The 56409-nt window shown below is 61.1% G+C and carries 54 protein-coding genes and 1 pseudogene (1 of these 55 only partly in view); 32 read left to right on the top strand and 23 right to left on the bottom strand.

Translation table 11 applies throughout. The features are described 5' to 3' along the window. A protein-coding gene (locus tag EFB14_RS27585; protein WP_245438316.1) for a DUF1963 domain-containing protein crosses the window boundary here: on the bottom strand, positions 1-1137 show its 5' portion. The gene continues 324 nt to the left of window position 1, outside the view; only the first 1137 of its 1461 coding nucleotides appear in the window; its start codon is at positions 1135-1137; its stop codon lies beyond the left edge, outside the window. 234 nt (positions 1138-1371) lie between these two features. Next, entirely contained in the window at positions 1372-2211 is an 840-nt protein-coding gene (locus EFB14_RS27580; protein WP_126829651.1) for an SDR family oxidoreductase, read from the bottom strand. Between the two features lie 133 nt (positions 2212-2344). Here EFB14_RS27580 and EFB14_RS27575 point away from each other — a divergent pair, with 133 nt between their 5' ends. Together EFB14_RS27575 and EFB14_RS27570 are read left to right on the top strand one after the other, a co-directional pair. Beyond that, complete coding sequence (locus EFB14_RS27575) at positions 2345-2722, top strand: winged helix-turn-helix transcriptional regulator (RefSeq protein ID WP_183605082.1); 378 nt, start codon at positions 2345-2347, stop codon at positions 2720-2722. A 236-nt stretch (positions 2723-2958) separates the two neighbouring features. After that, positions 2959-3195 (top strand): hypothetical protein, encoded by a 237-nt coding sequence (locus EFB14_RS27570; RefSeq protein ID WP_126829650.1) that lies wholly within the window; start codon positions 2959-2961, stop codon positions 3193-3195. 23 nt (positions 3196-3218) lie between these two features. Here the strand turns inward: EFB14_RS27570 and EFB14_RS27565 are convergent, their stop codons facing one another. Next, positions 3219-4028, bottom strand: a complete 810-nt coding sequence (locus EFB14_RS27565) for a hypothetical protein (protein WP_126829649.1) — start codon at positions 4026-4028, stop codon at positions 3219-3221. Between the two features lie 682 nt (positions 4029-4710). Between EFB14_RS27565 and EFB14_RS27555 the strand changes: the two genes are divergently transcribed. Further along, positions 4711-5583 (top strand): helix-turn-helix domain-containing GNAT family N-acetyltransferase, encoded by an 873-nt coding sequence (locus EFB14_RS27555; RefSeq protein ID WP_126829648.1) that lies wholly within the window; start codon positions 4711-4713, stop codon positions 5581-5583. A gap of 170 nt (positions 5584-5753) precedes the next feature. On the opposite strand, the gene EFB14_RS27545 is transcribed toward EFB14_RS27555, so the two are convergent. Next, on the bottom strand, positions 5754-6407 hold the full coding sequence (locus EFB14_RS27545) for an O-methyltransferase (protein ID WP_125848806.1): 654 nt from the start codon (positions 6405-6407) through the stop codon (positions 5754-5756). 93 nt (positions 6408-6500) lie between these two features. Between EFB14_RS27545 and EFB14_RS27540 the strand changes: the two genes are divergently transcribed. Further along, entirely contained in the window at positions 6501-7145 is a 645-nt protein-coding gene (locus EFB14_RS27540) for a TetR/AcrR family transcriptional regulator (protein ID WP_126829647.1), read from the top strand. 203 nt (positions 7146-7348) lie between these two features. On the opposite strand, the gene EFB14_RS27535 is transcribed toward EFB14_RS27540, so the two are convergent. Then, positions 7349-7552, bottom strand: coding sequence for a hypothetical protein (locus EFB14_RS27535; RefSeq protein ID WP_125848801.1), 204 nt, complete (start codon positions 7550-7552; stop codon positions 7349-7351). 223 nt (positions 7553-7775) lie between these two features. Further along, positions 7776-8417, bottom strand: coding sequence for a dihydrofolate reductase family protein (locus EFB14_RS27530; protein WP_126829646.1), 642 nt, complete (start codon positions 8415-8417; stop codon positions 7776-7778). Between the two features lie 89 nt (positions 8418-8506). Between EFB14_RS27530 and EFB14_RS27525 the strand changes: the two genes are divergently transcribed. After that, positions 8507-9028: a winged helix-turn-helix transcriptional regulator gene (locus EFB14_RS27525; protein ID WP_125848797.1), complete on the top strand. Its 522-nt coding sequence runs from the start codon at positions 8507-8509 to the stop codon at positions 9026-9028. A gap of 137 nt (positions 9029-9165) precedes the next feature. Next, entirely contained in the window at positions 9166-9816 is a 651-nt protein-coding gene (locus tag EFB14_RS27520; RefSeq protein ID WP_126829645.1) for a pyridoxamine 5'-phosphate oxidase family protein, read from the top strand. A gap of 35 nt (positions 9817-9851) precedes the next feature. On the opposite strand, the gene EFB14_RS27515 is transcribed toward EFB14_RS27520, so the two are convergent. Further along, complete coding sequence (locus EFB14_RS27515; protein ID WP_126829644.1) at positions 9852-11558, bottom strand: adenylate/guanylate cyclase domain-containing protein; 1707 nt, start codon at positions 11556-11558, stop codon at positions 9852-9854. A 600-nt stretch (positions 11559-12158) separates the two neighbouring features. On the opposite strand from EFB14_RS27515, the gene EFB14_RS27510 reads away from it, so the two are divergent. The 4 genes from EFB14_RS27510 to EFB14_RS27495 all read left to right on the top strand — a co-directional run bounded on the left by EFB14_RS27510 (position 12159) and on the right by EFB14_RS27495 (position 16492). Continuing rightward, positions 12159-12830 carry a response regulator transcription factor gene (locus EFB14_RS27510; protein WP_126829643.1) on the top strand — a complete coding sequence of 224 codons (672 nt, stop codon included), beginning with the start codon at positions 12159-12161 and terminating at the stop codon, positions 12828-12830. Next, positions 12830-14176, top strand: coding sequence for a sensor histidine kinase (locus tag EFB14_RS27505; RefSeq protein WP_126829756.1), 1347 nt, complete (start codon positions 12830-12832; stop codon positions 14174-14176). The genes EFB14_RS27510 and EFB14_RS27505 overlap by 1 nt, the downstream gene beginning before the upstream one ends. A gap of 104 nt (positions 14177-14280) precedes the next feature. After that, complete coding sequence (locus tag EFB14_RS27500; protein ID WP_126829642.1) at positions 14281-15156, top strand: DUF3313 domain-containing protein; 876 nt, start codon at positions 14281-14283, stop codon at positions 15154-15156. A 397-nt stretch (positions 15157-15553) separates the two neighbouring features. After that, the gene (locus EFB14_RS27495; RefSeq protein WP_126829754.1) at positions 15554-16492 is read left to right on the top strand and encodes a sialate O-acetylesterase; all 939 of its coding nucleotides are present in this window, start codon (positions 15554-15556) and stop codon (positions 16490-16492) included. 52 nt (positions 16493-16544) lie between these two features. On the opposite strand, the gene EFB14_RS27490 is transcribed toward EFB14_RS27495, so the two are convergent. Together EFB14_RS27490 and EFB14_RS27485 are read right to left on the bottom strand one after the other, a co-directional pair. Next, positions 16545-17066 (bottom strand): BA14K family protein, encoded by a 522-nt coding sequence (locus EFB14_RS27490; RefSeq protein WP_126829641.1) that lies wholly within the window; start codon positions 17064-17066, stop codon positions 16545-16547. 143 nt (positions 17067-17209) lie between these two features. Beyond that, positions 17210-18187 (bottom strand): acyltransferase family protein, encoded by a 978-nt coding sequence (locus tag EFB14_RS27485; RefSeq protein WP_245438322.1) that lies wholly within the window; start codon positions 18185-18187, stop codon positions 17210-17212. Between the two features lie 241 nt (positions 18188-18428). Here EFB14_RS27485 and EFB14_RS27480 point away from each other — a divergent pair, with 241 nt between their 5' ends. Both EFB14_RS27480 and EFB14_RS33270 read left to right on the top strand, forming a co-directional pair. Further along, a complete protein-coding gene (locus EFB14_RS27480) occupies positions 18429-18959 on the top strand; it encodes a terminase small subunit (RefSeq protein ID WP_167494743.1) in 531 nt (176 codons plus the stop codon). Between the two features lies 1 nt (position 18960). Then, entirely contained in the window at positions 18961-20520 is a 1560-nt protein-coding gene (locus EFB14_RS33270; RefSeq protein ID WP_245438315.1) for a terminase, read from the top strand. A gap of 105 nt (positions 20521-20625) precedes the next feature. Here the strand turns inward: EFB14_RS33270 and EFB14_RS27470 are convergent, their stop codons facing one another. Further along, on the bottom strand, positions 20626-20898 hold the full coding sequence (locus EFB14_RS27470; protein ID WP_126829639.1) for a hypothetical protein: 273 nt from the start codon (positions 20896-20898) through the stop codon (positions 20626-20628). Positions 20899-21546: 648 nt separating this feature from the next. Between EFB14_RS27470 and EFB14_RS27465 the strand changes: the two genes are divergently transcribed. The 8 genes from EFB14_RS27465 to EFB14_RS27430 all read left to right on the top strand — a co-directional run bounded on the left by EFB14_RS27465 (position 21547) and on the right by EFB14_RS27430 (position 28785). Then, positions 21547-21759 carry a hypothetical protein gene (locus EFB14_RS27465; protein ID WP_126829638.1) on the top strand — a complete coding sequence of 71 codons (213 nt, stop codon included), beginning with the start codon at positions 21547-21549 and terminating at the stop codon, positions 21757-21759. Positions 21760-22029: 270 nt separating this feature from the next. Continuing rightward, entirely contained in the window at positions 22030-23718 is a 1689-nt protein-coding gene (locus EFB14_RS27460; protein WP_126829637.1) for a portal protein, read from the top strand. Next, the gene (locus EFB14_RS27455; RefSeq protein WP_126829636.1) at positions 23718-24059 is read left to right on the top strand and encodes a hypothetical protein; all 342 of its coding nucleotides are present in this window, start codon (positions 23718-23720) and stop codon (positions 24057-24059) included. Before EFB14_RS27460 ends, EFB14_RS27455 begins: the two co-directional genes overlap by 1 nt. Next, a complete protein-coding gene (locus EFB14_RS27450; RefSeq protein WP_245438314.1) occupies positions 24043-24756 on the top strand; it encodes a hypothetical protein in 714 nt (237 codons plus the stop codon). Before EFB14_RS27455 ends, EFB14_RS27450 begins: the two co-directional genes overlap by 17 nt. Before the next feature lie 6 nt (positions 24757-24762). Continuing rightward, entirely contained in the window at positions 24763-25782 is a 1020-nt protein-coding gene (locus EFB14_RS27445) for a major capsid protein (protein WP_126829635.1), read from the top strand. 73 nt (positions 25783-25855) lie between these two features. After that, positions 25856-26260, top strand: coding sequence for a Bbp16 family capsid cement protein (locus EFB14_RS27440; protein WP_126829634.1), 405 nt, complete (start codon positions 25856-25858; stop codon positions 26258-26260). A 5-nt stretch (positions 26261-26265) separates the two neighbouring features. Continuing rightward, the gene (locus EFB14_RS27435; RefSeq protein WP_126829633.1) at positions 26266-26697 is read left to right on the top strand and encodes a hypothetical protein; all 432 of its coding nucleotides are present in this window, start codon (positions 26266-26268) and stop codon (positions 26695-26697) included. Positions 26698-26763: 66 nt separating this feature from the next. After that, complete coding sequence (locus tag EFB14_RS27430) at positions 26764-28785, top strand: hypothetical protein (protein WP_312894129.1); 2022 nt, start codon at positions 26764-26766, stop codon at positions 28783-28785. Positions 28786-28838: 53 nt separating this feature from the next. On the opposite strand, the gene EFB14_RS27425 is transcribed toward EFB14_RS27430, so the two are convergent. Next, positions 28839-29054 carry a hypothetical protein gene (locus EFB14_RS27425; RefSeq protein ID WP_126829632.1) on the bottom strand — a complete coding sequence of 72 codons (216 nt, stop codon included), beginning with the start codon at positions 29052-29054 and terminating at the stop codon, positions 28839-28841. A 181-nt stretch (positions 29055-29235) separates the two neighbouring features. Further along, positions 29236-29412, bottom strand: coding sequence for a hypothetical protein (locus EFB14_RS33075; protein WP_164737595.1), 177 nt, complete (start codon positions 29410-29412; stop codon positions 29236-29238). A 309-nt stretch (positions 29413-29721) separates the two neighbouring features. Between EFB14_RS33075 and EFB14_RS27420 the strand changes: the two genes are divergently transcribed. Continuing rightward, positions 29722-31185 carry an oligosaccharide flippase family protein gene (locus tag EFB14_RS27420; protein ID WP_210302975.1) on the top strand — a complete coding sequence of 488 codons (1464 nt, stop codon included), beginning with the start codon at positions 29722-29724 and terminating at the stop codon, positions 31183-31185. 451 nt (positions 31186-31636) lie between these two features. Next, the gene (locus EFB14_RS27415; RefSeq protein WP_126829631.1) at positions 31637-32545 is read left to right on the top strand and encodes a polysaccharide pyruvyl transferase family protein; all 909 of its coding nucleotides are present in this window, start codon (positions 31637-31639) and stop codon (positions 32543-32545) included. A 171-nt stretch (positions 32546-32716) separates the two neighbouring features. Here the strand turns inward: EFB14_RS27415 and EFB14_RS27410 are convergent, their stop codons facing one another. After that, entirely contained in the window at positions 32717-33553 is an 837-nt protein-coding gene (locus tag EFB14_RS27410) for an alpha/beta fold hydrolase (protein ID WP_125848773.1), read from the bottom strand. 369 nt (positions 33554-33922) lie between these two features. Here EFB14_RS27410 and EFB14_RS27405 point away from each other — a divergent pair, with 369 nt between their 5' ends. From EFB14_RS27405 to EFB14_RS27380, 6 genes are all read left to right on the top strand, one after another. Then, a complete protein-coding gene (locus EFB14_RS27405; protein WP_183605083.1) occupies positions 33923-34531 on the top strand; it encodes a phage connector family protein in 609 nt (202 codons plus the stop codon). A gap of 117 nt (positions 34532-34648) precedes the next feature. Then, positions 34649-35605, top strand: coding sequence for a S1C family serine protease (locus EFB14_RS27400; protein ID WP_125848767.1), 957 nt, complete (start codon positions 34649-34651; stop codon positions 35603-35605). Positions 35606-35824: 219 nt separating this feature from the next. Further along, positions 35825-36130 (top strand): putative quinol monooxygenase, encoded by a 306-nt coding sequence (locus EFB14_RS27395; RefSeq protein ID WP_125848765.1) that lies wholly within the window; start codon positions 35825-35827, stop codon positions 36128-36130. A 48-nt stretch (positions 36131-36178) separates the two neighbouring features. Beyond that, positions 36179-36493: an EthD family reductase gene (locus EFB14_RS27390; protein ID WP_086433120.1), complete on the top strand. Its 315-nt coding sequence runs from the start codon at positions 36179-36181 to the stop codon at positions 36491-36493. Positions 36494-36540: 47 nt separating this feature from the next. Further along, positions 36541-37428, top strand: a complete 888-nt coding sequence (locus EFB14_RS27385) for an alpha/beta fold hydrolase (RefSeq protein ID WP_126829630.1) — start codon at positions 36541-36543, stop codon at positions 37426-37428. 11 nt (positions 37429-37439) lie between these two features. Then, a complete protein-coding gene (locus EFB14_RS27380) occupies positions 37440-38297 on the top strand; it encodes a sigma-70 family RNA polymerase sigma factor (RefSeq protein ID WP_126829629.1) in 858 nt (285 codons plus the stop codon). Positions 38298-38356: 59 nt separating this feature from the next. On the opposite strand, the gene EFB14_RS27375 is transcribed toward EFB14_RS27380, so the two are convergent. Next, positions 38357-38977: a helix-turn-helix domain-containing protein gene (locus EFB14_RS27375; RefSeq protein WP_125848758.1), complete on the bottom strand. Its 621-nt coding sequence runs from the start codon at positions 38975-38977 to the stop codon at positions 38357-38359. A 361-nt stretch (positions 38978-39338) separates the two neighbouring features. On the opposite strand from EFB14_RS27375, the gene EFB14_RS27370 reads away from it, so the two are divergent. The 4 genes from EFB14_RS27370 (at position 39339) to EFB14_RS27355 (ending at position 41914) form a co-directional block, all read left to right on the top strand. Beyond that, entirely contained in the window at positions 39339-39572 is a 234-nt protein-coding gene (locus EFB14_RS27370) for a hypothetical protein (protein WP_126829628.1), read from the top strand. After that, positions 39569-39781 carry a hypothetical protein gene (locus tag EFB14_RS27365; RefSeq protein WP_126829627.1) on the top strand — a complete coding sequence of 71 codons (213 nt, stop codon included), beginning with the start codon at positions 39569-39571 and terminating at the stop codon, positions 39779-39781. The genes EFB14_RS27370 and EFB14_RS27365 overlap by 4 nt, the downstream gene beginning before the upstream one ends. A gap of 91 nt (positions 39782-39872) precedes the next feature. Then, the gene (locus tag EFB14_RS27360; protein WP_245438313.1) at positions 39873-40343 is read left to right on the top strand and encodes a hypothetical protein; all 471 of its coding nucleotides are present in this window, start codon (positions 39873-39875) and stop codon (positions 40341-40343) included. A gap of 233 nt (positions 40344-40576) precedes the next feature. Then, positions 40577-41914, top strand: a complete 1338-nt coding sequence (locus tag EFB14_RS27355) for a virulence-associated E family protein (protein WP_126829626.1) — start codon at positions 40577-40579, stop codon at positions 41912-41914. A 478-nt stretch (positions 41915-42392) separates the two neighbouring features. On the opposite strand, the gene dusA is transcribed toward EFB14_RS27355, so the two are convergent. The 9 genes and pseudogenes from dusA to EFB14_RS27310 all read right to left on the bottom strand — a co-directional run bounded on the left by dusA (position 42393) and on the right by EFB14_RS27310 (position 56144). Beyond that, positions 42393-43394: a tRNA dihydrouridine(20/20a) synthase DusA gene (gene dusA / locus EFB14_RS27350; protein WP_126829625.1), complete on the bottom strand. Its 1002-nt coding sequence runs from the start codon at positions 43392-43394 to the stop codon at positions 42393-42395. Between the two features lie 184 nt (positions 43395-43578). After that, a complete protein-coding gene (locus EFB14_RS27345; RefSeq protein WP_003540801.1) occupies positions 43579-43791 on the bottom strand; it encodes a cold-shock protein in 213 nt (70 codons plus the stop codon). Between the two features lie 465 nt (positions 43792-44256). Further along, positions 44257-44550, bottom strand: a complete 294-nt coding sequence (locus EFB14_RS27340; RefSeq protein ID WP_125848746.1) for a hypothetical protein — start codon at positions 44548-44550, stop codon at positions 44257-44259. Positions 44551-44972: 422 nt separating this feature from the next. After that, entirely contained in the window at positions 44973-47708 is a 2736-nt protein-coding gene (locus tag EFB14_RS27335; protein ID WP_126829624.1) for a metal-binding protein, read from the bottom strand. A 65-nt stretch (positions 47709-47773) separates the two neighbouring features. After that, complete coding sequence (locus EFB14_RS27330; protein ID WP_126829623.1) at positions 47774-50632, bottom strand: metal-binding protein; 2859 nt, start codon at positions 50630-50632, stop codon at positions 47774-47776. Positions 50633-51014: 382 nt separating this feature from the next. Continuing rightward, positions 51015-51400, bottom strand: a pseudogene (locus EFB14_RS27325) (GNAT family N-acetyltransferase). Between the two features lie 115 nt (positions 51401-51515). Continuing rightward, positions 51516-51977: a DUF3828 domain-containing protein gene (locus EFB14_RS27320; protein ID WP_125848740.1), complete on the bottom strand. Its 462-nt coding sequence runs from the start codon at positions 51975-51977 to the stop codon at positions 51516-51518. A gap of 522 nt (positions 51978-52499) precedes the next feature. Further along, positions 52500-55481 (bottom strand): excinuclease ABC subunit UvrB, encoded by a 2982-nt coding sequence (gene uvrB / locus EFB14_RS27315; protein ID WP_125848738.1) that lies wholly within the window; start codon positions 55479-55481, stop codon positions 52500-52502. 156 nt (positions 55482-55637) lie between these two features. Beyond that, complete coding sequence (locus EFB14_RS27310) at positions 55638-56144, bottom strand: hypothetical protein (RefSeq protein WP_126829622.1); 507 nt, start codon at positions 56142-56144, stop codon at positions 55638-55640. Between the last annotated feature and the right edge of the window lie 265 nt (positions 56145-56409).

Raw genomic sequence — 56409 nt, 5'->3', positions numbered from 1 at the left:
GACATCAGGGTGCGAACCCCAGGCTCCCGCTTCCTTTTCGAGCAGGCGATTCTGCTCCAAGACATCCAGGACCTTTCCTCGAACTTCAGGCGAAAGCCTGGTTTCCCTGCCCATTGCAATGAGGTCTTGCGTAAGAGCGACCGCTTTTGCCTTCCAGTCGTTGTAAGGTTGCAGCAATGCGTCGGAATATTTGCCGTGGCTGGCGAGAACGGTTTCGATTGGCAATATATTCTCGAACCAACCGTTTCTCACTTCGTTCAAGAGCATGACGGCGTCTTCTACATGGTACGGCAAGCTCTCCGGCTTCAACTTGACTCTGGATCGATACCAGTTTTCCTGCTCCTCGGCGCGCAACATCGAGAGGCACTCGTGTGCCAGCTCGTTGACGTCGGACAGTTCGATATCCGCTCTGTTTTGTGGAGCTCGGCTTCGTACAGTCTCCGGAACCTTCTCTGTTTTTGGTTCGAACGGATTTATCTCTTTCCATAAATCTCGAATGACATCGGCAATGCCATGTGAGCGTTCGGGCTCAGCTGGCTCCTCGACAAGAGCATCCTCGAAAGGTCGAAGTCGAGGATCATCCGGGCCTGAAAATTGCGGCATGTCCCACACGTCAATGACGGTGAAGCGAATGGTGCATTTCGGAAAAAGCTCGCCTGTGGGGGCGTCCGGATTTCGATATTGGCTTGCCGGTGTTTGACTGTAACCCAGGTTGTCGATCATCCAGCCGGCGTCTTCCGGAGCCGCGCGGCCGGGTAAATCCGCGGCATTGCCGGGATAATAGAGGACGCGCCAGGCGACTGAATCGTAGGATTGGAGCGGTTCATTTGATTGCGACAATGCGAAGAAATACAGCATGCCGGACTTTGGAAGCGCGTCGCGCGCCTCGATCCTCGGGAGCTCCTCGAGATTGATTTGCGCCAGGAAATCCAACGATGCCGTTGTGCCATCCTCGAAATCAATCGTGGGCCAATCCAGGGTCGGAGGAAGGTTAGGTTTTCCTCCTATCTGTGACAGGAGCCGCGTGGTTTGATCCGGCGGCCAGATCCGATCCAACCTGATGCTTTTGGAGCAGTGAGGGCGCATCAGCGCGGCCGCTTCCTCCAGGGTGACGGGCGACGGCATCTGATTGATCATCTCGTGTTCTTCCAAGTCTATAAATGGCAAGCGGTGCTGACCCGCGGAATCAGCTCCGCCTGAGGGCTCCGCACTATCTCGCGGGTACACCAAAAAATCGTAAAGTCGTTTGCTCCTTTGGCCACCATCGGGTGCGGCGCAAGGACGCTTCAGCAAGCCGTTGAGGGAGTGTCGAAGCGCCTGAAGACGGCGAGATCGACGGGGGAAATCCGCCGTCTGCGGTATCGTTTGCGGTTACGCTTTCAGCGCCGCGGCGTAATCGGCCGCGTAGGTCTTCAGCGGGCGCGGGGCCTTGCCGGTCAGCGTCTCGACATCGTTGGTGACGACAGCCGTCCAGCCCTGGCGGACCGGGTAGAAGATCGAGGCGAGGAAGCTTGCGTAATCGGCCGGCACGCCGGCGCCGGTGAGGATGGCGATGAAGGCTTCGTCGGATATGGCGTCATAGGCGATCGGCTTGCCTGTTGCCTCGGAGAGGATTGCCGCGGCTTCCTCGTAGGACAGGGCTTGCGGGCCGGTCAGGTTGAACGCCTTGCCGTCGAAGGCCGAGGAGGTGAGCGCGGCGACGGAACTTGCCGCGATATCGCGGGCGTCGATGAAGCTCGATTTGCCGTCGGCGGCGGGAACCGCGATCTGGCCATGGTCGATGCCTGGCTTCCAGAAGGTGTGGAAATTATCGGCGAACCAGTTCGGGCGCAGGATGACGTAAGGCGTGCCTGACTTTTCCAGCGCGATCTCCACCTGGCGATAGGGGATGGAATCGTCGGCATCGACGCCGAAGACGCTCTGGAGGACGACCTTCACCTTGCGCTCGGCGGCTGCTTCGATGATGGGCAGCAGCAGGCCCTTGGCATCGACATGGCCGGAGGCCAGCAGCACATGGGCGCGGTCGACGCCTTCGAAGGCCGGGCCGTAGGTTTCCGGCCGGCCATATTCGAAGACGACGCCTTCGGCACCCGCGACCGGCTTGCCGGAGCGCGAAGCGGCCTTGACGGCCTCGCCCTTCGCCAGAAGCCCATCCACCACATGCCTGCCGACGGTGCCCGTCGCGCCGAGGACCAGAATCTTGTTGCTCATGCCAATCTCCTTGGTATCTATTGGAAACTATCTTCCGATAGGATAGATACAGGTAATTCAGGATGGGAAAAGAGAGCACTTTTTCGTAACATGGTTTCGTCAGGGAAACCGGACCCGGGAAAGGGGAGAGCCGATGACGCCGATGCAACAGGCCTATGACGTCTATGAGGATCGCTGCCCGACGCGGCTGGTGCTGGACCGGCTTGCCGACAAATGGGCGGTGCTCATTCTCGACCGGCTGCAAGGCGGGCCGGTGCGCTTCAACCATATCCGCCGCGATATCAAGGGCATATCGCAGAAAGTTCTTGCGCAGACGCTACGGAAGCTGGAGCGCAACGGGCTGATCTCGCGCACGATCTTCCCGACCGTGCCGGTGACCGTGGAATACGCGCTGACGCCGCTCGGATCCACCCTGACGGAGACGGTTTCGGCCCTTGCCCATTGGGCGGAGAAGAACATGGATGCGATCTTTGCGGCGCAGCGCGCTTATGATGAGGCGCATCCGGGGTGAGGGTGTTATGCGCTGCCTTGGAAGACTATAACATGCGGGCGAGGCAACGGCTGCTCTCCGAAAAATCCGGCAGTTGGGAAACGACTGCTTTCCGGTATGGGGCCGAAGCGCGAATTCGATCAAGTTGTGCGGATTCTATTTATCTACCGCAAGTAAATGAACGTCATATTGCGAACAACTGAGAGGGAGAGGTGCGACGGCGCCGACCAGCACCATTACTTTGAGGGTCATTTCGCATGAAAAATTGGTTGCGCTACTGGTCGGCTTTTATCGGCTTTACCCTGTTTGGGCCTCTCCTGCTGAGCTACCATATGGTGTATCTGGTTCGAGGAGAGCTACCTGGCAAGTCGTCGATGATCACGGCCGCCGATGAACCGTTGCTCTTCTTTCCTCTGATCCTCATTCTTCTTGGTTTTAGTCTCCTTTTGACAGGTCTCAGCCTCCTGGTCGTGCTCGGACGTATTCGCGGGTAATTACGACGTTGAAGAGCAAGAGATCACTCGACCTGGATATGGATATGGTCGTCGTGGCGAGCGGCGCGGCAGCCTTGGAAGCGGACGTGGGTGTCGGTAATCCCGAGCGCGTTCTTCAGATGCGGCTCGATGAAGATCTTCTCAAGGTGGAAGCGGGTCACGCCTTCCGTCGTCAGCCAGGCGATCATGGCCGACATGCGCTGTTCCTCGAGTCCGTAGGCCGGAAAGAGAGGCTGGAGCGCATCGAAATCCCAGCGGGTGGTGAGCCAGTCGTTGCGGCCCGCGCAAGGCAGTTCGTCGCCGGGGGCGGGTTCTTCGAAGGCGAAATAGCCGATCGGGGAGCGGGTGACGCCATTGAGGAAATGGCCTTCGGCATCCTTGTAATAATAGGCGAAGTCGAGCTTCCTGCCGTCGGCATGCGACAGATGCGGCAGGAGCGGGAAGCCGTTCATGAAGGGGAAATTCGCGTCCAGCGCCACGGTGACGGTTCCCGGAAATTCCTGGTCCATATGGGCGGCGAGCGCCATTGCCAGATCGCGGACCTCTGGTGTGACATAGTTTCGGTTGAGCGCGCAGTAGATCGGGGAGCGGACCACGAGATGATCCGCGGCGCCTGACAGGCAGGAGAGGGGAACCCGGCCGAACATCGGCGCGGCGAGGCTGGCGGCGAATGTCGCGCCGGCATAACACAGCAGGAAGAGCGCGAGCTTTGTGGGAAAACGGATGCGCCAGATGCGCGATACGGCGAGAGCAAGCAGATAGGCGATGCCGCCGATCTGGGTGAGCAGCGTCAGGATGAGGACGATCAGGGCGTGGAGAGTGAAGCGGAGCACCGGGCGGCCTTGCGGAGGGGACGTGGCATTGCCATAGGCGAGGGGGTGGGGTTGCGCAAGGTGGTCGGGCCGCCTTGTCCTTCGAGGTCCCTGCGGGGCAGCTCAGCAGGATGAGGTTTTTGGACGCGAATATCTTCCTCCGCCTTTACCGGCGTGCCGTGTGGCAACCCCCCTCTGTCCTGCCGGACATCTCCCCCACAAGGAGGGAGATCGGCAAGAGGCAACGCCCCGCCCTAAATTTACGGAATTAGGGAGCAGCTGCCACCGGCTCCGATTTCCTGGCTTTGAAGCGCCTGCTCCACATCGGCCGCTGAAGTGTCGAGCGGTCTAACGCCTCAATCGATCGATGCCATTCCATCGATCCTGATTTCAATTGAGCATCCGGCTGGGACATCGCTTTCGCTCCATACGCAACCACTCCAGAGGATCGCGATAGTGACGCCAATTGTTTGGGGAAGCCCGTGAGCCCAGCCGATCTCCCCACCTGTGGGGGAGATGCCCGGCAGGGCAGAGGGGGGTACCACGCGGCACTCACATTTCTGAGACGCGCATCCTCCGCACGCTGCGTTATGCAGCAACGGCAGCGTACAGGGTAGGCTCTCTCGCAGCGGCGCCGCCCTCGCTTGCAACCTTTCGGCTTTCCGAATTGACAGCATCAATTACCTGACCTAAGTCAGATAATATGGTTTCCGATCCCGTCTCCCGCGTCCGCCGTTTCAACCGTGCCGTCACCACCGAGGTCGGTGCGCTTGATACGTCTTTCCTCGGGCGCGGCCGTCCGTTGGGGGCGGCTCGTGTTCTTAATGCGATCGGCAAGGGGCAGTCGGATGTTGCGGCGATCCGGGATTATCTTGGTCTGGACTCGGGCCTGATGAGTCGTCTGTTGCGCAGCCTGGAGGAGGAGGGGTTGATCGAGACGGTTGCGAATGCCGAGGATGGGCGACGGCGCGTTGCCGGGTTGACGGAGGCCGGCCGTGGCGAATTCGAGGCCTATGAAGCGCTTTCCAATGCGCAGGCGGAAGGGTTTCTCAAGCGCCACCGCCGTCCGGAAGAGCTGCTGCGCGCCATGGATATTGTCGCCGCCTCGCTCAAGCGCGACCAGATCGTGATCGAGGAGAAAGACCCCCGGCACGAAGATGCGCTTTATTGCCTTGGCGAATATTATGCCGAACTCGCGCGCCGCTTCGAGAAGGGGTTCAACGTATCGCTTTCGCGCGATCCCGATGCCGGGGATATGATCCGTCCGCGCGGGGTCTTCCTGGTGGCGATGTTGGACGGTCTGCCGATCGGCTGTGTCGGGCTGAAGGGCGGCGGCGAGATCGCGGAGATCAAGAGGCTCTGGGTCGCCCCGTCGGCGCGGGGGCTCGGCCTGGCGAAACGCCTGATGACCGATGTCGAGGAGATCGCCCGCGGGCTCTCCTTTCAGCTTCTGCGCCTGGATACGAACAGCGCACTGCCCGAGGCGCAGCAGCTTTATCGCGGCAGCGGCTGGAACGAGATCGACCGTTTCAACGACGACCCCTATCCGGATACGTTTTTCGAAAAGCGCCTTTGAGCAGTGGCTCCAGCGCCGCATGATTGATTCATGCGGCGCGCTTTTGCTCTAAAGCGCGTCGCGATCTTTCAGATTCGCTTGCCGCACTTTAGGTCTTTGTTTTCGCATGTCTTTAGCGCAAAACCGCTGCACACTTTTGCGCGACATGCTTTAGGCGGGCGATGGCGCCATCACATGCGCATCGACAGCTCGATATCCTCTGCAAATGGCGTCGACAGATAGCCTGACGCCGGCTGGCGCACGCGGGCGAGGTATTCAGGGCTGACGTCGGCGTTATCGGCGATGATGAGCGCGCCTGGGCTCAGCCGGTCTTCCACCAGTTCCAGGATGTCGCGATAGAGCGCTTTGGCTCCGTCCAGGAACAAGAGGTCGATTGTCTCAGGCAGATCCGTGCTCAGGGTCTGGAGGGCATCGCCTTCGCGGATCTCCACGAGATCGATGAGGCCGCCGGCCGTCAGGTTAGCGCGGGCGCGGGCGAGCTTCGATGGCTCGAACTCGCTGGTGATCAGCCGGCCGCCGCCATTGTCGCGCAAGGCGGCGGCGAGATGGAGGGTCGAGATGCCGAAGGATGTGCCGAATTCGACGATCACCCGCGCGCGGCTGCTGCGCGCCAGCATGTAGAGTAGCGCGCCGGCCTCCCTGGAGACGGGCAGCCAGAGGTCCTTCAGGCGCCCGTAGAGCTCGAGATATCCGGTCTTGCTGCCGATCAGGCGCATCCGCTCCTCGCTCGACAAGCCAGATGTCGAAGGGCCTGGGGCCGCCGCGGCTTCCTCAAACAGGCGGTCGAGCAGTGGCGCCAGCGGGGCGGTGGTCAATGTCGTCATTGGGGTCATCTCCTTGAAATCGGCAGGTTCTTGCCTGGAGTTGAAAATACGAGTAATTCGTCGCATCTGCTATTCGCATTGCGGAGCTTTGCCATGACCGATCGTCCAAGAGCCCGGATTTCCTCACGAAAACAGCCCAAGCAGGCCCGCTCGAGCGAGCTCGTGGCGGCGATCCTGGATGCCGCTGCTCAGGTTTTGGCGCGGGAAGGCGCACAGCGCTTCACCACGGCGCGGGTGGCTGAAAGGGCGGGCGTCAGCATCGGATCGCTCTACCAGTATTTCCCCAACAAGGCGGCGATCCTCTTCCGGCTGCAGAGCGACGAGTGGCGGCAGACGACCGACATGCTCGGCGGCATTCTTGCCGATGCGCAAAAGCCGCCGCTCGCGCGGCTGCGCAGCCTGGTCCACGCATTCCTGCGCTCGGAATGCGAGGAGGCGGCAATGCGCGTGGCGCTCCATGATGCCGCGCCGCTTTATCGCGATGCGCCGGAGGCGTTGGCGGCGCGGGCATCGGGAGACCGCATCGTCGAGCTGTTCATGCTGGAAGCGCTGCCTTGCGCGCCGGAGGCGACACGGGCGCTCGCCGGCGACCTGATCTCGACGACGCTCGGCAATGTGGGAAAGCAGTTTTCGGAGACTGAGCGAAGCCTTGGCGAGATCGAAGCCTATGCGGATGCCATGGCCGATATGTTTTGCGCCTACCTGGAAGCGCTTGGGGCTGGCGGGCAGGGAGCGTGACATCTCCCGGTGGTGCGCCCGCCTCGTCCTTCGAGGCCCCTCCGGGGCACCTCAGGATGAGGCTCTCTCTGGGGCTTGGTGCGCTCTGGGACTTGGTGCGGCATTCTCCCATGCCCCTCATGCTGAGGTGCGCAGCCCGGGAGGGCGGAGCCTCGAAGCACGCGCTCCGACGCTGCTCCTTGCATCCATCAAGTGGGCAGATATCAGTCGCGGGCCATCTGCACTGACAGCTCGGCGAAAAACGTCTCGTGAGGGGTGTTCATCTGGACGAGGTCGACGGCGATGGTGACGGCGCGGCGGCCTTCGGGGCTGTCGATGTCGAGTTTCCTCTCGCTGCACCATTGCCGAACGGCATCGGTGACGATCGATATCTCGCAGTCGTCGAGGGAGATGAGTGACAGCAGCATTTGGCGCCCTCCATGAAAGCGGCAGAAGACGTATGATCTCTCAAGCGGTCTCGCCGATGATCCCATGGGCCGATGACGGCTACATTACGCTCCTCGCGCCGCAAATCCAGAGCTATTTTAATACGATTTGATGATGCTCCGAGGGCGCTTGCAGCGGCGATGCGACTGCCGGCACTTGCGGCCATCGAGGCCGCAAGTGCACCGCGGGATGTGCCGAGAGGGCTTATTTCGCCAGCACGATATGCGTGGCGTGTTCGCTTGCGACATGTTCGGTGACGCGGAAGCCCAGTGCGGGCAGGTCGATGCCTGAAAACATCGCTTCGCCCTGGCCGAGGACGACGGGGGAGACGGCGAAGTGCAACTCGTCGATCAGGCCGGCCTGGAGATATTGGCGCACGGTCGACACCCCGCCGCCGATCTTGACGTCCTTGGCGCCGGCCGCAGCCTTGGCCTTTTCGAGCGCCTCATGAATGCCGCCGGTAATGAAGTAGAAGGTGGTGCCGCCTTCCATGACGATCGGCTCGCGCGGGTAATGCGTCAGGATATAGGTCGGCGTGTGGTAAGGCGGGTTCGGACCCCACCAGCCTTTCCAGGCATCATCCGGCCACTCGCCGCGGATCGGGCCGAACATGTTGCGGCCGAGGATGAAGGCGCCGAAATTGGCCATGGCGCGCGACGCATAGTCTTCGTCGATGCCTGAGGAGCCGTCGTCCTTGCCCGTCATGGCGCGGAAGGTGCGGGTGTGGAAGAACCATTGGAACATATCAGGCCCCCGCTTTCCCAAGGGATCGTTGAGGCTTTGTTCCGGCCCGGCGCCGAAACCATCCACGGAAACGGAAAACCCTGCGACGCGTACTTTCGACATGAATTCCTCCATCTGATTGTGAAATGAAACTAGTTGTCTTCTCGCATAAGCGATCCTATAATGCAACTGGTTTTTGCTGGAGATGCTTCGTGGATATAGAATTGCGGTCGGGCTGCCCGATCAACCTGACGATGGAAGTGCTGGGCGACCGATGGAGCCTGATTATCATCCGCGACATCATGTTCGGCAACCGCCGCCATTTCCGCGAACTCCTGACCCATTCGCAGGAGGGGATCGCCTCCAATATCCTGGCTGCCCGGCTGAAGCGGCTGCTCAAGCTCCGCTTCATCAGCAAACGGGACGATCCAAGCCACAGCCAGAAGGCGATCTACAGCCTGACGGAGCCGGCAATTCAGCTCGTTCCGCTCTTTGCCATGATCGGCGCCTGGGGGCGGCGTCACCTGCCGGTGACCGAGGATCTGAGCATTCGCGCCCAGTTGCTGGAGGAGGGCGGTCAGCCGCTCTGGGACGAATTCATGCAGGATCTCCGGCAGATCCACATCGTCGATCCGATCGGCGGAGCGAACGGGACTGTGACCTCGCCGGTGCTGGCGAAGCTGACGGCGGCGTTTCTCGAAGTGCGCGCGAGATCGGCGGCGAAGGCGTCGTGATGCTGCGCTGATTTCAAAGACAAGCGGCAGGCTGGCTTGATTGCAGCCGGAATTTACTGTATTAAATTTGAGGTACGTACATCAAATTGCGGACCAATCAGACGGGTCTGATCAAGCGAACTTCGCGAGGCAATAGAATGAACGGGTTCAAGCTTAATCCGGAATTCGTCATCAGAGACGAACAATCTCTTCGAAGTCTGTTCGATGCGACACACGCGCTCGCCCTTCAAAAGTGCCAGGACAGCCTCGGCAAGCATGCCCAGGATTTCATAAGACGCTCTCCATTCCTGTGTATCGGCACGCAGGATCTGAATGGAAAAGCAGATGTCAGCCCCCGCGGCGACCCTGCCGGCTTCGTCAAAATCCTCGACGAGCGCACGCTTGTGATACCCGACCGGCCCGGCAACAACCGCCTCGACACGCTGGTCAATATTCTCGCGAATCCGACGGTTGGACTGTTGTTCATCATTCCGGGGTTTGACGACACATTGCGGGTGAACGGTCGCGCCACTCTGGTGAAGGACGCCGACCTTCTGGCGAGCATGAGTGTCAACGATCGCGCTCCCAAACTCGCCATCGTGGTCGAAGTGAGCGAGGTCTTCATGCACTGCGCCAAGGCGTTTCGGCGCTCTCACTTGTGGAGCCCGGATCATTTCCAGGATCGCACGACGATGCCGTCCCTTCTGAAGATCATTCTGGATGAAACGACCGGGGCGCCGGCCGACGGGAACGAGATGCGCAGGATCGATGAAGATTTGGAGGATGAGTACAAGAGGACACTTTACTAGCGCTGGAGAGCGGCGGGGGTTGTCCCCACCCGTTGTCACATTTCCGGCAGGCCAGCCTTTCGGAAGCCGTCAACAAAGTGGTCTCGTACAGATGCATCGCGCAGAGGCTGGGAGCTGAGCCAATGGCCGATCGTGAAATGAGGGTGAGCGATCAGGAACAATTCTGCTTCCCGCCGCGCCTCCTCACTGTGGCCCAACTGCGCAAGCGTCGCAGCCAGGAATTTGCGTGAGTTGGTACGATACGTGTCTTCCCTGCGGAGGGTAGCGCTTGCCGCCTCATAGTCACGCGCGGCGTATTGCGCCTGCCCAAGATGACAAAGATACCAGCACGCTGGATAGGGATTGAGCCGCAGAGCTTTATCGATCTGCGCCAGTCCATCGGCAACCCTGCCGTCCAGCACGGATACGTCCGACATGGCGGCCCAGGTGTCGGCGTGGTTGGGGTCCAGCTCCAGGGCCTTGGCGAAGGCGGCCTCCGATTCCTCCCATCGCCGCTCATAGGCCAAAATGGTCCCCAGAACGTAACGGCAGCCGGCATCGTTGGGATCCAGGTCGACCGCCTTCTGCGCTGATGTCACCGCCATCCGACGGTTGGGATCTTCGGGCTCGCCGAAATGAGTCCAGGCCAGCCAACGGTTATAGGCGAGCAGACCGAGCGCCTCGGCATAGGATGGCTCGAGCTTGACCGCGCGTTGGAGCAGCATATAGGCCTCGCGCTCAGTTTGCGGCGACTCTTCCGTCAGGAGGCGCGCGCGCACACACAGGTCGTATGCCTCAAAGTTCTTCGGCCGATTGCGCTGCGTCGGGATGGTCAGCCGGCCGACGAGGGCTTCAACAATCTTGGCGTTAACTTCATCCTGTAATTCGAAAACATCTTCCACCGTCCTGTCAAACCTCTCGGCCCACAAGTGCCGGCCGCCAGGCGCGTCGACCAATTGGGCATTGATGCGGACACGGCCCATGGCGCGTCTGGCGCTCCCCTCCAGGACATAGCGGACGCCGAGTTCCTGGGCGACCAGCCGTACGTTGACCGGCATGCCCTTGTAGCCGTACACGGAATTGCGCGCGATGACGAACAAGCCAGCCGTACGGGAAAGGTCGGTGATCAGGTCTTCGGTCAAGCCGTCGACGAAAGGCGCGTCCGCTTCATCCCCACTCATATTCGTGAACGGCAATACAGCGATCGAGGGAATTTCTGGCAGCGGCAATATGCTCTGCAGCGCATCCGGCCAATGCCACACGTGGACCGGGCGAGTCAGGTTCTTCAGGTAGCGTTCGCCTGCATCAAAGAACCGGTCGCCGATCTTGCCGACGATCTCGCCGTGAACACTGGCTGAAATGCAGATACCTCCCGGCGCGGCCTGCGTCTCCAAGCGCGCCGCGACATTGACGCCGTCGCCGAGGACGTCTGAACCGTCGTCAATGACATCACCCAGATTGACGCCGACACGTAAAAGCATGCGCCGGTCTCCGGAAGTCTCAACAGCGGTGGTGGCCCGTTGCATTTCCAACGCTGCTGCGACCGCTTCCACCGCGCTACCGAATTCGATCAGGAAGCCGTCGCCCACGACCTTGAAGATGCGACCGTTGTGGCGCATCACAGCCGGCTCGATAGTGCCAGAACGGAGTTCCCTGAGGTTCGCCAGCGTTGCGACTTCATCTGCCTCCATCAGGCGTGAATATCCCACCACATCGGCAACGACGATGGCGGCAAGGCGACGCTGAAGAGATTGATCCGTCATGTGAGGACAAGCCTAACGACTAAATTAGCAAGTTATTGTTCAACCGCGGATGAGTCAACAAATCGTAAGAGGTAACGTCCAGGCGATCTCCACCACCATCGAGCCGTCATCCTTCTTTGTGACCGACGGCGTCGAGGTGGACGACACTTCTGGCTAACTCTCCAGATGCGGCCAGTCTCCTTCCGGCCCCAAATCGGTCGCTCCTTCACACCGAGCCCAACGACTGCTCCTGGCGCATTGCGGACGATGACCACTGGCTGCGCTTGGGCCAAATGCGGTCAGCGCCGCAGCGCTTTCGGTTGGTGGCATTTGCACCATAATTCCGAAATGTCCGGTCGTGCTCGTTGGTCGCGGGCAACTCTACCTCACGAACAGTATCACCAGCGGGCCGGCCAGCAGGCTGGCGAGGATGAAGGCGGAGAGTAGGTATTTTTCGAGGATGCGGAGGACGGATTTGAGCTGGGGCATCTTGAAGTCCTGAATTGCGATGCCCGATCCTCGGGTGCAACAATTACGGCAGCATGACCGGCTGCCTTTCAACCTCCGCAATGTTGCTGCAACCCTTGCGGCCGAAACCGGGGCGCGAGGGTTGGGTGGGCGATGCGGATTCTGCTGATAGAGGATGAGAGGGAACTGGCCGAGGCGCTGTCTGCGGCGCTCGGCAAGCATGGGATCGTGACCGACCACACGATGCATCTCGGCGATGCGGTGGAGCTGACGCGGCAGAACCTCTACGATGCGATCCTGCTCGACCGGCGCCTGCCCGACGGCGAGGGGCTGCGCTTCATTCCGGAGCTGCGGCGGACGGGGAGGGATACGCCGATCATCGTGCTGACGGCGCGGAACGAGCCGCAGGAACGGGTGGAAGGGCTCGATCTCGGCGCCGACGACTATCTCGGCAAGCCATTCCTGGTCGAGGAACTGATGGCGCGGCTGAGGGCCGTGCTGCGCCGGCCGCCCAATCTTTCCGAGCTCAAGATCACCGCCGGGCGGTTGGTGATCGATCCCCTGCATTTGAGCGTCACCGTCGGCGATACCACGCTCGATCTGCCCCGGCGCGAGCTTCTGGTGCTTGCCGCTCTCGCCAGGCGCAAGGAGAAGACGGTGCTGCGCTCGACGCTGGAGGCGGCGGTCTACAATTACGAAGAGGAAATCCAGTCGAACGCGCTCGACGCGCATATATCGCGGCTGCGCAAGCGGCTGGCCGAAGCCGGCGCCGAGGTTTCGATCCACAACATCCGCGGCGTCGGATATCTGATGAAGGAAGAATGATGGCCGCGGCAGGAAACGCCAATCCGTCGCTCTGGTGGCGGCTCAGCTGGCAGCTCAGCCTCGTCTTTATCGGCGTGGTGACGATTGTTACCATCGGGCTCTGCTTCTATGGTGCCACGATCCTCTCGCCGAACGTCGCGCTGGAGGACCACATCACCGACGTGCTGGCGCGGGCCGTTGCGCTCGATGCCGAAGGGCGGCTCGAAATCAAAGAGACGCCGGAGCTCGACGCACTCAAGCGCGAGTATGACGGACTTTGGTATGTTGCGGCCGTGACGAACGGTTCCTCCGTGTCCTACGGAACCATCCCCGCGGCCTATGGCGAACTTGTGCATCTGACCCATTTGTTCGAAGGGGCCGATATCAGGGGATCGGCGGGCACGGATGAGATCGCCTCGGTCGAAAGCGTAGAGACGCCGATCGGCGAGCTCAGGGTTCTGTTCGGCGGCGTCGCCGACAAGGGCTGGCCCGTCCTGACCCTGATGGGCGCGGTTTATCCGATCTACGTCCCGCTGTTTGCCGTCGCCCTGCCTGCGGTTTTTCTTGCCGTTCCCAGGATCGTCAGGCGCGGCCTTGCCAGCGTCAGCGAGGTTGCCCGCAAGGCGTCGGAGATCGAACCGCGCCGCTACGATGCCCGCCTGCCGCTGGCCGGCATTCCGAGGGAGGTCGCTCCGCTGGTGATCGCCTTCAACGAGGCGCTCGACCGGCTTGAGAACGAGCACCGCAAGCGGCAGCACTTCCTGATCGATGCGGCGCACGAACTGAGGACGCCGATTGCGATCATGCAGACCCGGATCGATGGAACGGCCGAGGGGCAGGAGCGCAGGCGATTGCTCGACGACGTCGCGCGTCTGGCCGAGACGGCCGAGCAACTGCTCGATTTCGAACGCAACGACCAGGCGGCCGATTTGCATGAGACCGTCGATCTCGTCGACATCGCGCGCGGGGTCGTGGCCGATCTTGCGCCGCTTGCAATCGGCGGCGGCTACCAGATCTCGTTTCAGAGCGAAGTCGAGAGCCTGAAACGCAAGGGCAGCCCTTCGGCGCTGCCGCGGGCCGTCAGCAACCTCGTGCGCAACGCCATCGACCATGGCGGCGGCAGCGGCATGATCACCGTTTCCGTCCAGGCTTCCGGCGGCGGGCGCATCAGCGTCGCCGACGAAGGGCCGGGCATTCCGGCCGAACACCGCGAGCAGGTGTTCGAGCCTTTCTACCGCATCACCCCTCGGAGCAGCGGGGCGGGCCTCGGCCTCAGCCTCGTCAAGCAGATCGCGTTGAACCATGGCGGCGAGGTCGGCATCGAGAGCGGTGCTGCCGGCACCGAGGTGACGATCCGGCTCGGATAGACCAAGCCTCTCCGGCGGCTCATGCCGCAGGAGAGGCTGCAATGCTGCGGCAATTCTTGGCCGCCAACTTCACTTGAGATCAACGGCGACGGAGGCCAGACAGAGTGCGCAGCAATCCATTTTCACCATCCATTTCAAGACGGGCAACGAGCGCCCTTTCTCTCGCCCTGCCGCTGGCGCTTGCCGCGGCCGGCGCCGGCTGCAGCACGGTGCCGCTGAAGGAGGGCGGGACGCTTTCTTCCTATTCCAATCTCGGCGCGCCCAAGGGGAAGCTCCAGAAATCGCGCGTCTATGTCGACGGGGTCGGTCTCGCGCCGGCGAAGACGGTTGCCATCACGCCGACGACCTTCGCCTTCAGCGCCGCCACCCGCATCAAATCGCCGGATGACCGGACGATGGTGTCGAACGCGCTCGACCGGGCGCTCTGCATTTCGCTCAGCGACAAATACCGGATGGTGGCGCCAGGCGAGCCGGCGGACCTGACGATCCGCTCCGTCATCACCGACATCGTGCCGACCAACAAGGCGATGGCAGGCGTTTCCACGGTGGTGAGCGTCGGCTCCGGCTTCGCGCTTCCCGTCGGCGTGCCGCGCCTGCCGGTCGGCCTCGGCGGACTGGCGGTGGAAGCCGAGGCGATCGACGGCGCGGGCGTGCAGCGGGCGGCGATGGTCTGGGCGCGGGGCGCAAACTCGCTGCAGAACAAGCCGCGCGTTTCCGAGGTGGGCGACGCCTATAGCCTGGCATCGAAATTCAGCGGCGAATTTTCCCGGATGCTGATCGCCCGCCAGGAGCCGAAGGGCCTCGACCTTTCGCTTCCCTCCGGCCAGCGGATGAAATCCTGGCTCGGGGGAAAACCGAAATACGCTGCCTGCGACGCCTTCGGCCGCGAGCCCGGGCTGGTCGGCGCAGTCGCCGCCAAATACGGCGCGCCGCCGCAATGGACCGAGAAGAAGCCGAAGCCGGCAGCCGCGGCTTATTAATCGAGCGCTCAGCCCGTACCCCCGGGGTTGACGGGATGGGCGGAGCAGGCACGGCGAGCCTTGCTCCGTTCGTCTTTTACGGCCGGATATTTCAGGGTGTCGGGCAGCCTGGGGTATAGCCCTAACGGGAGTCTTCTCCATGGAACTGCACGCTGCACAGCAGGCACGATCTCTCATCCGAACGGATTATTGAAATCACTGGTTCGGTCTATAGTTAGAGCAGTTTCCGGCGATTCCACGCGAAACAGTCGTGGATTGGGCTCGATCTTCGCGACGAACTCTTTCTTAAAGATCATGCCCGAAGCAAGCAGATGTGGCGGTGCAAAGGAACCTTCATGGCTGGAGCAGCCTTGATTGGTCCGACCATGTCGTCGGATGACGTTTGAAAGTCAACGACATGCGCAAAACAATGGCAGTCGGCCTTGCCGCCTTGATCGCCATGTACTTGCTCGGCGGCATGAGCGCGAGACATGAGATCTTTCCTTGGCCACAACTTTCCGCGCTGAAGACAATGGTCGGCGGCGAGAAGGCGGCGGCTCCAAGCCGTTATGCTTTCGACGACAAGGAACGACTGATCGGGGATGAATCAAAAACGCTTGTGACCTGCCCGGCTCAAACTGACCGAACTGCTGTCTTGCTCATTCTTGGCCAGTCGAACGCGGCCAACGACGGTGGACAACGGCACAGGTCAAATTATGGCGCTCACGTTGTAAACGCCTTTGACAAACGGTGCTTCATCGCCGCTTCGCCACTTCTTGGATCGACCGATACCAAGGGAGAGTACTGGACGCTTCTTGCGAACAATTTGATCGCCTCGGGGCAAAATGACAGCGTCATCCTCGCACCGCTCGCATATTCCGGATCTGAGGTCGCACGATGGGCGAAAGGCGGCGACCTCAATCTCGTGCTGGTCGATACCGTGAAACAGCTTCAGGATTCCGGTTATCGGATAACGAGCGTCCTCTGGGTGCAAGGAGAAAAGGACCTCGTTATCGGCACCACTGCGCAGGCCTATCAGGAATATTTCATGTCGATGGTGGACACATTGCGTCAGCACGGCGTTGAAGCACCCGTTTACATTTCGATCGCATCGAAATGTCTCGAACCGAGCAACGGCGGCTTCAAGGAGCATATTCCAGACAATCCGATCGTGCGGGCACAACTCGCCCTGTCGAAAAGCGGCCACGGTATCCGAGAGGGCGTCAATTCTGACGCGTTACTCGATGGAGAGGACCGCTATGACGATTGCCATATCGGCGGCACAGGCGCGGAGAAAATGTCACGGGCCTGGCTGTACCTTCTGCGCGGCGATCACCGCCTGCAAAGCTCGCGATAAAAAGCCCCGCATCTTCATGCGGGGCTGGCTGCCGGTGTCGGCTGACTGGATATTACCGGCACTGGCGGCGAGGGCCGTAGTTCGGTTGATAGGTATTGTCGTAGGCCCGGTAAGACCGGTAGCGGGAGTAGCAATATTCGGCATGCGAGCCGTAGCCGGAGCCATAGGACCGCGGCTGCGAGGCGATGAGGCCGCCGATGATGGCGCCGGCCGCCAGGCCGCCGATGATGGCGCCGCTATTGTCATAGTGGTGATATCGCCTGCCGTAGCGGCGATCCCAGCCATAGCGGTCGTCCCGGTAGTAGTCGCGGTTTCGGTAGTAGTCGCGGTTGCCGTAGTAGTCGCGATTGCGATAGTGGCGGTTGCGATACCAGTAATCATCGTTATTGCCGAACTGGCCCGGGCAGTTGGTGAAGTTATTGCAGCCGACCGTGATGATCCGGGCATCGCTGCCTCCAGGCGCCGGCTGCGCTGCCTGTTGCGCCGGACTCGGCACGAAGGCCGGACCCGCCGAGGCCGGCATTCCGGAGAAGGCCGTCGCGATCGACAGGGCTATGATGGCGAATCTGTTCATTTCACTCACCTTGGGTAAACGGATGTATCGAGGGGGTAACGCAGCGGAAGGGATTTGGTTTCATTTTGGGATGGGAACGTCAGTACGGGCTAACGGACGCTGGGAGAATGTTCCCGGTGAGCCCGTCTGCGGCGGGATGGGATCTACGCAGGAACCCGGCTGGTCAGCCTTTTCGACCAGGCCATGACCGGACGCTCCACGACCACCCAGGACACGAAAGCGGCAAGCACGGATGAGGCTCCGACGACGAGCATCGTCAGAGGGCCGCGCGAAACGTCCAGGATGCCAAGGCGGGCGCCGAGGCTGAGGAAAACCGCCCAGATCGGCAGATGGTAGAGATAGGCGCCGTAGCTGATGCGGCCGAGGCCGCTGATGAGCCGGTTTGCCAGGATCGCGAGAAGTTGTCCTTTCGAGGCAAGGGCGACGATCATGGTCAATGGCAAGAGCAGGGCTGCCTCGAAGACGACCCACTCCATGAGGTCTCCCGGGCGGAGACCGGTTTGCACCACGACCCCTGCCAGGCCGATAGGTATAGATAACCAGGTGAGCCATCGCGGTGCAGTCCAGCCCCTTGCCGACAGGAACGACAGCAGGGCGCCGGCCGCCAGGGCATCGATGGAATCGAAGGGAAGCGCGTTGGCTACGACGACCTTGCCGAGGGCAAAGGCGCAAACTCTATAAAGTATCGTGCAGGCAATGAGCGCGGCGCACAATTTCAGAAAATGGCGTGACGGCAGCGCCATGACGACGAAAGGCCAGACCACGTAGAACTGCTCTTCGACGGCAAGCGTCCAGAGGTGCTGGAGAGCCCAAGGTTCAGGCCCGTGCGTTGCGTACCAGACATTGGAGAGGAACAATGCGTGCCATGGGAGGGATGCATGCATCATCCGCAGTTGCAGCACGCCTGCGGCCAGCCAGCAGAATCCAAGCAGAAGGAAGTATGGTGGCCAGATTCTGGCGGCTCTTCGCGCGAAGAAGACGATGACGGCCGCGACATGATCATCGCGCTCTCTGGCCTCCAGCAGAATTCTCGTGATGAGGAAGCCGCTCAAAACAAAGAAGAAACGAACGCCGATGTGACCAAGCTCAGAGCTTTCTTCCCAGAAATGAGAATAAAACACCGACAGCAGTGCGATCGCACGCAATCCGTCTAGTTGAGGTTCCCGCAATCTTCGCCTCGGTACTTTCCTCTAGCCCTTGTTTGATAGGGTATAGGAAAAATCGGCGCAAGATTATTTTCGAATATTATAATTTAGGCGATTTGGAATTTGTGTGTCGTCGCCGTTTAATATCCCTCTGTCGCATTCATCCTCCCAACCATCCCGCGGCTATGATCGGCCCTCATCGAGGGTTCGATCATCCATGGCAAAACTGACGGCGAGGCAGCGCCTTTTCGTGGCGGAATATCTGAAGGATCTGAATGCGACGCAGGCGGCGGCGCGGGCGGGCTATAGCGAAAAGGCGAAGAGCACTCCCTGCTGGTTGATGGCCAATGAGGCTGTGCGGGCGGAGATTGAGAAGGCTTTGGCCGCGCGGGTGGAGAAGCTGGAGATCACGGCCGAGCGGGTGCTTGCGGCGATTGCCGATGTTGCCTTCGGAGACGTCCGCGATGTGTTCGATGCCGAGGGGGCGCTGAAGGCGCCTTCGGAGTGGGACGAGAGGACGGCGGCTGGGGTTGCGGGGCTGGAGATCATTACCTCGGCCAAGGCCAAGGGGGAGGTGGTGCATGTGGCGAAGATCAAGCGGGCGGATCGGCTGCGGGCGCTCGATATGCTGGCGCGGCATCACTCGCTCTATAACGACCGGCTGGAGATCAAGGGGCTGGAGGCGCTGAGCGAGAGGCTGGCGCGCGCCAAGGCGCGCAAGGCTGGTGATGGCGGGGCGGGGGGCTGAGATGGTGGGGCTTGGGCCGAAGATGGCGGGACGCGAGGCTGCGGCAGGGCGCGCGGTTGGTGCGGGCGGGCGCTTGGGGACGACCGCAGGTCGCCCGGGGATTGCCGATCCGAACGAGGGGATCATCGAGTTGGCGGGGGATTGCCAGTTCGATCCCTTGGCCTGGAGCCTCAGCGCGTGGGATTGGGGTATCGGCGGGCTGGAGGGGCATCGTGGACCCCGGGCCTGGCAGCGGGATATTTTTACCGTCATTCGCGATCATCTCGGCGATCCCTCAACGCGGTTTCAGCCGTTGCAGATTGCGGTCGCTTCCGGCCACGGCATCGGCAAATCGGCCTTCATGGGCATGCTTTCCAACTGGGCGATGTCCTGCTGGAACGAGGCGATGCTGGTGACGACGGCCAATACCGATACGCAGATGCGCACCAAGACGGCGCCGGAGATCGGCAAATGGTTCCGCTCCTCGATATCAGCGCACTGGTTTGACGTGCAGGCGACCTCGATCCGCGCCCGGGACAAGGCGGCGTCGGACAAGTGGCGGCAGGATTTCGTGCCCTGGTCCGTCAATAATACCGAGGCCTTTGCCGGGCTGCACAACCAGGGCAAGATCATCGTGCTGGAGTTCGATGAGGCCTCGAAGATCCACGACAAGGTGTGGGAGGTGGCCGAGGGCGCGCTGACCGACGAGAACACCGTGATCATCTGGATCGTCTTCGGTAATCCGACGCGCAATTCCGGGCGGTTTCGCGAGTGTTTCCGCCGCTTTCGTCACCGCTGGGTGACACGGCAGATCGACAGCCGCACGGTCGAGGGCACCAACAAGGCCAAGATCGCGCAATGGCAGGAGGATCACGGCGAAGACAGCGATTTCTTCAAGATCCGCGTTCGCGGGCAATTTCCGAGCCAATCCGCCATGCAGTTCATCTCCGCAGACGATGTCGACCAGGCGCGTGCGCGCCATCTTCGCCGCGAGCAATATGCCTTCGCGCCGGTGATCCTCGGGGTCGATCCGGCCTGGACCGGCGACGACACGCTGGAGATCATGCTGCGGCAGGGGCTCTATTCGAAGAGCCTGGCCTCGCTTTCGCGGAACGACAACGATGTCGAGGTGGCCGGGCTGATCGCGCGGCTGGAGGAGGAGCATCAGGCGGACGCCGTGTTCGTCGACGCCGGCTACGGCACCGGTATCGTCAGCGCCGGCGAAGTGATGGGGCGGTCGTGGCGGCTGATCTGGTTTTCGGCCAAGCCGCTCGATGCCGGCTTTCTCAACAAGCGGGCCGAGATGTGGGGCATGCAGAAGCGCTGGATCAAGGCGGGCGGGGCGCTCGATCCGCGGGATGAGGCGCTTTACCAGGATCTCGTCGGGCCGGAGACGGTGGCGCGGCTGGATGGGAAAATCCAGCTGGAGAGCAAGGAGGATATGAAGGCGCGCGGGCTGCCCTCGCCGAACAGGGGGGATGCGCTGGCGCTGACCTTTGCCGAGCCGGTGGTGAAGCGGGAGCGGGGGCGTGGTGTGGGGAGTGGGGCTGAGGTGGAGGTGGAGTATAGTCCGCTGGGGTGAGGGTGTTGGGTTGGTGGTTGGGTTGGGCTCAACCTCACACCATTCATTATTGCGCAATTGTGGCGCAACTGCCACCAACATGCCGCGGATCAAAATGCTCGACACCTAACACTTTGCTGGCGACATACTCTCCAGAATAAATGCCACAGCATCCGTCAAGAAACGAAAGTCAGTTTCTTTGTTTGGTGCCCAAGACCCAAATACGACCCATCTCTCATCAGCCGTCGGATAGAGGGTTGCCATCTGATCAAACAATTTAATTTCACCCGAATTCTGCGGAGAACCAAAGACACATATGCTCTCCTGAAACGACCAGATACGTTCTTTAACGATGAAACCCTTTCCAGCTAGTAATTGAATAGCGTCGGCGCGGGTCATCTGATCCTCTGATATTTGGCCTGTGAACCGAGGGCATACGCTTGGCGCTCCAAGGCAGCCCGATAGTAATTTGGTGGCGGTTGCTACCCAAGTGCGCATTATTGCCCTTCGCCTGCGCTCAGGGCATTCGCGGCTTTGCCGCTCACCCCCTCATCTGCCTGCCGGCATCTTCTCCCCGCTGGGTAGAAGAGAATCGCTGCAACGTCTCGCCCTTCTCGAAGCATTTTTTGTGGAAGCGAGGGTGCGTCTCGCTCCCCCTTCTACCCAGCGGGGAGAAGATGCCCGAAGGGCAGATGAGGGGGGTGAGGAGCGTTAGCGACGAATGCCTTGAGCACAAGCGAAAGGCAGGCGTCGCCGTCCTGCAATCGTCGCGCCTTTGGGTTCGCTCAATTCATAAATAGTCCCGTGGCGGCACGCAAGGGCCGCTGAGGTGAGGGAGATGTCGGTGGCCGCCCTCGGCAGCCCGGGTACGGGTGTTCGTGGCGGCAACCATCGGGGGCGTAGAGATGGGTGGAGCCCTCCCGGGTGGAGGGAAGAGCGTTGGGCAGGGCAGGGGCGGATACGCACTCTCCCTTGCTGCCTTCCGGCCTTGCCGCGCTCTTCCCTCGTTCGGGCCGCCTTTTCCGCCAGCAAGATGGATGATGTCCCATGTGTCTGTTTTCCAAACCTTCCCAGCCGGACCCGCCGCAGCTTCCGCCCGAGCCGGCGCAATTGAAGCAGCCGGACGGGGCTGCGGTGCGCACGGCCGTTGGGCGGCGGACGGAGGATCGGGTGCGGTCGCGGCCCGATACGATCCTGACTTCGCCGTCCGGTGTGACGACGATGGCGCCGACCGAGAAGAAGACGCTGCTTGGGCAGTGAGGCTGGTGGGTTGGGCAACGCCTGCTCGTTTTTTCCTCTGCGTCATCCCAGGCCTTGTGCCGAGGATCTGCTGCGCCGTCGCAGATGCTCGGGACAAGCCCGAGCATGACGAAAGAGGCGTTGGCGACCTTTTCACAGTCAGAGAGCAGACACCTGTCTGCACCGATCTTACAGCATGGGGTCTTCCTCGTGCGGATGCACCAAGGCGGTTTCGGCCACTTGGGAAGGACACCAACGCGGCATCGCTGCGTGCATGGAGGCAAATGAGGCATGAGCGATAACGCACCTGATCATGAAAGCCAGATCACCTATCACCGACGGCGGATGGAGGAGCTGAAGCGGATCCGACAGCCGTGGGAGAGTGTGTGGCGGCAGCTGGCGGATTATATCGAGCCGACGCGGCTGAGGCTTTCCGACAAGGATGAGGGTGCGGTCAGCCGGGCCAAGATCATCGACAGCACCGGCACCTTCGCGCACCGGACGCTGAAATCGGGCATGCATTCCGGCATCACCTCGCCGGCGCGGCCATGGTTTCGGTTGACGACCTATGATCCCGATCTAAAGGATTTTGCGCCTGTTAAGGAGTATCTCGCGGCTGTGGAGCAGCGGCTGCGGGAGGTGTTTCAATCCTCCAATGTCTACAATGCTTTTCACACGGGGTATGGCGATCTCGGGCAGTTCGGGCAGTCGGTCGGCATTCTTTCCGAGGATGCGGACAAAGTGGTGCGGATGCAGCAATTGCTGCATGGCAGCTTCTGGATCTCCCGCGACGAGAACGGCCGGGTGACGACGCTTTACCGGCGGTTTCGCTGGTCGGTGCAGCGCATCGTTTCGCGCTTCGGCTATGACAATGTCAGCCAGGTGGTGAAGAATTTCTACGACAATGGTCGCTATGACGAGATCCTGACGATCTGCCATGCGATCGAGCCGCGGCTTTCGCGCGATCCCGACAGGATCGACAAGCGCAACAAGCCGTTCCTTTCCAACTATTGGGAGGAGCAGGCGGGCGACAAGCGGCTGCTTGAAGAAAGCGGCTTCGACGAGAACCCGCTGATCGGCCCGGCCTGGGAGATATCAGGCGACGACAATTATGCGACCTCGCCGGGGCAGATCGCGCTCGGCGATGTCTCGATGCTGCAGCTGGAACAGCAGCGCAAGCTCGAAGCGATCGACAAGCTGGTGCGGCCGCCGATGACCGGGCCGACCTCGATGCGCAACAACCCGGCTTCGCTGCTGCCCGGCAAGATCACCTATGTCGATGATCCCAACGGGCGGGGTTTTCGGCCGGCGATGGAAATCCAGCTTCGGCTCTCCGAGCTGGCGAGCGATATTCGCGAGACGCAGGAGCGCATCCGCCAGGCCTTTTATGCCGATCTCTTTCTCATGTTGTCGCAGATGGAGGGCATCCAGCCGCGCAACCAGTTCGAGATCGCCGAGCGCAAGGAAGAGAAGCTCTTGGCGCTCGGGCCGGTGCTGGAGAATATCTACGGCGCGCAGCTGGAGCCGACGATCGACCGGACCTACCAGATACTCAACCGGCGGCGCGAACTGCCGCCGCCGCCAAAGGAGCTCGAGAACCAGGAGCTGAAGATCGAATATATCTCGATCCTCGCCCAGGCGCAGAAGGCGGTGGCGACGGGTAGTATCGAGCGGGGCTTCGCCTTCCTCGGCCAGGTCTCGGCCGTCAAGCCGGAGGTGCTCGACAAGGTTGATGCCGACGAGGCGGTCGATCTCTACTTCGATTATCTCGGCGTGCCGCCCTCCGTGGTCGTGCCCGACGATGAGGTGGCGCAGCTCAGGGGCGCGCGCGCCCAGAAGCAGCAGATGGCCGAAAATGCCGAGATGGCGGCGAAGATGGCGCCGGCGGCGAAATCCGGTGCGGATGCGGCGGCCGTGCTTGCGAGCGCCGGCGAGAACCCGAACGGGGCGGCTCTTCTCCAGCAGCTGGGGCTTGGCTGATGAGCGAACTCGACGAACATCTCCTGCCCGCCGAACGCCAGGAGCGCGAAGCGCTTGCAGCTGCCTTCCGCGAGGTCTTCTCGCTGCCATCGGGCAAACGCGTGCTGTTCTGGATGCTGGAGCAATGCGCGATCTACCGCGAGGCCTTTGCCGGCGAGGCGGTGAGCACGACGCATTATGCGCTCGGCCTGCAAGGGGCCGGTCGCAAGCTGATCGCCAAACTCGACGAGGTCGACCAACGCTTCTACCCCACGCTGCTGCTCGAGATCGCCACCATCAAAGCCATCGACCGCGAGGTCGCCACCAACACGAGGAGTGAAGACGATGATGTCGACGCATGAGCGCATCGGCCGGCCTGACATAGCCTGGAGCGCCGAGGGCGCCGGCAGCGGCGGCGGGGAGCCGGAAAATATCCTGTTTCCCGCCGACGTGCCGCAACAAAGGACTGACGGAGGCGAGGGGTATCAGGCCGATCCCGGCAAGGCCGACGGGGAGAATGCGCTTGCCAAGGCCGAGCGTGATGGAGAGGGCGAAGCAGCTCGTGGCGAGGCGGACCGCGTGCCGGAGGATGGGAAGTATACGCTTACCATGCCGGACGGCATTGCCGTGGACGAGGAGTTGCTCGGCGCGCTCGGCCCAGATTTCCGTGAGCTGGGGCTGACCAACGGCGAGGCGCAGAAGCTTGCCGACCGGTTCATCGCCATCCAGGCAGGGCGTGCGGAAGCGCGCGGCAATGTCTGGGGCGAGACGGTTTCCAAATGGGCCGATGATGCCAAGGCCGATTCCGAGATCGGCGGAAGGCGCTGGGACGCGACCGTGCGCGACAGCCGGCGCTTCGTCAACAACATGGGAACGCCGGCACTGCGCGAATATCTGGAGGCGAGTGGTGGCGGCAACCATCCGGAGCTTATTCGTATCTTCGCAAAGGCCGGAGCGCTCATCAGAGAGGACGATCCGGCCACCGGCGGCGCCGGAGGCACGGGCAGGCCCGTTGATCCAGCGCATGTTCTTTTTCCGAACGATGCACCGAAAGGCTAAAGTGATATGGCAACAATCGGCAATAGCTTCCCTCAGCTGATCGACATGCACAAGGGCTCAACCGAGGGCTCCGTTGTCGAACTGCTGTCGCAGCAGAACCCCATCCTCGACGACGCGATCGCGACCGAATGCAACATGGGCGCTTCGCACCGCCACATGATCCGCACCGGCCTGCCATCCGTCGCCTGGGGCCGCCTCTACCAGGGCGTTCCGCAATCCAAGGCGACCATGCAGCAGGTCGATGACACGACAGGCTTCGTCGAGGCCATGTCCGGCGTTGACGTGCGCCTCCTGAAACTCGCGCCCGATCCGGCCAAGGAACGGCTGACGTCTGCCGCCCCCTTCATGGAGGCGATGAACCAGGAGGTCGCGACCGGCATCTTCTATCACAATACCGAGACGACGCCGGAGAAGTTCAAGGGGCTGTCGGCCCGCTATTCCAGCTATTCCGACACGCGCGGCACCATCGCCAACCAGGTGGTGAACGGCGGCGGAACGGGGAGCGACAATACCTCGATCTGGTTCGTTACCTGGGGCGACCATGCCAGTTCGCTGATCTATCCCAAGGGCACCAAGGCCGGCGTCAGCCATGAGGACAAGGGCGAGCAGCGCGTGCTCGACGAAAGCGGCCAGCCTTATTTCCGCAAGGAAGACTACTGGTGCTGGCATGTCGGCATGTTCGTGAAGGACTGGCGCTACAATGCCCGCGTCGCCAATATCGACGTGTCCAATATGCTCGCCGGCTCTGTCGACCTCTGGGCACTGATGCGCAAGGCCTACTATCGCCTGCAGTCGCGCCGCCGCGACGGCGTTGCGAGCCGCATCGCGATCTACATGAACCGCGACGTGCTCGAAATCCTCGACGTGCAGTCGAGCGACCGAAGCCTGCTGGCGGCCAACCCGAACTATACCGGCCTCACGCACATGACCGTCGAAGGCAAGGAAGTCCGCGCCTATCGCGGCATTCCGATCCGCGAGACCGACGCCATCCTCAACACCGAGGCGGCAGTTCCTGCCGCGCCCTGACGGCTGATCGGCTAAAGCCCGTCGCCAATGGCGGCGGCGGGCAGATCCTTCCCGAATATGAGAGGCATCTCAGATGATTTTCGACAAGCAGAGCCTGCTTTCCGACGCGCAGGCCATCACCGCGGATGCGGCCAGCACCAATGTGATCAACCTCGGCCCGATCGCCACCGGCACCGTGCGCAATATCGGCAAGGGCAAAAAGATCCCGCTTTCGATCCAGGTGGTCGAGGCGTTCAACAACCTGACCTCGCTCGAGATCAAGGTGCAGGTCGACGACAATGAGGCCTTCGCCTCGCCGAAGCAGATCGGCACGACGGGCTTGCTTGTTCTTGCCGACCTTGCGCTCGGCAAGAAGATCAACATCGACAGCGTGCCGCGCGACGCCGACGAGCGCTTCTTCCGCCTCTACTACGATGTGACGGGAACGGCGCCGACAACAGGCAAGATCACGGCCGGCGTGGTCGCGGCGACGGAGTAACCGCCATGGTGACGGTGACCGCAAACGAAAGGGGCTATTTCGACGGCGAGCTGCGCGAGATCGGCGCTTCCTTCGTCGTGCCGGATGCGCTCTGGAACGACGAGGAGAGGCGGCCGAAATGGGCAAGCCTTTCCCGCGGGGGCGCGGGCGGCGCCAGGATCGTCAGGCCGAAAACCGGCGAGACAGATGGTGCTGCCGAGATTCCCGAGGACTGGCAGAGCCTGACGGCGGCCGAACGCAAGGCGCTGGCAAGAGCGATCTCCGGGGAGCCGGCTCCGAATGCTCGGGATGCGGACGGCGTGATCGCCGCCGAGATCGAGCGTCGCGCGGCGGAGGCCGGCTCGGGCGACAACGTGTCGACGCGCATGCCGGGGAATGGACTGCAGGAGGCGCTCGGCTTGCTGCCGCCCGATTGGGTTGCGCCGTCCGCCTCGTAGCCGGTTAAAAACTGACGGGGAGGGCGCGTCGCCCTCCCTTCCGCACTCCAGACGAGAAGCATCCTTATGGCTGAGATTTTCAATGAGCAGCGTATGATCGGCGTGCATATCGTTCCCGACGGGACGGTGCTGCACAATGGGCAGCGCGTGGTGGGCATCCGTGAAGCCGATAGCGGTGTGCTGTTTACCGGCGGCCGGCGCGTGCTTGGCGTCAGCGTGCTTTCGGGCAGCGAAGTGATCTATAACGAGCAGGTCGTCATCGGCGCGGTGATCATCCGGGACGGCCGCACGTTCTATAACGGAATGCCTGTTGTGCCGGTCAGCGGCAGCGGCGCCGCGCCCGTCGATCCCGATCGCTACATGTTCTTTGCGACGCGCAATCGCATGCCCTCAGGGGCGCTGGTGACGGCGGCGGCGGGCACCAACTATGTCTGCTCGAAGATCGTCGTCTCGTCGCCCTCCTACCGGACCAATACCTTCCGCTTCCATTTCTCCGGCTTTGCCTCGACCGAGGGCGGCAACAGCCCGCAGGAAACGGTCTATGCCGGCAATGCGACCGTCATCGACGGGCTTTTGATCCGGATCGGCGGCGTGTTTCATGCCTGCAGTTTTGCCGGGACGGCCGGCGTGACCATCCCCGATCAATCGCAGGGCGTCTGGAGCGATCCGCTGACGCTTGCCGATGCCGTGGCCGCCGAGACTGACATCGAGATCTGGCTGTTCTACCATACCGATGCCGGGCAGATGCAGTTGCCGGTCTACCGCATCCAGAAGCATCGCGGCGAACGCATATGGGGTGCTGCCGATTACGCATCGCTACTTGCCTTCAAGGACACGCCCGACGCCGACAGCACGCCGGCGCTCGACACGAATTACGCCGGCCAGACGCAGCCGCAATATTACGGCCCCGATTTCATGGTGGCAAAGGGCGACTGGGATGGCCGGCCGGTCGCGCTCGTCGCCTGCGACAGCATCGGCGAAGCCAGGCAGGAATTTTCCGCGGCCGCAGACCAGAGGGGCAATCTCGGCTGGCTGAGGAAATGGCTCGACTCCGGCTGGCGGATTCCGCACCTGATGATCGGCATGCCGGGCGCGGCGGCCTTCCGCGAGCTCACGGGGTCCGGCGCCAGCATCGCCACGCGGCGCTGGGCGATCGTCGACGAGATCATCGCCTTTAACGGCGGCAAGCGGCCGTTCACCGTCATCCTCAACCAGATGGGGCAGAACGATACGACGACGCCCTATTCCACCTTCTTCACGACGCGCTATCTCGGCTTCATCAGCCGGCTGCGCTCTCGTTATAGCGGCGTGAAGATCGTGGCGCTGCCGCCGCTCGGGCGGACCAACGCGACGATTTCGATCACGCTGACCTCCGCCGGCACGCTAGCGACGGCGACCTGCGCCTCGACCGCGCATCTCGTTTCGGGCCAGAGCCTGATCATCGCGGGCGCCACGCCCTCGGCCTATAACGGCACCTACGCGATATCGGTCACAGGCCCGACGACCTTTACCTACACATTTGCGGGCGGCACGTCGCCCACGACAGGCACGATCACCGCCGCCGACGACTTCCGGACCGAGGCAAGCCAGACATATGCCGCGCAGAACAGCTATCCCGCCGATGGGACAGATGCCTCGAACAAATGGCGTCTGCGCAACGACATCCTGGCGAAGACCTCGGCCTGCTGCGACGACAGCATCGATACGCTCGCGGCCTGGCAGGGACCTGCCGGCATGGGCAAATGGCCGGGGCAGGTCGACCTGCCCTCCAGCGTGCTGACTGTTCAGGCCGGCACGGACGGCGTTGCCACCTATACCTCAATCCAGGTGGCCGACGGTTCGATCTTTTCCCCTGAACAACCACTTCGCATCTACAGCGCCGACGGCCTGACACTGCTGCGCTCCCCGGCGATTTCAGCCGTGAACGGCAACGTCCTGACGCTCGCGGCGGCAGCGACGGTGCTGCCGGCGGGCAGCCTTGTGAGGCAGGCGGTGTCGCCGGATGGCGTACATCCTCTTCCCGCCATGGTGAAGCGGATCAGGCTGGGTGTGGCGCAGGGAGAAAAGGAGAAATTGAAGGTGGCGTGAGGCCACGCCGCCTTGTATGACCGCGTTCGACAGGCCGCGCTTGAGGTCTCGTCCTATCCGTGCCGTCCGCCGGCCAGCAGCCGAAGCTGATGTTCGTCGTGAACGCCCTGCCGATAAAGCTCGATGATGAGGGCGCCGAGGTTGTCGGCTTTCTCGCTGGATCTTTCGATATCAAGTTCGGTGCAGACCGCTTCGTGAACGCGGCGGCAAACGTCGAGATCCGCTGAAGCGAGCGGTTCGTCGCGTGTATTGAACAACTTGTCTGACATCGCCTAGCCCTTTTTCGATGCCTATGAGTCGCTATCGAAAAAAAAGATAATTTCGCGATGTTTCTTCTGCAAGATGGACGAAGGCCCGAATTTCGAAATCAGGAAAGGCGGCAGGTGAAGGCCTGGGACGGTTGAGACGCGCCGGCCGGCCACCGGCACGTCCGATGGCAAAACGTCCGATCTATTCCGTCGCGGGAGCCTTGCCGCCCTCGCGCGACAGACGCAGTTCCTTCAGCCGCTTCGTCTTTTCCCTCCGAGCCCGCTGCTCCGCCTCGATGGTTTCCCTGGCGGTCCGCTCGGTATTTTCGAAACGATGCTGCCGATAAGCCTTTGATGAAGGTTCGCGTTCTCTTGTCATGGCCGTGAAACGCAAACCGCCGGAAACGGTTTCATGAAAAATGGGGAATCTCCTGCGACCTCTTGTACGGGCCAGCCGGAGACATCAATGCCAACATAGTCGGGCATTAAGTATTTCAGCCATATCTCCGGTAAGAAAATGACACCGTAAATTATCGCGTGATAACCGTAGGTAAGCCGACAGCATTCCCTTTCCAGCTGCAACACATGGTTTCTTCACAAGGATGGTGTTCGCGTGAATAATTGGTTCTTCATGATTCCCAATTGAATCGGCGTCTCATTTCTCGGCACTGGAAAGCAGGTCTCCAAATTGACTGTCAATGTGAAGAAAAAGGCTGTGGCATCCGCGCTATGGTCTGTGGTCCGGATCGGCGTCGATCAAGTTTTTTCTTTTGTTGTATTTGTGGTTGTCGCTCGTATCCTCGGACCCGTCGAGGTTGGATTGTTTGCCCTCGGCATGATTGTTTCCGAGATGGGCCGCATCTTCGCGACCTCGGGTTTTTCCGACGCGGTAACCAAGGCGAGGCAGGAGGATGAGGAGATCGTCTCGCGGGCAGCCTTCTGGGGCAACATGGGCATGGCAGTGGCTTGCGCGGTTGTTATCACGATGCTTGCCCAACCGATTTCATGGCTTATGGGAACGGATCGCCTCGAGGGCGTTCTCATCGCCCTTGCCTGGACACTTCCCATTTCCGCCGGTGGAGCAATTCACATGGCGCGCCAATTGCGCCGGTTCGGGCATAAGACGCTCGCTATTCGATCCATCATCGCGGGATTGATCGGCAGTGCTGCTGCCGTTTGGGCAGCCCATGAGAACTTCGGTGTCTATGCGCTGGTGATACAGCGGTTCATCACTGAATTCGTGACCATGGTGACGGCGTGGCTTGCCTTTCGCTGGTGGCCATCGGTGAATTTCACACGGGCGCAGCTTATGGAGGTTCTTCCCTTCAGCGTGAGCATGTCCGCTTCGAAACTGATCGGTGTGATTATTTCTCGCGTGCAGGACATGATTATCGGGGTTTTCGTCGGTCCGGCGTCCGTCGGTTTCTATCGCGTCGCTCGCCGGACGATCGACATGCTTTCGATCGGCACCCTGACGCCCATCTCTACGGTTTCGGTCAATCTCTTCGTCGCCATCCGTGAGGACGAGGCAAGGGTCAAGCAGACGTTCGCCCGTCTGTTGAGTGTCGCCGGAGCGGTGTCGTTTCCAGCTTTCTTTGGCCTGGCTGCCGTGGCCAAGGACCTGGTGGCAATCCTCTACGGACAGCGATGGCTTGAAGTCGTGCCGATGATGCAGGCGCTGTCGCTCTTTTGCATACCGAGCCTGTTCGGCCTGCTCTTCCTCTCTGTGCTGACCTCCTTTGGCCAGTCAAAGAAGGCACTTCGCTTTACGACCATACAGTTTTTCGTCACCGTCGCGTTTGCTCTCATTGCCGCGCCTTTCGGCGTCTGGCCCATCATATTGTCACTGCTTGCGCGCGGTTATGTGATGATACCCTATCAGATCAAGCTGATCGAACCGCATACCAAGTGCTCATTGGCTGACGCGGGGCTGGCGATTCTGCGGCCACTCATGGCTGCCTTGATCATGGCAATTGCGTGCTACTGCCTCGCGACATACGGGCTTGCGTCAATTCACAATGTGATTCTGCGCCTCGTTACTGCAATCAGCGCCGGGATGGTCATCTATACGGCAGTGCTATTTCTGACTGACCGCCAATCGATTATCTGGTTGATCCAGCTGTCAAGATCGCGTTCCGAGAAGTTCAGCTAGAATAGCGATCCGCAGCCAGCGGAATTACTGACCTATACTTCTGTAAGTGCAAACTGAAAGGAGTGGCGAGCGCCCCATGGGCCGCTCGCCACTCCTTTTGGGTTTATTCCGCGCCTTCGATGATGGTGTCGGCCAATCAATATTGAGCCCGGAATATAGTTGGTGAGATTTTCCCGACTTAAATTTTAAGTTGCTTTTTATCGGTTTACCTTCTTTGGAAAAGCTTGTTTATCTCGCTGTAAAATACAGGTAGTCGATACTCGCCAGCTAGTATGATTTCAATTTACAATTCTGTGGATATTGAGGGATTACAGCCAGAGCCTCTTATCTGGAGGCATTTCCTATGCATTCAATAAGAGTGGGGGGCCGATCAATATGTCGGCGGGAGTTATAGTTGATGGAATTTGCTTGTCCTGACGTTCAGGGCGGGCTTTGAGATGGGGGGATCTCGATGAAAATGTTCGCTTTCAGTAAAGTTTCCAATTTCGGGGATCAGCTGAATCATTGGCTTTGGCCGAAGCTTTTGCCCGGAGGTTTCTTCACTGAAAATGATGAAAGGCTGTTTCTCGGGATCGGCTCTATTCTCTACGACAGCCACCCCGCCAATGCGGAGAAAGTTGTATTCGGAGCAGGCTATGCTGGATATTCGGCGCTTCCGGCCATCGACGAGACATGGAAGCTCTATTTTGTGCGCGGCAAGAATACTGCAGCAGCCCTGAACCTGCCTGAAGATATGGCGGTCGGTGATTCCGGCATCCTCATCAGGGCCGTCACGCTTCCGCAATATGAAAAGCGTTTTCGCGTTTCCTTTATGCCGCATTACGAAAGCGCCATGTTCGGCAGCTGGGAAAAGATCTGCAACAAGCTCGGCATCAATTTCATCGATCCGCGATGGGACGTGGATGTCGTGCTGGAGCATATGCTGTCGTCCGAGCTCCTGGTTTCCGAAGCCATGCACGGCGTCATCATCGCAGATGCCTTGCGGGTGCCGTGGAAGGCCATCTTGCCGCACGACCCGAACCATCGGAACAAATGGCAGGACTGGGCAAGCGTGCTTGATCTCAACATCGATTTCCTGCGCCTTGGGCCATCCAACGCGCTGGAATGGCTGATGAGTTTCTTTTGGGGAAAGCGGCGTTTCGTCTACGCCCTGCGAAAGCGCCGGGACAAATTTTTCAGCTTTGGTTTCGGTTTACCGCTGGCCACCGCTATCGGCGCACTCAAGACGGCCAGTCGGGCCAACGGCCAATTGAGCTCCGATACCAGCATTGAACGCGTGACAAGCCGCATGCTCGTCGAGCTCGATCGCCTGAAGACGGATTTCGCTCCCGCAGCCCTGACGGCGAGCGGTGCGTCTTGATGCGCGCCAGCGCTAAAAGAAGCAGGGTAAGAGATGATCGCACAGGCGCAAGCTGCGCGGGCGGGCTAACTGTCTGATCCCAGGTCCGGCGGTGCAAGACCAATTCTGACGCAACCGGATGCAGGTTGCGCCGCCAACCGGGCGCCTCATCGGCGCCCGGTTCTTTACGACTCAGCCCTTGATGAAAGCGAGGAGGTCGGCGTTTATGACGTCGGCGTGAGTGGTACACATGCCGTGCGGGAATTTCTCGTAGACCTTCAGCGTGGCGTTCTGCAGGAGCTTGGACGAGAGCAGGGCGGAATCGGCGATCGGCACGATCTGATCGTCGTCGCCGTGCATGACGAAGGTCGGCACGGTGATGATCTTCAGATCTTCGGTGAAATCGGTTTCCGAAAAGGCCTTGATGCCGTCGTAATGCGCCTTGGCGCCGCCGATCATGCCCTGGCGCCACCAATTGTTGATGATCGGCTCGGAGACTTTCGCGCCCGGCCGGTTGAAGCTGTAGAAGGGGCCCGCCGGAAGATCGCGATAAAATTGCGAGCGGTTGGCGGCGAGCTGGCTGCGCAGGCCGTCGAAGACTTCGATCGGCAGACCGCCCGGATTGGCATCGGATTTCACCATGACCGGCGGCACGGCGCCGATGAGGACGAGCTTGGCGACGCGGCCCTGGGGCTGGCCATGGCGCGCGACATAATGAGTCGCTTCGCCGCCGCCGGTGGAGTGGCCGACATGGATCGCGTTCCTGAGATCGAGATGCTCGACGACGGCGGCGGCATCGGCGGCGTAATGGTCCATATCATGACCGTCGCCGACCTGGGTGGAGCGGCCGTGGCCGCGGCGGTCATGGGCGACGACGCGATAGCCGTTTTGTAGGAAGAACAGCATCTGGGTGTCCCAGTCGTCGGAGCTGAGCGGCCAGCCGTGGTGGAACATGATCGGCTGGGCGCTCTTCGGCCCCCAATCCTTATAGAAGATCTCGACGCCGTCCTTCGTGGTAACTGTGCTCATGGCATGGCTCCCTTGGTTGGTTGGGTTGATGCAGGCGGAAGTCTGCGCCGTCGCCGGCGCAATTGGGCAAGGTTACGGGCGCGGGAGGCCGCGCCGCGTGCTGACGTGCTTATCTAGCGCGTCTTTCTATTCGATCGATATGACAGATTTCCATAGGTGAGGGCTGGGATAAGTAAAGCTACGGAGGTCACAGTCTCGGGAGTTTTGGCACGAAGATCCGAGGGAAAGGTCGTATTGTGCATGCTCGACGCCGAGCACCCGCCTCTTCCTTCGAGGCCCCTGAGGGGCACCTCAGGATGAGGCTCTTTTGGCGTTTCACCGCAACAACTGTTCTCACCTTAAGGTCGGCCAACCACGGGGCTGACCGAGATGACATCCATTATATCAATCTGCAATCTGGCGCTCGCTTCCATCGGCAAGGACAGCATCAACGCGCTGAGCGAGCCGACGGTGGAGGCGCGTGCCTGTAACCGTTTCTTTGCACCGGCGCGGGATGCGCTGCTGCAAGCCTATCCCTGGCGATTTGCCGGCAGGACACGGTCTCTCGCCGAAATCGAAAATGATCGGCCGGGGGAGTGGGCCTATGCCTACGACCGGCCGGTCGACTGCCTGGCGATCAGGGGCATCCGTTCGACGCTCGACGTGAAGGGCGATGCTTCGGTCGGCGGCGTCTTTTCCGGCGGTGCGTCTACCTCTGCCGGCGGGCATGCCTATGACGCCGAGGGCGGCATGATCTATTGCAATGTTTCGCCCGCCTATTTGAATTTCACGGAACGGCTGATCGATCCGACGAAATATCCTCCGCTTTTCGTCGACGCGCTTTCCTGGCATCTCGCGGTGCGGCTCGCCATGCCTCTGACGCGCGATCCGCAGGTTAGGGGCCGCCACAAGCCGTTGAAACAGAAGCGTCGTAGCGCGACCTCCGCGTTGACCGGAAGATCGCAGCACAACGCGCAGACCACTTCCATCCTCACTTGAACCCAACTCGTCGCCCAACCATCTAATTCCTATACAACAGCGCCATGGCGGACCGTCGCAATCGCGATTGCTTTGCCGGCGGCGGGGCGGCCGTTCTTGCCGCCTGAGGATCAGATAATGGGTTATATGGACAAAGAGATCGTGCCTCAGAATGATGGGGCGCTGATTGATGCCTATTCGCAATCGATTGCGGCGGCGGTCGATATCGTCGGGCCGGCGGTCAGCCGGATCGAGAGGATCGGTGGCCGGCAGGGGCATGGCTCGGGTTTCGCCGTCTCGCCGGACGGGCTGATCATCACCAACAGCCATGTCGTCGACGACGCCAAGGTGGTTCGCATCACCACGCCCGACGGCTTCGTCACCGAGGGGCGGGTGCTCGGGCGTGACGTCGATACGGATATCGCCCTCATTCGCGCCAATTCCAGCACCGGGGCCTGGGCGAAGCTCGGGGATTCGCAGCGGCTGCGCAGGGGCCACATCGCGATTGCGATCGGCAACCCGCTCGGCTTCGAATGGACCGTCACCGCCGGCATCGTCTCGGCGCTCGGTCGGTCGATGCGGGCGGCGAGTGGCCGGCTGATGGACGACGTCATCCAGACCGATGCGGCGCTCAATCCCGGTAATTCCGGCGGGCCGCTGGTGTCTTCGGGCGGGGAGGTGATCGGCGTGAATACCGCCGTCATCCAGGGCGCGCAGAGCATCGCCTTTGCCGTGGCGTCGAATACCGCCAATTTCGTGGTTTCCGAGATTCTCCGCTACGGCCAGGTCCGGCGCGCCTTCATCGGCATCGCTGGCGACACGATCGTGCTGCCGCGCCGAGTGGCGCTTGCGGCCGGAACGCCGCAGACGACCTCCGTGCGCATCCGGCGCGTCGAGCCGGACGGGCCGGCGGCCAAAGGCGGGCTGCAGGAGGGGGATTATATCCTCGCCATCGACGGCAGCCCGGTCGGCGGCGTCGACGATATCGTCCGGTTGATGGACGGCAGCCGGATCGGCAGGGAAACGGAGATCCTGGTGTTCTCGGTGGCGGCAAAGATCGAGACGAAGACTTTGTTGCCGATGGCGCGGTCGTGATTCTCGGCCCCGTGGTTGCGGACCACTAGACTACTAGTGGCCGCGGGATCACTCCGCGACGGCGGGATCACCGGCGGCCGCGGGACCACGAGGTGGCCCCGGGGGTCACCGGGCGAAGCACGTTTCTTCGAGATGACTTTCCAAAAAATCTTCTAGGTCGCGATCCGTTTTCACTCTTCGGGTCGTCCTTGGTGTGTCCGAAACAGAAGGAGACATGCCATGTCCGACGAGCCCGTTATTTTGATCAATCTGCTGAAGGTCAAACCCGGCAAGCAGGATGCGCTGATCGCGCTCCTGACTGAGAATACCGACACGGTGATCCGCACGCTTTCCGGCTGGAAGACGACCCGGCTGATCGCTTCGAAGGACGGCGCCGGCGTCGTTATCTATTCGGAGTGGGAGACCTCAGCGGACGTCGAGGCGATGCGCAGCGATCCGCGCATGAAAGCCTATTTCCCCGGCATCATGGAGCTGGCGAGCCTGGATTCGATCATGGGCTCGGCGGCGCTGAGCAGGAGCCGGTGAGACTAACGTGAAAGCCGTCATCACCGGATTGGCAAAAGGAAAACCGCAATGGCTGGAATGGTCGTCATCTACAAGAAGCCCGCTGACGTGAAAGCGTTCGAAAAGCACTATTTCGAGACGCATATCCCTCTGGCGAAGAAGATTCCGGGTCTCAGGAAATATGAGATCAGCCACGGACCCGTCACGGTCATCGCCGGACCGTCCGATGTTCATTTGGTCGGCACGCTGCATTTTGACGATCTCGACGCGCTCAAAAAGGCGTTCGCAAGCCCGGAGGGCCGGGCGGCTGCGGCCGATCGCCAGCTTTATGCTCCTGATGACTCGGGCGTCCAAATGTTCCTTTTCGACAGCCGGGAAGTTTGACCTGTAGAGGTCACCAAACCATCAAATCAAGCAGGAGAGGATCGGCGATGTCGATACCCAAAGCAGCTTTCGTCCTGGTCCACGGCGGTTGGCACAACCGTTCGTCGTGGGATCGGATTACGCCGATCCTCGAGGCCCATGGCTTCGCGGCGCTGACGCTCGACCTTCCCGGTGCGGGAGGCAATGCGATAGCCCCGATATCGCTCGGCCATCGCCCGTTCGACCCGGCTGCGTTTGCCACCGAGCCGTCGCCCGTCGCGGGCGTTACGCAGGAGGAGCGGACGCAGGCGGTCGTCGCGTTGGTAAAGGAAGCTGCGTCACTCAGCGGCGGCCGGGTCATCCTGGTCGGGCATTCGGCTGGCGGGATGACGATTTCAGCGGTTACCGAGCAGGTTCCGGACTTGCTGCTCGCGGTCGTTTATCTCGCCGGCTTCATGGTGCCGAAGGGAATGCCGCTGCTGGCGATGCTCCAGCATGAAAGCATGTCTTCTGCGCTGTCGCCCGGGCTGTTCGTCGGCGACCCCACCGCCATCGGCGCGACGAGGATCCATGCAGGATCGACCGACGAGGCCTATCGATCGCTGCTCAAAGCTTCGTTTTATGGCGATGTGTCGGAGTCCGAATTCGCGCATGCGGCGGCGCAGCTTCATTGCGATGAATCGAACGCCGGCGCCTTGGCCCCATCGGAAATCACGCCGGAACGATTTGGCACGGTGCCGCGCCACTACATCCGCACCACACAGGATTGTGCCATCCCGTTGACCGGTCAGGATCACATGATAGCAATGGTGGACGAGGCCATCGGCGGCAAGACGACGACCCACATATTGGAAAGCAGCCACTCGCCATTCCTGTCGCGACCGGCCGGTCTGTCGAGGATTTTGATCGACATTTATGCGCAATCCCTGGCGGAGCAGAGCGCGGAAGCTCAGTAGGTCCTGACAACATGAACATGGACGAATTCGAGGAACGCCTGAAAGCGCTGCGGCCACGCCTTCATCGCTACTGCGCGCGCATGACGGGATCGGCCGTTCATGGCGAGGATGTCTTGCAGGATAGCCTCGTCAAGGCGCTTCAAGCGCGGGCAGAGGGCGCCGCGGTGGATAATCTCGAAGGCTGGCTGTTTCGCATCGCCCATAATACCAGCCTCGATTTCCTGCGCCGCAGGTCCCGTAACACGGTCGTTCCGCTGACCGAGGACATCGAAGCTGCGCCGATCGCCGAGGCTGATATCGTCGCGATCAGCTTTCAGACGTTTCTGCGGCTGCCTGAACTTCAGCGCTGCGCTGTCCTTCTCAAGGATGTTCTCGGTCATTCGGTCGATGAGATTGCCGGCATTGCCGAATGCTCTCCGGCCGCCGCCAAATCGGCGCTTCAGCGCGGGCGGGCTCAGCTGCGGCTGCTTGCGCAGGCGCCCGAAGATATCAGGCTGCCGCTGATATCAGACAAGGACCGGCGGAAGATGGCCGCCTATGTCGATCTGTTTCGGAGCGGCGATTTCGACGCGATCCGCGCCATGCTCGCCGATGACGTGAAGCTCGATCTGGTGAACCGGCTCCACTGGCAAGGGCGCGACAAGATCAACCCCTATTTCACGCGCTATGCGGAAGAGACGAAATGGCGCTTTGCCCTCGGCGCGGTTGAAGGACAGCCCGCCATGCTGGTCTTCGACAGCACCGGCGCGATGGAAAGCCCTGCGCACTTTGTCCTGATCGACTGGTCAGAAGGCCGGATCATCGAGATCCGGGATTTCCTGTTCGCTCCCTATGTGCTCGAAGCGATAGACTGGGTGCGGCTCGGCTGAAAGTTTCTCATCACATTGCGTTCAATCCACAGTCCGCTTCCATGTTCAAAGGACGCGCTTTATGGAATGACGGCGAGCACCGGGGTTGCGGTGTCGAGGAGGGTTTCCTCGGTGGCGCCCGATGCCGTCTGGATGCGGGCCTCGCCGGTCTTTCTGGCGCGTTCGACCTTGGCCATGATCTGCTCGCCGCCCCGGGTGCGGCAGATGGAGAGGACGCCGATTGCCGCCGTTTCGACTTCGTCGGTGTGGCTGAAGAGGATCACGGCATCGTCCCAGATCGACAATGGCCCGAAGGCTGCGCGCACCTGGGCGGCGATGACCTGGCCTTCGACGAAGTCCCGGACGGCGGCCTTGGCACGATCGATGACGGCCTGGGGCAGCGGGCGCGGCTCCTTCAGCCGCTCGACCGAGCCTTCCTCGTTGATAACAGCCGCGAGCAGAATACGGGTGGGTGTGCCATCAGGCTCGACCGAGACACCGGCATGATTGAGCACGTCCGAGAGCGAAACGCCCAGGAACAGCGCAATCTGGTTTGCTTCTTCCATCTTCATTCTCCGCGTGCCAGACAGCATGCGCGACGCGGCGGAAGGATCTATGCTGAGATGCCGCGCAAGGCCCCTGACAGATTTCTGCCGTTCGTCCAGCTTCTGGAAAAACCACTTCTTGTCGATTTCGGTCATCCCGATTCCTCCAAGCATCGTTGAATGGAACCGAGTTGTTGCATATTTCGCAACAAGCGACAAGCGCATGCGACATTTCCGCATTGCGTTGCGTAAATTGCATGGCTGCGACTGAATCCAGCGGCGCCAAGCGCCATACCGGCTGGTGAGAACTCCCGTTGTTCCTCTTTCCTTCTGCAACCTAGATAATTGACACCGACTGGTGGAGTCAATACGAAGAGGAAAATATTCCTTCTTTCGGTCGAGGCGAGGCGGGCAACCCCGATGGTTTCGGAATAAAATCCCATTTCAGGTGAAGTCGCTCTTGACGATGTTGTTATCGCATTATATGTTGCAATTATCGCATCAATTCGGAGCGAACATGCAAAAGCTCGGTAAGGACCGCAAGACCCTGTGGCGCAAGGTTCACGAGAAAATCGGCCTTTCTCCGGCGGAGCTGGCGCGGGCAATCGGGCGTCATCGCTCGAAGATCAGCCGCGCGCTCGGCGATGGTGAGGGGCTGATCAGCGGCCGCGACCAGCTGTTGCTAATGAAGGTGGCGCGCGAGCGCGGCATCGCGCTTTCGGCCGATGAAATGATGCCGGAGCGGCGATGAGCGGGCGGCAGCCCTGGAGCATTCTCCGTCAGGCGGAGCTGCTCGATGGACTCGTCGGCCATTGCCTGATGCGCGGCGGGGCGCCGGCCGACGAGGCTCTGATAACGATCTCGCGCGCCGAAGCAAGCGAGCTCCAGGTGCTGGCGCGCCTGATGTGGCGCATGGCGCCCTATGAGGACGAGATCCGGCGGCTGATCGCCGGCGCATGATCCAAGTCGCCAGGCGGCGACAAACGCTTTGAACAGAAAATAGGCCGGCCGAACGGGACGGCCGGACGGACTGAAAGAGATGGAGAATCCGATGACAGCAGTGGACAGGAAAGTCAGATTGTCGCCGGCGGCGCCCAAGCGGCCGGTTTCCGCGGAGGGAGTTGAACATGCGCGGAAAGAGCGTGTCTTGGAAAAGGCAGGGGCGGGTGCTGCGGAAATGGAGCCGATCAACTGCCCTTGCTGCAAGCAGCCGGTGGCAGCGCCCACGCTCGAGATCGTCGTCGATCGTTATGATGTGACGCCGCTTCAGGCGCGCATTCTCGGCGCGGTGTGGCGCGGAAAGGGAATGCCTGTGCAGACCGAGCGGATCTTCGACGCGATGTATGTCGACGATCCCGATGGCGGGCCGTCGCCGACGCGCATGTATGCCGCCTTCAAGGTGGCGCTCTGCCATCTGCGCACCCGGCTTGATGGTTCCGGCATCGGCATCGAGAATGTCGGCTACCGCCAGGGATACCGCCTGGTGATGGCAGGCGAGATCACGCCGGCTCGCCGCGCCTGAACGGCCGGACATGCCGAATTGAATTTCCGCCGCCCGAGCTTCTATCGCAGCTAAAGCGCGTTGTATCGAATTGATTGACGCAATGCGCCTTGGCTCTTGCTTGCCATGCATGTCGTTATCCCAAGCCGCCGCGCGCTTTTGGGCGACATGCATCCGCCAAAACGTTGTGACGATCACAACGATCAAAACCAGGGGACGGATATGACCGACGTCGAGCGCGTGCGCCGTGAGATTTGCCTGTCCGATGTGGCGGCCGGTCATGGGCTTGCATTGAAGCGGGCCGGGCGAAGGGCCGGATCAAGCCCGGCGTCACGCGCAACTGGGCGCTGTTCCTCGAACATCACCCCGATCTCGCGGGCATCTTCGCCTTCGACGCTTTCAAGATGCGCGTCGTACTGATGCGCCGGCCGCCCTGGGACCCCGCCAGGGGCAACTGGCGCGAACGTGCGCTGCAGGATCGCGATTACAGCGAAGCCGTCATGTGGCTGGAGGGAAACGACATGACGCCGAAGGTCGCCACCATCGCCCCGGTCATCCAGACGGTTGCCGAACATGCGCGTTTTGACCGGCTGACCGACTATCTCGAGGGCCTCGCCTGGGATCGCAGGCCGCGGCTTCACAACTGGCTGACCTACTACATGGGCATCGAGGATACGCCCTATGCCCGCACGGTCGGCATGCGATGGCTGATCTCGAGCGTGGCGCGCGGGCTGCAGCCGGGCTGCAAGGTCGATACGATGCCGATCCTCGAAGGTCCGCAGGGAGCGCGGAAATCCACGGCCGTGCGCATGCTCTGCGGCGACGATTTCTTCACCGACGAATTGTCCGACATCGGCTCGAAGGACGCGATGATGGAGATGCAGGGGATCTGGGGGCTGGAGGTTGCGGAGATGCACCGCTTCAACGCTTCGGAGACCAGCGCGGTCAAAAAGTTCCTGCGCAGGCAGACCGACCGTTTCCGCCCGCCCTACGGCCGATCGGTGATCGAGGCGCCGCGCCGCGTCTGCCTCTGCGGCACGATCAATCCCGACGGCAACCCTTATCTCAAGGATACCACAGGCGGCCGCAGCTTCTGGCCGCTGACGGTCGGGCGCATCGATATCGAGGCGATCGGCGCCGACCGCGACCAGCTATGGGCCGAAGCCGTCGCTCTCTACAAGGCAAAGACGCCCTGGTGGGTGCAGGAAGAAGAGCAGCAGGCAGTTGTCGCCGAGCAGGAGAAGCGCACTGATGTCGACGTCTGGGTTGAGGTGATCGTTCCAACGCTGAAAGGCCGGAGATCGGTCGCCCAGCTCGATATCCTCAAGAGCCTCGGAATATCGGCCAAGGACGCCGACTGGCGCCACGCCGGCCGCATCGGCCGCATCATGAAGAAACTCGGCTGGACCGCGAGCCGCGACCGAAGAGGCGGCGAGGATAAGGTGGTGTTTCTCAATCCGATCTTTGAGGAGGGTGGCGTGGGGACGCGATCTCCAGGAAGCAGCGGCGTAGCGCCGGTGGAACGACAGCACTTGCAACCGGCGGCGCCGGCTCGAATGCGGCGGTTGGCGGCGAAATCAACTGGCTACTGATTGCGGGGGGTGTTGCGGTCGTCGTGGTCGTCGCGCGACTGCTGGTGTTGAAGGCGCGACAGAACAGGGAGCGTGCTGCGGCTTATGAGGCTCTGGCGAAGGTGTCGTGAGCGGCGTCTAGGGATCTCTCGCGGCTGATCCAATCCTCGGCGATATAAGAGGGAACACCGCGCCGCCACTTGTCTCTTCTCCCCAGCGGGGAGAAGGTGCCGGCAGGCGGATGAGGGGGTTTCACGGCACGTCGGTCAATATTGCTCTTCGCTTGCGCTCAGTGCATTCGCTCCTGACGTCGCTCACCCCCTCATCTGCCCTAACGGGCATCGACCGGGGCGAGCCACGGGTCTCGCCCGTCCTGCGGACCCCCGCTCGGGCGAAGAGGGAGTGTGCCGCTGCCTCATCCCCAGCTATCTAGGAACTCCAGTGGGATGAAAAGTAGCAGTATGCCGGCCACTCACCCCTAGGAAAACATCACCCAACGTCAGGCACTTACCGCCTCTTGCTCCACCCCCGAAAAATCCACCGCCGCAAATGCTGCCGCGATCACCTCTGGCCCGGCGCCGCTTTTGGCTGCATCGGTGGAGAGAATCTGGCGATAGCGCCTCGCGCCGGGGAGGCCGGTGAAGAGGCCGACCATGTGGCGGGCGACGTGCTGCAGGCGGCCGCCGCTGGCGATATGGCGTTCGGCATAGGCCATCATCCGGTCGCAGAGCGCCTGCCAGTCCGGCTCGGCCGCCGGAGCGCCGAAGAAGCGTTGGTCGACGTCCGCGAGGATCGCCGCATTTTGATAGGCTGCCCGGCCGAGCATGACACCATCGACATGGGCGAGGTGGGCGGCGGCTTCATCAAGCGTGCGGATGCCGCCGTTGATGCCGATGAAGACATCGGGCCAGCGCTCTTTCATCCGGTAGACGATGTCGTAGTCGAGCGGCGGGATCTCGCGGTTCTCCTTCGGGCTCAGGCCCTTCAGCCAGGCCTTGCGGGCATGGATCCAGATCGCGTCGGCGCCGGCATCGAGAACGCGGGTGATGAGATCAGGCAGCGCCTCTTCCGGCTCCTGCTCGTCGACGCCGATCCGGCATTTCACCGTCACCGGCGCGGCCGCGACCGCCTTCATCGCCGCGATGCATGCGGCCACCGTTTCAGGCGTCAGCATCAGGCAGGCGCCGAAGGTTCCCGACTGCACGCGGTCGGACGGGCAGCCGACATTGAGGTTGATCTCGTCATAGCCGTAGGGTTCGGCAAGCTTCACCGCCTCGGCAAGCTTGGCCGGGTCCGATCCGCCGAGCTGCAGCGCCAGCGGATGTTCCGCAACGTCATGACCAAGCAGCCGGTCGCGCGGGCCGTGGATGATCGCATCCGCCACCACCATCTCGGTGTAGAGCAGCGCCTCCCGGCTGATCTGGCGGTGGAAATAGCGGCAATGCCGATCCGTCCAGTCGATCATCGGGGCCACGGCGAAGACAGGCCTCTTCTCAGTCATCGACGTTTCCGTTGTTCCTTGCTTTCATGGCGCCCCCATGCGGGCGCCGCATCGCTGCGCCAGCGGAATTATCCATCAAGCGCGCATATAACACTTGGCCGTGCGATCGACAAACGGCCACGCCACAAACAGAAACGGCGCCCCTTGCGGAGCGCCGTCCATGCCGCCGAAGCGGAAGTCTGACTTACGAAGCCGAGATGTTGACAGCCTTCGGGCCCTTGCCCATGCGATCCGGCTCGGTGTCGAAGGTGACCTGCTGGCCTTCGCGCAGCGACTGGATGCCAGAAGCCTGCAGCGCGGAGATGTGGACGAAAACGTCCTTTGCGCCGCCGTCCGGCGTGATGAAACCAAAACCCTTGTCCTGGTTGAAGAATTTTACGGTGCCCTTGGTGGCCATTGGGATAGTCCTTTTCCCTTAGTCTGTGTAGTATCCGCGCCCCCGAGAGGAAGCGGACGGCTTTAGCTTTCGCCCCGGTCGTCTGGGACGAAGGGTCAGTCGGAGAAGTCACGTACGGGGAAAGAACGTCTACGTAGGCGGGTATTCCCGCGCGCCCTCCGTCACGGAAGGGATTACCACATCGGTCCAGTCACCGGCATGCAAATGCCCGAGTACTTGGATTGGTGCCAGCATTTCGGGCAAAAAGCAAGCCACTTTATTGCGGCATGGCCGCAATTATGACGGGAAATGCCGAAGATTCAGGTACTTGACGAAAAGTTAGCAGACAGTTGCACGGCTGTGCCATATCGGGATCCTGTGCCGGAACGAGACGACGCGGGCGATTTCGATAGCCGGCCTGGATTCTCCCAGAAGTAGTCCTGGTGGCGGTGCAACGCCGCCGACAACCCTTGGAGGCCGCCTTCGTCATGCCTCTGGCGCGGTGGCCTGCTTGCGCACCTTTCGGCGCAGGAACCAGACCACGAACGGTGAGAGCAGGAACGCTTCCGTGAAATTGATCGCCGACGATGCCACGAGTTCGTTGGGCGCAACGGCCACAGGGCCTGCGAAATAGAGGGCAAAGAACGCCATGACAGTGGCGGCTAAGGCGGTTACGACGGTGCAAAGCCAGGCGAGCAGGGAATAGAGGAAGCCGCTCGGCAACCGCGTGCAGATGAGCTGCGAAACGACGATCGAAAGGCCGAATATAAATATAATCATGAGCATGACTTATCCCTTCGGCGTTCAAGCCGACAACCCGCACCGTGCATTTCCGCCTTTCCATGAGCCGGAGGGCCGCCTCAAAGAATCGGTTCCGCTCTTGCAGCACGGCAACCGCAGGACGCGGCCGTCAGCAGGAGTGTTGTTCAATGTCGGTGAAATCCCGGCAGGGCTTTAGACAGTTTTAACCTTGCGGATATCCGAGCGGATGGTGGGAATTCCGCGGTTGGGGCGCAGCACCTGTTCATGCCGAGGCGCAGAATCCACAGGCTGGAGTCGAAGCACTGGCACTCACTCGAAGCGGAGAGCGCCGGCGCCTCTTGCCGTCGGCCTGTCTCTCAAACCACTCCGGACGCATGTCTGCGTCCGGGGGAATCGACGCCTGTCGCGCAAAACCACTGCATGGTTTTGCGCGGGATGGCCTAGATCAAAGCCTCATGCGACAAGCTCGAGAACGACGGTTCGAAGACGTCCTTCACGGCGAGCGTGAAATCGTGGCTGGTGGCGTTTCCGTCCGCGTCATTGGCTTCGGCGGTAAAGGTCAGGCTATGGGTGCTTTCGTAGTCGATCGCCGCCTTCGTCTGGATCTTGTTGCCGACGAGCTTGAAGATGCCGTCCGCATCATCCGTCAGCCGCCACTTCACGACGCCGCCTTCCGGATCGACGGCCGAGAGAAGACCGACTGCGGTGCCGATGGCGACATTCTCGGAGATCGACGCGCGGGAGAAAGCGAGGTTGATCGGCGCCTTGTTGACCGGGGCTTCGTTGACGTCGAGCACGTTGATCGTGAAGTCCTTTTCGACGGTGACCTTGCCGTCGGAAATGGCGACCTTGATCGTGTGCGACTTGTCGGTCTCGTAATCCAAAGCCTTCGAGGTGACGATGCGGTTGCCGTTGAGCCGGAAGTGATCGCCGGCGCCATCGAGCAGCGTGTAGGTGAGGGCGTCGCCATCGGCATCCTTGGCGCTCAGCAGGCCGACCGTGGTCCAGAGCGGTGTGCTCTCCAACAGGGAGGTTTTCGAAAGCTGGATATTGGTGGGCGCGCTGTTGCTGACGTTGGGCGTGAAGGTTCCCTTGGCAAAGTCATAGATACCATCGGCGAAACGGGCGATTTCGATGTCACGCAGCGTATCCGTGCCCTCCTTGGCGCTCGTCAGGATGCGATCGCCATTGCTGGTCGCGAAGGAGTAGTTGGCGAAGTTTCCGGAGAAAACGGCCGTGTCGACGCCGGCGCCGCCAAGGAGCACGTCGTTGCCGGCGCCACCTTCGAACGTGTCGTTGCCGCCGGTGCCAAAGAAATAGTCGTTGCCGGCGCCGGTCTTGACGTCGATGCCGAAGGCGGTGCCGAAAATGTCGACGTGGCGGTTTGCCAGCTCGTCGGAGAGGTCGGCATGGGCGCTATCCGTCAATGTCAGCGCGAGGACGTCGTTCTCATAGCCTGGCTTGTCGTATTTGACGATCTTGTCGAAGCTTTCGAACTGGGCGGCCGAAGCGAGAACCTCGGCTCCCGCCGTTTCAAGAATTTCGACGTTCTTGATCGTCAGGCCGGCAAGCCCGATGAATTCATTGCCAGGACCCAAGGTCGGCTCGATGACCCGCAGCGTATCCGTGCCGGCGCCGCCGTCGATCACTCCGGAAATCGCGGAAGAATGCGTCTGCAGGTTGATGGCATCATTGCCATCGCCGGCGTCAATATCGAAGGTCTCGGGGGCGGTGGAAACATTATCGCCGTCGGTGATCTTGTCGTCGCCCGCTCCACCCTTGATGACGTCGTTTCCGGTGCCGCCGAAGATCTGGTCGTTTCCTGCGCCGCCGGTCAACTTGTCATTGCCGGCATAGCCGTTGATCACGTCGTTGCCTGCGCCACCATCGAAAATATCGTTGCCGGCGGTTCCCTCCAAGTGGTCGTTGCCGCCGCCCGTCGTCACGTCGATACCGGAGGCGCTGCCGGTGATGTAGGCCCCACGGCTTGCCAGTTCGTCGGAAAGATCGACATGGGCGCTGTCCGTCAACATCAGACCGAGGCCAGAGTTCTGGTCGCTGGGGCTGTTCGAGAAGACGATCTTGTCGAAGCTTTCGAACTGCGCGGACGAACCGGCAACCATCGATCCCGCCGTTTCAAGGATTTCGATATTCTTGATCGTCAGGCCCTGCAGCCAGGGGGCTCGCAGAATATCAATTCCAGAACCGCCATCGATTGTTCCGGAAAGCACATGAGTGTCGGTCTGCACGGTTATGGTATCTGCGCCGTCGCCAGCATTTATGTCGAAGGTCTCAGGGGAAGATCCGAAGAGCTTACCATCGGTGATAGTGTCGTTGCCCGTGCCGCTCCTGATGATGTCATTTCCATCATTGCCATAGATGATGTCGTCGCCGGCGCCGGTGTCGATGATGTCGTTGCCGGCGGTCCCGGCGAAGTAGTCTCGCGTGCTTCCAGTCGTGACGTCGATACCGGAAGTGTTAAGAGCGCCATAGATGAAGACCCGATCGGCTATCAGCTCTTCGGAGAGGTCGACATGGCCGCTGTCCGCCAAATGCAGGTAGAGGCCAAGTTGGGAGGTGGTGGTGATCTTGTCGAAGCTTTCGAGTTGCGCGGACGATCCCGTAACACCGTTTGACCCTGTTTCGAGAATCTCGAAATTCTTGATCGTCAGGCCCGTCATATCTTCGGTCTGCAGCGTGTCGGTGCCGGCGCCGCCGTCGACTGTTCCGGATATCTGGACGAAGGGCCCCTTTTCCAAAATCACGGTATCGTTGCCAATGCCGGCATCAATATTGAAGACTTCAGCGACGTTAGAAAAGTAATCGCCATCGGCAATCGTATCGTTACCCGCGCCGCCCTTGATGACGTCATTACCGCCGCCGCCCAAGATCAGGTCATTACCGTCGCCGCCGTTTAGTGTGTCATTACCAGCGCCGCCGTTGATGGTGTCGTTACCCGCACCTGTCGTGATCGCATTGGCGCTGCTCGAGCCCGTCACGTTTGCGGAAACCGATCCAAGTTCATCGGCAAGGTCCGCCACGCCGGAGCCGGAGACAACCAGAGTGACAGGCGAGGAAGGGTTGGCGGCTGAGTCCCAGATAACGTCGTAAGCTTCGAACTCGGCACCGGTCTTGGTGACTGTGGCGCCGTTCGTGTCGAGAATATTCAAGGCCATATGGAAACTTTCAAAAAGGTGCGCTTTGCCGACGCATCTCTGCGTCGGCGGCAATCACGTCGCGATCAGATCAGCGCTTCATGCGACAGCGCGGAGAAGGACGGTTCGAAGACGTCCTTCACGGCGAGCGTGAAATCGTGGCTTGTGGCGTTTCCGGCCGCGTCATAGGCTTCGGCAGTGAAGGTCAGGCTGTGGGTGCTTTCGTAATCGATCGCTGCCGTCGTCTGGATCTTGTTGCCGACGAGCTTGAAGACGCCGTCGGCATCATCCGTCAGCCGCCACTTCACGACGCCGCCTTCCGGATCGATCGCCGAGAGAAGGCCGACCGCAGTGCCGATCGCGACATTCTCGGAGATCGACGTACGGGAGAAGGCGAGGTTGATCGGCGCCTTGTTGACGGGCGCTTCGTTGACGTCGATGACGTTGATCGTGATGTCCTTTTCGACCGTGACCTTGCCGTCGGAGACGGCGACCTTGATCGTGTGCGACTTGTCGGTCTCGTAATCGAGAGCCTTCGAGGTGACAATGCGGTTGCCCTTCAGCCGGAAGTGGTCGCCGGCCCCGTCGAGCAGTGTGTAGGTAAGGGCGTCGCCATCGGCATCCTTGGCGCTGAGCAGGCCGACCGTCGTCCAGAGCGGGGTGTTCTCGGAGAGGGCGGTTTTCGACAGCTGGATATCGGTCGGCGCGCTGTTGCTGCTATCGGGCTTGAAAGTTCCCTTGGCGAAGTCATAGACGCCATCGGCAAAGCGCGCGAATTCGACGTCTGTCAGCGTGTCCGTTCCTTCCCCAGCGCTCGTCAGGTTATGATCGCCGTTGTTCAATGCGAAGGAATAATTGGCGAAATTGCCGGAGAAGATTGCGGTGTCGATGCCGGCGCCACCATTGATGGTGTCGTTTCCGGCGCCGCCGATCAATTTGTCATTGCCGGCCTTGCCATTGATGATGTCGTTGCCGCCGCTGCCGTCGAAAATGTCGTTGCCGTCGGTGCCGGTAAATTCGTCGTCGCCGTTGCCGGTCTTAACGTCAATGCCGGAGACATAGCCGGTGACGAAAGCCCCGCGATCTCCCAACTCATCGGAAAGATCGAGGTGGGCGCTGTCCGTCAATGCCAATGAGGGGTGAGAACCGCTTGCGAACGGATCGGTCGAGTAAACGATCTTATCAAAGCTTTCGAATTGCGCGCTTGAACCGGCAACCGACCATCCTGCCGTTTCAAGGATTTCAATGTTCTTGATCGTCAGGCCCTGGAGCGAGAAGGCTTCGAGACTATCAATCCCGGCACCGCCATCGATCGTTCCGGAAACCAGTGGAATGAATCCCTCCAAGGTGATGGCATCGTTGCCATCGCCCGCATCGATGTCGAAGACCTCAGGGATATGGCCGAAGCCGCCACCATCGGAGATCGTATCGTTGCCCGCGCCGCCTCTGATGACGTCATTTCCGATGCTGCCCACGATCTGGTCATTGCCGTCGCCGCCGTTCAGAATATCATTGCCGTCTCTGCCCGCGAGCAGGTCATTGCCATCACCGCCATTCAGCGTGTCATTGCCATCACCGCCACGAAGCTGATCGTTTCCGGCGCCGCCGTTCAGCGTGTCATTTCCGCCACCGCCATCGATGTGGTCGTTGCCTGCGCCCGTCGTGATCACATCGTCGCCGCTTGAGCCCGTCACATTTCCTGAGCCTGAGCCCAGTTCGTCAGCAAGGTTCACCGTGCCCGAATCCGAGATGACCAGTTTGACAGGGACGAGAGGATTGATTTCGGAGTCGCGGATGACGTCGTAGGCTTCGAACTCGGCACCAGTCTTGGTAATCGTAGCGCCGTGCGTATCCAGGATATTCAGCGGAGTACCCGGCCCAGGACCGTTGACGGTGAAAGTCTCGGTGGCGAAATTGTAGAGGCCATCGGCAAAGCGCGCGAATTCGACGTTTGTCAGCTTATCCAGGCCCTCAAGCGCGCTCGTCACGACACGGCTGCCATTGTCGATCGCCAGGGAATAGTTGGCAAAGTTACCTGAGAAGACCGCGGTGTCGATGCCGTCGCCGCCATCGATCGTGTCGTTGCCGGCGCCGCCGGTCAGTTTGTCATTGCCGCCATTGCCATTGATGATGTCGTTGCCGCCATTGCCGTCGAAAATGTCGTTGACGTCGCTGCCCGCAAACTCATCGTTGCCGCTGCCGGCCTTGGCGTCAACGCCGTCATAGCCGGTGATGAAGGCGCCGTTGGCTCCCAGTTCGTCGGAAAGATCGAGGTGGGCGCTGTCCGTCACCGCCAATGAGGGACGAAAATCAAAAAACGGATCGTTCGCGCCAATGATCTTATCAAAGCTTTCGAACTGCGCGCTCGAACCGTTAACCTGCGAGAACCCCGTTTCAAGGATTTCGACATTCGTGATCGTCAGGCCCTGGAGCGATTGGGCTTGCAGCGTATCGATCCCGGTGCCGCCATCGATTGTTCCTGAAATCAGTGAAGCGAATCTCTCGATGGTTATGACATCGTTGCCTGCGCCGGCATCAATGTTGATGAGTTCCGGCTGGAAGCCGTCAGGTCCCGGCAGAAAGATGGTAAAACCACCATCGGTGATCCTGTCGTTACCGTCGCCGCCGATCAGTTTGTCGTTGCCGCTGCCGCCAGTGATCGTGTCGTTGCCTGCGCCGCCGTTCAGCGTGTCCGCGCCGTCACCGCCCAACAGCGTGTCGTTGCCTGCGCCCGTCGTGATCGTGCTGCCGCTGCTTGAGCCCGTCACCCTCGCGGAGACCGAACCCAACTCGTCGGCCAGATCGGCAACGCCGGAATCCGAGACAACCAGAGTGACAGGTGAGGAAGGATTTGCGGCTGAGTCCCGGATAACGTCGTAAGCTTCGAATTCGGCGCCGGTCTTGGTAATCGTTGCGCCGTTCGTGTCCAGAATATTCAAGGCCATATTGAAACTTTCCAAAAAGATGCGTTGCATTCTATGAAAATGAGAAATCCTCAGTAGAACTGTTCTTGCAGCTTCAACGGACGACAACCCCCTGGGGATCTATGCCAATCCCTGATTAAGTTTTCAATGCAAAATTGTGTCTTTTCATTGCTTTTTAATGAAAAACTAAGGATGAAATACTCGGGAAATCAATTTTAATTTGAGAACTCAAAGCGGTGCTTTGGTCTCCTAAATAGTACTATTTTTCATTTTCGGCCGGGATGCTCTCGGGAAAATTGTGTTTTCAGCGGTTCTCCAGCGGTATCGTGCCGCGCGACCATTCGCCTCACCATCTTGGGTTGGTGTTGGTTTCGACCTGCCCCTGCTTCTTGCGCGGGGGGCCTTACACGAGCTTGATGAGGCCCGCTTCCGTCGGTCTGAAACCGCAGGCGCGGTAGAAGCCGGTCAGGTGCGGCTCGAAATCGACATGCAGCCATTCGGCGCCGCGTTCGCGGGCGAGGTTCGTCGCCTGGCGGATCATGCGCGTGGCGATGCCTTGCCTTCTCATGTCGGGATGGACCGATGTGTCGAGGATGAAGGCATGGATGCCGCCGTCCCAGGCGACGTTGACGAAGCCGACGAGCCTGTCGCCGTGGTAGGCGCCGATATGGGCGAGGCTGCGGGAGAGGATGGCGGTGAAATCCCGGCTGTGCGGGCTGCCCCAGGCGGCGGAATGAGAGCATTCAGTTCGGCGGCGGAGGGGAAGGGGTCGATGCGCAGTTCCGGCATGGGCGGTTCCCTTCATTCAGCGGGCATGGCGCTTCCCGATCAGCGGGCGGGTTGTGAAGGCGGGCCACACCGCCTGTCGGCGCATGGCGCTATGGCAAAGGGTCCTGACCGCCGCCTACTCCTCATCGCCCAGCAAGGCACTCAAACTCCAGGGGGCCTCGCCCTGCTGGTTGGCGATATCCTCCACCTTCCAGCCGCCGTGCTCCTTCACCAGCGTGTAGTAGAGCGTCACGTTTTTGCCGTTGCGAAACTGCACCTCAAGCTCGGCCCGGCCGTTCAGCAGGATCGGCTGGCCGATCCTGAGGTCGCTTGCCTCGCCATCCTGTCCAGCAATGACGGGATCGAAATCGATCGCCCCGACATCCCCTTCCGCCGTATTGTCGAGATCGGCCTGCAGTATCTTGTTCAGATGGTCGGAGAAGAAAGCCGAATAGGGCGAGGGGCCGTCGTCATCGGCGCTCTCGGGATCGAAGCTGTAGAGCGCCTGCAGCAGGGCCTTCGGGGTTTTGAAGGTCTCGGCGAGAGCGGGAGAGGCGATCAGCGCGGACAAAGCGAGGGCAAGGGCGGGCAGGCGCATGCGGGCTCCTTCTGGTGACGAGGAATTTATAGCACGAGTCGCAGATGCGGGCATTCCCGCTGGGGTGCAACTGAGGCTTTGTTGACACTCTTGCGGCCTGGAACACCTAGTATTCCCCGGCGGAGAGAGCTCGTGTGAGGACGCATATTCGTCAAGATGTCGCTTGAGGAACTGATCGGCAATTTCCATTTGCAGTGAGAGGCGGGATGTCGATGGATGGATCCCCATCCACTCCCTCATCTCTGTGCCTGTCACAGAGATCCAGCCTGCTCAAGTCCTTGAGCAGGAAAGACTCTTTCCCTGCCGTCACGCGTCCCACCCCAGCCTAAGGAAGTGTCGCCGCTTCGCCGTTGACACTCCAAGGCATTCAGTCATCTTCCGATCCTGTTGCTCGGTGGGTCGCTGATGCCTGGATTGCAGGCCTTTTTGCGCCGCAGCAATTACAGATAGCGCAGGTGCAGAAAGCTGAGGATCAATTAATTCGAGCGAGGTTTGATTTCACGGCCGATGTGGGGAGGAGAATCACCGCCCCGGCCGCCCAGTCTTCCCCTTCGTCCGCCCCTTGCGCTTCTGCTCGCCCGGGTCCTCATAACTCCCGACACCCGTCTTCCCGCGCACCACCGGCCGCACGTCATCACGGTCCGGCTGGCCTTCAAGCAGCGGTGAAAACCGCTTCGTGCCCTTGGCGGCATCGGGCTTTTCCGGCACGTGGCCGATGACCGGCTTTTCCGTTCGGCCGACGGTCATTTCGTCGAGGTCGTTTTTGCGGAAAAGGCTCTTGTTGGCGGGTTCGGCGATGTCGCGGCCCATGTCGTCCAGGTCCGGTTTGCGGAAGAGGGGCGTGGTCATGTCGGTGCCCGGACCCATGTCGTCGAGGCGGGGTCTGGAGAAGTAGGAGGTTCCACGCTCGCCCTCGTGGTTCGAGACGGCCCCTTGGGCCTCCTCACCATGAGGGCTGCTGCTGGAGACCGTTGCCTTGCCCTTGCTGTTGGTGCGGCCGCCTTTGCCTTCCATCGCCTTCGCTTCTTCTCTCGCCATCGGGTCGTCCATGGCGGCGAGTTCGACGGCTTTGAGGCGTTTGATTTCGTCGCGGAGGCGGGCGGCTTTTTCGAAGTCTAGGTCGGCGGCGGCGTCGCGCATGCTCTTTTCGAGCGCGTTGAGGTGGGTCTGCAGGTTGTTGCCGACGAGGTTGCCGCCATCGGCGAAGCCCTTGCCCGAGACGCCCGAGATGTCGGCGCGGACGTGGTCGCGTTCGTAAACGCTGTCGAGAATGTCGGAGATCCTGGCTTTCACCGATTCCGGGGTGATGCCGTTTTCGGCGTTGTAGACCATCTGCTTTTCGCGGCGGCGGCTGGTTTCCTCCATCGCCCGTTTCATCGAGCCGGTGACGTTGTCGGCATAGAGGATGACCTTGCCGTCGACGTTACGCGCTGCACGGCCGATGGTCTGGATCAGCGAGGTCTCCGAGCGCAGGAAGCCTTCCTTGTCGGCGTCGAGAATGGCGACGAAGCCGCATTCGGGAATGTCGAGGCCTTCGCGCAAAAGGTTGATGCCGACGAGCACGTCGAAGGCGCCGAGGCGAAGATCGCGGAGGATCTCGATCCGCTCCAGCGTGTCGATGTCGGAGTGCATGTAGCGCACGCGGATGCCCTGCTCATGCAGATATTCGGTCAGGTCCTCGGCCATGCGCTTTGTCAGCACGGTGCAGAGGGTGCGGTAGCCCTTGGCCGACGTCTCGCGGATCTCGCCGAGCACGTCGTCGACCTGGGTGCGGGCCGAGCGGACCTCGACCGGCGGGTCGATCAGGCCGGTCGGTCGGATCACCTGTTCGGCGAAGACGCCGCCGGATTGCTCCATCTCCCAGCCGCCCGGCGTGGCCGAAACGGCGATCGTGTCGGGGCGCATGGCGTCCCATTCCTCGAAGCGCAGCGGCCGGTTGTCCATGCAGGAGGGCAGGCGGAAGCCGTATTCGGCCAGCGTCGCCTTACGGCGGAAGTCGCCGCGATACATGCCGCCGATCTGCGGCACGGTGACATGGCTTTCGTCGATGAAGACGAGGGCGTTGTCGGGGATATATTCGAACAGCGTCGGCGGGGGATCGCCGGGGTCGCGGCCGGTGAGGTAACGTGAATAGTTCTCGATGCCCTGGCAGGAGCCGGTAGCTTCGAGCATCTCGATATCGTAGCGGGTGCGCTGCTCCAGGCGCTGGGCCTCCAGCAGGCGGCCGGCCTTCTCCAGTTCGGCGAGGCGAAGCCTGAGCTCTTCCTTGATCGACTTGATGGCGCCGTTCAGCGTCGGGCGCGGGGTGACATAGTGCGAATTGGCGTAGATCTTCACCGACTTGAGGTCACCGACCTTCTGGCCGGTGAGCGGATCGAACTCGGTGATGGCGTCGATCTCGTCGCCGAACATCGAGATGCGCCAGGCGGCATCTTCCAAGTGGGCGGGGAAGAGCTCGATCGTGTCGCCGCGCACGCGGAACGAACCACGGGTGAAATCCATGTCGCGGCGCTTGTATTGCTGGGCGACGAGGTCGGCCAGCAGCTGGCGCTGGTCCAGCCGGTCGCCGACCGACATCTGGAAGGTCATCGCCGTATAGGTCTCGACCGAGCCGATACCGTAGATGCAGGAGACCGAGGCGACGATGATGCAATCGTCGCGTTCGAGCAGCGAGCGCGTCGCCGAGTGGCGCATGCGGTCGATCTGCTCGTTGATCGAGGATTCCTTCTCGATATAGGTGTCGGAGCGCGGCACGTAGGCTTCCGGCTGGTAATAATCGTAATAGGAAACGAAATATTCCACCGCATTGTCGGGGAAGAAGTTCTTGAACTCGGAATAGAGCTGGGCGGCCAGCGTCTTGTTCGGCGCGAGGATGACGGCCGGGCGCTGCGTCGCCTCGATCACCTTGGCCATGGTGAAGGTCTTGCCGGAGCCGGTGACGCCGAGCAGCACCTGGCTGCGGTCGCCATTCTCCAGCCCCTCGACGAGATCGCGGATGGCGGTGGGCTGGTCGCCGGCCGGCTCGTAATCCGATTTCATCAGGATGCGGATGCCGCCTTCCGACTTGTCGGGGCGGGCAGGGCGGTGCGGCGTCCAGATCTTGCCGTTCTTGTGCAGCGGATTGCCGCTCTCGATCAGCGCCGACAGCGCCTCGACAGTGGCGGTGACGGCGGTGCCCGCCTGCAGCGACGAGGCCTCCTCCAGCGTCGTATCCATGCCGGAAACGGGATTGAGGCCGGCCGCCGCGCGCGTCTTCGGATCGGTCGAGCCGCCCATGGAGGTGCCACGTGCGCTCTTTGAAGCGGCGATTTCCACCTTCTTGCGGTGCTTGCCAGCCTTGGAGGCGATCTGGCGCTGAGTCTCGACGCCCGAGGCCTCGGCATCAGCCTCCAGCTGCTTCACCCAATCGGCAACGGAGCCGGACAGCGGCGCGCCCTCGAAGGACGATTGAGGGGCTTCCTCGAAGCCATTCGGGGCGGGGGATTTCTTCGGAGATCTGGCCATGGCGGGAATATGGAGAGAGTCAGCGCGAAAGGGAAGAGGGAAGAGTACAAAAGGGAAACGAACTGTGTGTTCGGAAGTTGGAATAATTTGGCGGGCGCTTAGCTCACGGCTTGGGTAAGATTACTGCACCTATACGCCAAGAGCGGTCGTGCACTCTCAAGGCTTGGTTTCCGTCGTGCACTGCATGTTCGCATTGAAGAAATTGAGATGAATGCCAAGTTTTTCGTCAGTACTGCTGAGCTGCACGTTGACGCTTTCTCCCGAGGGTGAAGTGAATCTGACGTCGATATTCGATATCCATGTCGGCCCAATCGGAAATGTCACAATGGTGGTTGCCGGCTCGCCATATTCTATTCGAAAGTCTTGCACGATCAATGCGAAGTCATGAAGTCCGCCGTCGCGATGCTGTTGGATAGAGGCGACTTTGTCGTCGCATACGAAAAGACCGAGATTCGACCCTTCCACGAGCCAATTGCCAGGTAGGAAGGGCGAAAGTTCCTTCAATCTCCAACCTTTTTCGCTCGCATTCCGCTGGGCATCGGCAAACGAGCTGCCCAATTTGAAATCGTGCAAACCGTCCAGCGTTTGTGCGCAAGTTGCGCCGGTTGACAGTGCCGTCAGAGCAAAAGCAAAGCCGCAAATTAAAGGCAGTCCATTGAGCATGAAGGCCGTCCACTGTAAAAAAAGCTTGAATCCTCTACTGCTATAAGCAACTGCCGACCGTTTATCGAATGCTCAATACAAAGATTGGTAGATAGATTGAAAATATCCCACAATCGGCATGCGATCATGTCCCAGGACGTGGTGTAGCTTAGACGACCACGGCTCATCCCAGAGGGCCGGATGAGTGTCAGCTTGCTGCTGGCAGGCTGATGAGGGGATCATCGCTCATTGTGGCGATTGTCTCAAGTGTCATGTAGCGGGATCG

It is taken from the genome of Rhizobium fabae (assembly GCF_003985135.1).
GTDB classification, from domain to species: Bacteria; Pseudomonadota; Alphaproteobacteria; order Rhizobiales; family Rhizobiaceae; genus Rhizobium; species Rhizobium pisi.
This window is presented reverse-complemented; position numbering and strand designations above follow the sequence as displayed.

Excerpts from the sequence above, each read along its gene's own strand:
- EFB14_RS27580 (WP_126829651.1), bottom strand. The coding sequence starts at position 2,211 with ATGAGCAACAAGATTCTGGTCCTCGGCGCGACGGGCACCGTCGGCAGG.
- EFB14_RS27575 (WP_183605082.1), top strand. The coding sequence starts at position 2,345 with ATGACGCCGATGCAACAGGCCTATGACGTCTATGAGGATCGCTGCCCG.
- EFB14_RS27570 (WP_126829650.1), top strand. The coding sequence starts at position 2,959 with ATGAAAAATTGGTTGCGCTACTGGTCGGCTTTTATCGGCTTTACCCTG.
- EFB14_RS27555 (WP_126829648.1), top strand. The coding sequence starts at position 4,711 with ATGGTTTCCGATCCCGTCTCCCGCGTCCGCCGTTTCAACCGTGCCGTC.
- EFB14_RS27545 (WP_125848806.1), bottom strand. The coding sequence starts at position 6,407 with ATGACGACATTGACCACCGCCCCGCTGGCGCCACTGCTCGACCGCCTG.
- EFB14_RS27540 (WP_126829647.1), top strand. The coding sequence starts at position 6,501 with ATGACCGATCGTCCAAGAGCCCGGATTTCCTCACGAAAACAGCCCAAG.
- EFB14_RS27535 (WP_125848801.1), bottom strand. The coding sequence starts at position 7,552 with ATGCTGCTGTCACTCATCTCCCTCGACGACTGCGAGATATCGATCGTC.
- EFB14_RS27530 (WP_126829646.1), bottom strand. The coding sequence starts at position 8,417 with ATGTCGAAAGTACGCGTCGCAGGGTTTTCCGTTTCCGTGGATGGTTTC.
- EFB14_RS27520 (WP_126829645.1), top strand. The coding sequence starts at position 9,166 with ATGAACGGGTTCAAGCTTAATCCGGAATTCGTCATCAGAGACGAACAA.
- EFB14_RS27515 (WP_126829644.1), bottom strand. The coding sequence starts at position 11,558 with ATGACGGATCAATCTCTTCAGCGTCGCCTTGCCGCCATCGTCGTTGCC.
- EFB14_RS27510 (WP_126829643.1), top strand. The coding sequence starts at position 12,159 with ATGCGGATTCTGCTGATAGAGGATGAGAGGGAACTGGCCGAGGCGCTG.
- EFB14_RS27505 (WP_126829756.1), top strand. The coding sequence starts at position 12,830 with ATGGCCGCGGCAGGAAACGCCAATCCGTCGCTCTGGTGGCGGCTCAGC.
- EFB14_RS27495 (WP_126829754.1), top strand. The coding sequence starts at position 15,554 with ATGCGCAAAACAATGGCAGTCGGCCTTGCCGCCTTGATCGCCATGTAC.
- EFB14_RS27490 (WP_126829641.1), bottom strand. The coding sequence starts at position 17,066 with ATGAACAGATTCGCCATCATAGCCCTGTCGATCGCGACGGCCTTCTCC.
- EFB14_RS27480 (WP_167494743.1), top strand. The coding sequence starts at position 18,429 with ATGGCAAAACTGACGGCGAGGCAGCGCCTTTTCGTGGCGGAATATCTG.
- EFB14_RS33270 (WP_245438315.1), top strand. The coding sequence starts at position 18,961 with ATGGTGGGGCTTGGGCCGAAGATGGCGGGACGCGAGGCTGCGGCAGGG.
- EFB14_RS27470 (WP_126829639.1), bottom strand. The coding sequence starts at position 20,898 with ATGACCCGCGCCGACGCTATTCAATTACTAGCTGGAAAGGGTTTCATC.
- EFB14_RS27465 (WP_126829638.1), top strand. The coding sequence starts at position 21,547 with ATGTGTCTGTTTTCCAAACCTTCCCAGCCGGACCCGCCGCAGCTTCCG.
- EFB14_RS27460 (WP_126829637.1), top strand. The coding sequence starts at position 22,030 with ATGAGCGATAACGCACCTGATCATGAAAGCCAGATCACCTATCACCGA.
- EFB14_RS27455 (WP_126829636.1), top strand. The coding sequence starts at position 23,718 with ATGAGCGAACTCGACGAACATCTCCTGCCCGCCGAACGCCAGGAGCGC.
- EFB14_RS27450 (WP_245438314.1), top strand. The coding sequence starts at position 24,043 with ATGATGTCGACGCATGAGCGCATCGGCCGGCCTGACATAGCCTGGAGC.
- EFB14_RS27445 (WP_126829635.1), top strand. The coding sequence starts at position 24,763 with ATGGCAACAATCGGCAATAGCTTCCCTCAGCTGATCGACATGCACAAG.
- EFB14_RS27440 (WP_126829634.1), top strand. The coding sequence starts at position 25,856 with ATGATTTTCGACAAGCAGAGCCTGCTTTCCGACGCGCAGGCCATCACC.
- EFB14_RS27435 (WP_126829633.1), top strand. The coding sequence starts at position 26,266 with ATGGTGACGGTGACCGCAAACGAAAGGGGCTATTTCGACGGCGAGCTG.
- EFB14_RS27430 (WP_312894129.1), top strand. The coding sequence starts at position 26,764 with ATGGCTGAGATTTTCAATGAGCAGCGTATGATCGGCGTGCATATCGTT.
- EFB14_RS27425 (WP_126829632.1), bottom strand. The coding sequence starts at position 29,054 with ATGTCAGACAAGTTGTTCAATACACGCGACGAACCGCTCGCTTCAGCG.
- EFB14_RS33075 (WP_164737595.1), bottom strand. The coding sequence starts at position 29,412 with ATGACAAGAGAACGCGAACCTTCATCAAAGGCTTATCGGCAGCATCGT.
- EFB14_RS27415 (WP_126829631.1), top strand. The coding sequence starts at position 31,637 with ATGAAAATGTTCGCTTTCAGTAAAGTTTCCAATTTCGGGGATCAGCTG.
- EFB14_RS27410 (WP_125848773.1), bottom strand. The coding sequence starts at position 33,553 with ATGAGCACAGTTACCACGAAGGACGGCGTCGAGATCTTCTATAAGGAT.
- EFB14_RS27405 (WP_183605083.1), top strand. The coding sequence starts at position 33,923 with ATGACATCCATTATATCAATCTGCAATCTGGCGCTCGCTTCCATCGGC.
- EFB14_RS27400 (WP_125848767.1), top strand. The coding sequence starts at position 34,649 with ATGGGTTATATGGACAAAGAGATCGTGCCTCAGAATGATGGGGCGCTG.
- EFB14_RS27395 (WP_125848765.1), top strand. The coding sequence starts at position 35,825 with ATGTCCGACGAGCCCGTTATTTTGATCAATCTGCTGAAGGTCAAACCC.
- EFB14_RS27390 (WP_086433120.1), top strand. The coding sequence starts at position 36,179 with ATGGCTGGAATGGTCGTCATCTACAAGAAGCCCGCTGACGTGAAAGCG.
- EFB14_RS27385 (WP_126829630.1), top strand. The coding sequence starts at position 36,541 with ATGTCGATACCCAAAGCAGCTTTCGTCCTGGTCCACGGCGGTTGGCAC.
- EFB14_RS27380 (WP_126829629.1), top strand. The coding sequence starts at position 37,440 with ATGAACATGGACGAATTCGAGGAACGCCTGAAAGCGCTGCGGCCACGC.
- EFB14_RS27375 (WP_125848758.1), bottom strand. The coding sequence starts at position 38,977 with ATGACCGAAATCGACAAGAAGTGGTTTTTCCAGAAGCTGGACGAACGG.
- EFB14_RS27370 (WP_126829628.1), top strand. The coding sequence starts at position 39,339 with ATGCAAAAGCTCGGTAAGGACCGCAAGACCCTGTGGCGCAAGGTTCAC.
- EFB14_RS27365 (WP_126829627.1), top strand. The coding sequence starts at position 39,569 with ATGAGCGGGCGGCAGCCCTGGAGCATTCTCCGTCAGGCGGAGCTGCTC.
- EFB14_RS27360 (WP_245438313.1), top strand. The coding sequence starts at position 39,873 with ATGACAGCAGTGGACAGGAAAGTCAGATTGTCGCCGGCGGCGCCCAAG.
- dusA (WP_126829625.1), bottom strand. The coding sequence starts at position 43,394 with ATGACTGAGAAGAGGCCTGTCTTCGCCGTGGCCCCGATGATCGACTGG.
- EFB14_RS27345 (WP_003540801.1), bottom strand. The coding sequence starts at position 43,791 with ATGGCCACCAAGGGCACCGTAAAATTCTTCAACCAGGACAAGGGTTTT.
- EFB14_RS27340 (WP_125848746.1), bottom strand. The coding sequence starts at position 44,550 with ATGATTATATTTATATTCGGCCTTTCGATCGTCGTTTCGCAGCTCATC.
- EFB14_RS27335 (WP_126829624.1), bottom strand. The coding sequence starts at position 47,708 with ATGGCCTTGAATATTCTCGACACGAACGGCGCCACAGTCACCAAGACC.
- EFB14_RS27330 (WP_126829623.1), bottom strand. The coding sequence starts at position 50,632 with ATGGCCTTGAATATTCTGGACACGAACGGCGCAACGATTACCAAGACC.
- EFB14_RS27320 (WP_125848740.1), bottom strand. The coding sequence starts at position 51,977 with ATGCGCCTGCCCGCCCTTGCCCTCGCTTTGTCCGCGCTGATCGCCTCT.
- uvrB (WP_125848738.1), bottom strand. The coding sequence starts at position 55,481 with ATGGCCAGATCTCCGAAGAAATCCCCCGCCCCGAATGGCTTCGAGGAA.
- EFB14_RS27310 (WP_126829622.1), bottom strand. The coding sequence starts at position 56,144 with ATGCTCAATGGACTGCCTTTAATTTGCGGCTTTGCTTTTGCTCTGACG.